Consider the following 55,941-nt stretch of genomic DNA (forward strand, 5'->3'; position numbering starts at 1 on the left):
GTCGAGCCCCTTGTCGGTGTCGATGTAGAGTTCGCGGATGCCGAGGCTGCGCACCTGCGCCAGGGACTGTTCGTCCTCGATCAGGAAGTCGTTGGGCACATAGGGGTGATCGGTCCAGCCGAAGTTGAGATCATGGATGTGCATCCCCGGGCGAAGCTGATCGATACGGATCTTTTTAATCATGCCGTCTTGCTGATTGTCCGTCGTGCCGGTACGAGCGCGTCGAGATCTTGCTGCTCGCTGGTTCGACGGACATCATACGATCAAACGCGCGCCCCGGGCAGTCCCGCCCCGGGCGCGCGGCGCGGTCAGTCGGCGCGCTCCGTCTGGCGTGTTGCGCCGGCTGCGGGGATGAGCTGCTCGGTGCGCAGGATCGTCTCCTTGGCCTCGCCGTTGATCCAGCGCTTCTCGCGTGGGTCGCGCACGGCATAGCGCCCGGTGCGCTTCTGGTAGATCACATAGTCCTCGGTCTGCTTGATCTGCTTCATCGTGAACCTCCGGTTTCTCGTTGATACAGATGGTCGGTCGCGGCCGCGGCCGGTGCCGCCGCGGCGGGGTGACTAGCGAGGGTCGTCGGGGTAGGGGCCGCGCGGCTGGCCCGGGTCGCGCTCGATCTCGATGCGGAACTGTGCGAGCAGCGCGGCGATGGCACCGAGCGCGGTGAGCACCGGGGCGATCAGGGTGAGCGCCGCGGCGACGCCGAGTCCGGCATTGAGCGGGACGTCGGTGAGGATCTGGCCGCTGGGGCGGCGCACGATCAGCCGTCTGACGTTGCCCTGGCGCACCAGTTCCTTGATCTTGTCGACCAGCGCGCCGCCGGCGACCGTGAATTCTTCGCGGGTCGGTCGTCGGTGATCGTCTCTCATGTCTGATTCCTCGGTGTTTCTGGCTTGGATGATCGGGGCCGGGCGATGCCCGGCGGTGTTTCAGTTCGTCGTGCGTGTCGCGGGAAAGGTTCCGTCGACATAGACCCAGTGTCCCTCGAGCCGGATGAAGCGGCTGCGCTCGTGCAGCCGATGTGCGCGACCGCCGATCTTGTAGCGGGCGACGAACTCGACCGTGCCCTGGTCGTCGTCGGGGCCGCCGGCGCTGCTGGCGAGGATGCGCAGTCCGAGCCAACGCGGTGGCGGATCGTCGGGGCCGAGATCGGTCGGGCAGTGTTCGGGGTGCCAGGTGGCGCGCAGATAATCGTACGCCTCCAGGGTGAAGGCGGTGTAGCGCGAGCGCATCAGCCGCTCGGCGCTCTCGGCGTGCGCCTCCCCGGCCAGATAAGGCCCGCAGCACTCCGCGAGCGCCTTGCCGCTGCCGCAGGGGCAGGCGCTCGTCTTCACCACGGGGCTTGGCGTGTTCAGGCGGGCCATAGTGGTCCGGCCTCCATGGCGAGGAGCTGCTCGCGCAGCTGGGCGATGTGCTGTTCCCAGTAGTGCGTGGTGGCGAACCAGGGGAAGGCGGCGGGAAAGGCCGGGTCCTGCCAGCGCCGCGCCAGCCAGGCGGCGTGGTGGATCAGGCGCAGGGTGCGCAGCGCCTCGACCAGGTGCAGCTCGCGCACGTCGAAATCGCAGAAGTCCTCGTAGCCGGCGAGCACGTCGGCGAGCTGTCGGCTCTGCTCGGCACGGCTGCCCGAGAGCAGCATCCACAGATCCTGCACCGCCGGGCCGCTGCGCGCGTCGTCGAAGTCGACGAAGTGCGGTCCGGCGTCGGTCCACAGCAGGTTGCCGCGATGGCAGTCGCCGTGCAGCCGGATCTCGCGTACCCGTCCGGCGCGCGCGTAGCACTCGGCGACCGCCGCGAGCGCGCTGGCGCTCACCTCGGTGTAGGTCTCGCGCAGCTCGGCGGGGATCCACTCTTGATCGAGCAGCAACGCGCGCGGGCCGGTGCCGAAGGCGTCGATGTCGAGTCGCGGGCGGTGCGCGAAGGGGCGGGTGGCGCCGACGGCGTGGATGCGGCCGATGAAGCGCCCGACCCACTCCAGCACCTCGGGGTCGTCGAGCTCGGGGTCGCGCCCGCCGCGTCTCGGGCTGACCGAGAAGCGGTGTCCGGCGAAGTGGTGCAGCGTCTCCCCCTTGATACGCAGCGGCGCGATCGCCGGGATCTCGCGCTCTGCCAGCTCGGTGGCGAAGTCGTGTTCCTCGGCGATCGCCGCATCGCTCCAGCGACCGGGGCGATAGAACTTGACCACCACCGGCGTGGTCTCGTCGAGACCGATCTGGTAGACGCGGTTCTCGTAGCTGTTGAGCGCGAGCATGCGCCCGTCGGGGACCAGGTCGACCGACTCGATGGCATCGAGGATGCGGTCGGGGCCGAGGTCGGCATAGGGTGTGGGATCGGTTGTATCCATGGCACGATTCTACGCGGATCGCCGCCCGCCCGGGGAGCACGATCGGAGATCCAGCCGCTGCTGCGCCGTTCCATGCCCGAGGAGTCCTGATGAAGATGCGTACGACACTGCTCTGTACCCTGCTGGCGCTGTGGCTGCCGCTCGCCGCGGGTGCCGCGCCCTGGCGGGTGTTCGCCGTCGGTGATCTCCCCTACGGTGGGTCCGAGCTGGCCGGGTTGCGGGCGCTGTTCACGCATGCCGCTGCCGAGGGCAGCCCCTTTCTGATCCATGTCGGTGACATCAAGAGCGGCTCGCAGCCGTGCACCGACGCCCAGCTGGCGGGGATCGCCGGGTTGTTCGCGGCACAGCCGGTGCCGGTGGTCTACACCCCGGGCGACAACGAATGGACCGATTGCCATCGTCTGCTGGCCGGCGGCCACGATCCGTTGCAGCGGCTCGCGCGGGTGCGCGCGCTCTTCTTTGAAGACCCCGCCGTGCTGCGGCTCGGGCAGCTCGGCGCCCGGGCCGCAACGCCCGACTATCCCGAACTCTACCGCTTCGTTCATCGTCGGGTGATGTTCGTCGTGTTGCACGTGGTCGGCAGTCACGATGGCGCGCGCCGGGCCGAGCCGCGTGCACAGGCCGAGTCGGCGGCGCGGCGTGCGGCCAATCGCGCGTTGCTGCGCGAGGCGGCCGACGCGGCCCGGGTGGCGGGACTCGATGCGCTGGTGGTGGTCTTCCATGTCGATCCGCTGTTCGAGCGCCGCCGCGCCCCGCGCGCGCTGGGCTGGGTGCGCGAGGCCCTCGCCGAGACCCTGGCGCGCTTTCCCGGGCCGGTGCTGGCGCTGCACGGCGACACCCACCGGCTGCGTCACGATCGACCGCTGCAGGGTGGGGCGGGTGACCGGCTGGTACGTGTCGAGGTGCCGGGGTCGCCCTCGATCGGTGGGGTCTGGATCACCATCGATCCGATCGCCGACGAACCCTTCCAGATCGAGCCGGTGTGGGCGCAAGGGCGTGATCTCGATGGTGAGAATTGAGTTTTACCCCTCAGCGGACTACTCTAGGGGATTCCCTTTTTCGCACCGTTCGCACCGAGGACAGAGTCTATGGGCGCCAGGACCCTCTACGACAAACTCTGGGATGAGCACGTCGTGCGCGTCGACGAGACCGGCACGGCACTGCTCTATATCGATCGTCAGCTGATCCACGAGGTCACTTCGCCCCAGGCCTTCGAGGGGCTGCGTCTGGCCGGGCGCCAGCCGTGGCGTACCACCGCGAACCTCGCGGTGCCGGATCACAACGTGCCCACCAGTGGCCGTGCCCAGGGCATCGCCGACCCGGTCTCGCGACTGCAGGTCGAGACCCTCGACGCCAACTGCGCCGAGTTCGGCATCCGCGAGTTCCCGATGTCCGACCAGCGCCAGGGCGTGGTGCACGTGATCGGTCCCGAGCAGGGCTTCACCCTGCCGGGTTCGACCGTGGTCTGCGGTGACTCCCACACCGCCACCCACGGCGCCTTCGGCGCCCTGGCCTTCGGCATCGGCACCTCCGAGGTCGAGCACGTGATGGCCACCCAGTGTCTGATCCAGCGCAAGTCGAAGTCGATGCTGATCCGCGTCGACGGCCAGCTCGGCGAGGGCGTCACCGCCAAGGACATCGTGCTTGCAGTGATCGGCAAGATCGGCACCGCCGGTGGCACCGGCTATGTCATCGAGTTCGCCGGCGAGGCGATCGAGGCGCTGACCATGGAAGGGCGCATGACGGTCTGCAACATGGCCATCGAGGCCGGGGCGCGCGCCGGGCTGATCGGCGTCGACGAGAAGACCGTGGAGTTCATGCGCGGGCGTCCGCTGGCCCCCGAGGGTGAGCTGTTCGAGCGTGCCGCCGCGCACTGGCGCACCCTGGTCACCGATCCGGGCGCCGCGTTCGACGAGGTCGTGGAGATCGACGCCGCCAGCATCGCGCCGCAGGTCACCTGGGGCACCTCGCCCGAGATGGTGCTCGACATCAACGGCCGGGTGCCGGATCCGGCCGCCGAGGCCGACGCGGTCAAGGCCGCCAGCATCCGTCGCGCGCTCGAGTACATGGGGCTCGAGGCGGGGATGGCGATTACCGACATCCGTCCCGACAAGGTCTTCATCGGCTCCTGCACCAACTCGCGCATCGAGGATCTGCGCGCCGCCGCCGAGATCGCCAAGGGCCGCAAGGTCGCCCCCGGCATCAAGCTGGCGATGGTGGTGCCGGGCTCGGGTCTGGTGAAAGAGCAGGCCGAGGCCGAGGGGCTCGACAAGGTCTTCGCCGAGGCCGGGTTCGAGTGGCGCGAGCCGGGCTGCTCGATGTGTCTGGCGATGAACGCCGACCGTCTGGAGCCGGGCGAGCGTTGCGCCTCGACCTCCAACCGTAACTTCGAGGGCCGTCAGGGGCAGGGTGGTCGCACCCACCTGGTGAGTCCCGCCATGGCCGCCGCCGCCGCGGTGACCGGGCACTTTGTCGACGTGAGGGAGCTGTGATGGAAGCGTTCAAGAACTTCACCGGCGTGGTGGCGCCGCTCGATCGGGCCAACATCGACACCGACGCGATCATCCCCAAGCAGTTCCTCAAGAGCATCCAGCGCACCGGCTTCGGTCCCTATCTGTTCGACGAGCTGCGCTATCTCGACCACGGCGAGCCGGGGATGGACTGCAGCAACCGTCCGCTCAACCCCGAGTTCGTGCTCAACGACGATCGTTACGCCAGCGCCGAGATCCTGCTCGCGCGCGAGAACTTCGGTTGCGGCTCCTCGCGCGAGCACGCCCCCTGGGCACTGGCCGACTTCGGCTTGCGGGTGATCCTGGCACCGAGCTTCGCCGACATCTTCTTCAACAACTGTTTCAAGAACGGCATCCTGCCGATCGTGCTGCCGGCCCCGGTGATCGACGCCCTGTTCGGCAAGGCGACCGGTCCCGAGGCGCTGCGCATCACCGTCGACCTGCCCGGTCAGACGCTGATCCTCGATGACGCCACCCGCATCGCCTTCGACATCGACGCCGGCAACAAGCACCGGCTGATCGAGGGGCTCGACGACATCGGCCTCACCCTGCAGGAGGTCGACACCATCCGCGCCTACGAGGAGCGCCGTCGCGCCGAGGCGCCCTGGCTGTTCATCTGACCCGGTCGCCCGCGCCGTCGCGGCGCGGGCGGGTCCTGACGGCCGCCGTTCGGGCGGCCATCGTCCAAGTATTCGGAGAAATCCCTTGAGCAAGAAGATTCTGGTTCTCGCCGGTGACGGTATCGGTCCCGAGATCGTCGCCGAGGCGATCAAGGTGCTCGACGCGCTGCAGGCCGAGGGCGCGATCGACGTGACCATGGAAGAGGCCCTGGTCGGCGGTGCGGCCTATGACGACTGCGGCGATCCGCTGCCGGCGGCCACCCTGGAGGCGGCCAAGGCCTCCGATGCGGTGCTGCTCGGCGCCGTGGGTGGGCCGAAGTGGGAGCCGCTGCATTTCTCCAAGCGTCCCGAGCGCGGTCTGCTCGGGCTGCGCGCCGGCCTGGGGCTGTTTGCCAACCTGCGCCCGGCCTTCCTCTACCCGCAGCTGGCCGACGCCTCCACCCTCAAGTCCGAGGTGGTCTCCGGGCTCGACATCATGATCGTGCGCGAGCTGACCGGCGGCATCTACTTCGGTGAGCCGCGCGGCGTCGAGACCCTGGAGTCGGGCGAGCGCTACGGCTACAACACCCTCTGCTACAAGGAGTCGGAGGTCGAGCGCATCTGCCGCGTCGCCTACGACATCGCCATGAAGCGCGGCAAGCGGGTGTGCTCGGTCGACAAGGCCAACGTGCTCGAGGTCACCGAGATGTGGCGCGAGGTGGCGATCGAGACCGCCGCCGACTACCCCGAGATCGAACTCTCGCACATGTATGTCGACAACGCCTCGATGCAGCTGGTGCGCGCGCCCAAGCAGTTCGACGTGATGGTCACCACCAACATGTTCGGCGACATCCTCTCCGACTGCGCGGCCATGCTCACCGGCTCGATCGGCATGCTGCCCTCGGCCTCGCTCAACGCCGAGGGCCAGGGCATGTACGAGCCGATCCACGGCTCGGCCCCCGATATCGCCGGTCGCGGCATCGCCAACCCGCTGGCCACCATCCTCTCGGTGGCGATGATGCTGCGCTACTCGCTCGACGCGGGCGAGGCGGCCGATCGCATCGAGGCGGCGGTCTCCAAGGTGCTCGATCAGGGCCTGCGCACCGGCGACATCATGTCCGAGGGCATGCGCCAGGTCGGCACCGCCGAGATGGGCGATGCGGTGGTCGCGGCGCTGCGCGCCTGAGCCGATCGCGCCGAACGCCGGTCGGGACGGAACGCGTCGGTATGCCGACGCGCCGCCCCGGCGGGCGAATCCAGATCAGATGACTGTGGGGTGAGAACAATGCAACGGGTTGGTTTCGTCGGCTGGCGAGGCATGGTGGGCTCCGTGTTGATGGAGCGGATGCGTGCCGAGGGGGACTTCGCGCACATCACCGAGCCGGTGTTCTTCTCCACCTCGCAGGCCGGGCAGCCCGGTCCCGATGTGGGGCGGGGCGCCCAACCGCTGCGCGACGCCGATTCGCTCGACGCGCTGGCGGAGATGGACGTCATCCTCAGCTGTCAGGGCGGCGACTACACCAAGCGCGTCCACCCGCAGCTGCGTGCGCGCGGCTGGGACGGCTACTGGATCGACGCCGCCTCGGCGCTGCGCATGGCGCCGGAGTCGACCATCGTCCTCGACCCGGTCAATCGCGAGGTCATCGACGCGGCGCTCGCCGCCGGTCGGCGTGACTTCGTCGGCGGCAACTGCACCGTCAGTCTGATGCTGATGGCCATCGGCGGGCTGTTCCGCGCCGGCGCGGTGGAGTGGGTCAGCGCCATGACCTATCAGGCCGCCTCGGGCGCCGGTGCACGCAACATGCGCGAGCTGCTGGCGCAGATGGACGCGCTGCACGAGTCAGTCGCGCCGCAGCTGGCCGATCCCGGCTCGGCGATCCTCGAGATCGACCGCGGCGTGACCGCGGCGATGCGGGACTCGGCCTTCCCGACCGAGAGTTTCGGGGTACCGCTCGCCGGCAGCCTGATCCCCTGGATCGACACCCAGCTCGACAACGGTCAGAGCCGCGAGGAGTGGAAGGGCCAGGCCGAGACCAACAAGATCCTCGGCATCGACCCCGCCGCGCCGCTGCCGATCGACGGGATCTGCGTGCGTATCGGCGCGATGCGCTGTCACAGTCAGGCGCTGACCATCAAGCTCTCGCGTGATCTCGAACTCGACGAGATCGAGCGCCTGATCGCCGCGGCCAATCCCTGGGCGCGGGTGATCCCCAACGAGCGCGAGCGCACCATGCGCGAACTCTCGCCGGCGGCGGTCACCGGGACGCTCGAGGTGCCGGTGGGGCGGCTGCGCAAGATGAACCTCGGTCCACGCTATCTCTCGGCCTTCACCGTCGGCGATCAGCTGCTGTGGGGCGCGGCCGAGCCGCTGCGGCGGATGCTCACGATCCTGCTCGCGCAGGGTGCCTGAAATCAAGGATGTTTGCTTGGTGCGCGTCGACCGATCGGATATAGTCGGGAGTCATTTCGTTCGGCCCGTCGGGAGTCGCTCGGGATCCGGCCGACGGATCGTCGCTGCACAAGGTGCATGAGGGAGGACGATGTCTCGCAATCTCACTCTGGCGTCGGTCCTGGCGCTGACCCTGGTCGTGACCGACGCGGGTGCGCTCGGGCTGGGAGGCCTGCAGACGTACTCGGCGTTGAACCAGCCCTTCCGGGGCGACATCGCGCTCATCGACGTCGACCCGGATACCCTGGATACGGTACGCATCGAGCTGGCGCCCGCCGAGGCGTTCAATCGGGCCGGGCTCGAGCGCTATCACTATCTCACCCAGCTCGAGTTCGAACCCGCGGTCAGCGAGGGCGGACTGCCGATCGTCCGGATCACCAGTCGGGAGCCGATCCGCGAGCCCTATCTCGACTTCCTGGTCGCGGCCACCTGGCCCGAGGGTCAGCTGGTGCGCGGCTATACCGTGCTCCTCGACCCGCCGGTGAGCACCCCGTCGCGTGCCCCGGCAGTCACCGCGCCGCGGGTCTCCGAGCGGCCCGCACGCACGCCGACGCCGTCGCGCGCGCCCCTCGAACAGACCGCGCCGAGTCCGCAGTCAGCGCCTGCCGCCATCGAGCTGCCCGAGGGCGTCGATCCCTCGGTCTTCCCCGTCCAGGTCGGCCCGGTCCCCGAGGGGATGGGGCTGTGGCAGTTCGCGCTCGAGTCCAAGTCCCAGGGGGCGAGCCTGGCGCAGACCGCGATGGCGCTCTATCGCGCCAACCAGGACGCCTTCATCCGCGGTGACATCAACCGTCTGGTCGCCGGCGAGACCCTGACCATCCCCTCCGCCGAGGAGCTGTTCGCACTCGATCCGGCGGCCGCGCAGACCGAGTTCCAGGCGGCGATGCGGGGCGAGTCGGTCAACCGCGCGCCCCTGGCGCCGCCACCGCCCGAGCCAGCGCGGCTGAGGATCGCCGGCGAGGTCGGCGAGATGCCCGGTGGTGACGACGAGGCGCAACCCGGCGGCACCTCATCGCCGGCGCGCTCGGCCGAGGTGGTGGCGCTCGAGCAAGAGCTGATGACGGTGATGCAGGCGCACGAGAGCGCCCGTCAGGAGACGCTGGAGCTGCGCGCGCACATCCGCGAGCTCGAATCCCAGCTCGTCGAGATCAAGGAACTGCTGCGCGCCCGCAATGCCGAGGTGGTGCGGCTGCAGACGGCGGCCACGACGGCGGTGGACGATGGCGACTCGACGGCCGCCGCCGAGCCGATGGCCCCTTCGGTCGTTGCCGCGCCCGAATCCGTGACCGAGCCCGCAGCGAGCGAGACGCCCGCGCCCGTGGTGAGCGAGCGGGAGGCGTCCACCGTCAGCGAGCCGGCGCCGAGCAAGTCGCCGCGCCAGTCGCCACCGCCAGTCGTCGAGCCGACGCCCGAGGCGTCCGACTCGCTCTGGCACGCGCTGCTGTTGCCGCTGGCCGGATTCGCCGCGATCGCCGCGCTCGGGCTGATCGGCTTTTCCTGGTGGTCCTCACGCCGGCGCCAGCGTGAGGACACCGAGCTGGTCTCGACCCTGGATATCGAGTCCGAGTTCGAGCCGCTCGACGTGCCGGCGCGTCGCACCGCCGAGCAGGACACCCGGATCAGCGAGGCGGCGGAGCTGTCGGCCCTGGCCGACGAGGATGCCTCGGGCTCGCCCTTCTCCTCGCTCACCCAGTTCGACTCGACCCTCGACGAGGCCGATCCGCTCTCCGAGGCCGATATCTATATCGCCTATGGTCGCTATGACGAGGCGGTGCGGCTGTTGCGCGGCGAACTCGATGCCGCGCCGGAGCGGATGGATCTGCGGCTCAAGCTCGCCGAGGCGTACTTCGCCACGCGCGATGTCGCGGCCCTGGAGGCGTTGCTCGAGGACGGTCGCGCCGCCGATGGCGAGCGCATCGATCCGACGGGGTGGCAGCGCCTGCTCGAGATGCACTCGGCCCTTGCCGCCGGCAGCGGTGCAGAGGCCGCGCCACCGTCGGCTGGCGATGTCGAAGCGGCGGGGCTCGACCTGCCATCGGCCTCGCAGGAGTCGATCTCCCTGCATCTCGAGGATGTCGCCGATCCGGCGCCCGCACCCTCCGAGGACAAGCCCCGGCCCGAGCCCGAGGCCAGGGACGATGACTTCGATCTGCCGCTGCTGTTCGACGACACCGATCTCGAGGAGCCTGCGGCGGCCAAGACACCGCCCCCCGCCCGTGGCGATGGCGCCGGTGGCGAGCGGATTGCGGCCTCGCGTCCATCCGCCCCCGAGGCGTCGCTCGATCCCGGCGCGGCCTCGAAGTCCGCCGCCGACGACTCCGAGCTGATGCTGACCCTGGAGGATCTCGACGGCTTCTCCGATACCGACCTGGCGCCGCAGAGCACGCCCCAGCCGCTCGCGCCCGAGTCCTCTGCCCGTCCCGCGGGCGGGGGCGAGGTCAAGCCGGTGGCCGATACCGACCCCAGCGAGTTCCTGCTCTCGCAGTGGGAGATGGACTCCGGGCTGTGGGACGAGAACGCCACCAAGCTCGATCTCGCCCGTGCCTATCTCGACATGGACGACAAGGAGGCCGCGCGCGGGATCCTCGAAGAGGTGATCGCCGACGGCCGCGAGGACCAGCGCCAGGAGGCTCGTCAACTCCTCGACAAGCTGGGGTGACGGGGCGCGCATGAAACGATCGATCGCCCCCGCGCGGCGGGGGTGGGACACGTCCGTGTCCCTGCAGCCATTCACAGGAGAGAGACCGGCGTGACGCCTGGACGAATCGTGATGGGCGTCGAGTACGACGGCTCTGACTTCCACGGCTGGCAGACCCAGGTCGGGGTGCGCACCGTGCAACAATGCCTCGAGGCGGCGATCTCGCGGGTCGCCGATCATCCGCTCGGCGTACAGTGCGCCGGGCGCACCGACACCGGCGTCCATGCCTTCGAGCAGGTGGTGCACTTCGACACCACCGCCTCGCGCAGCGAGCGCTCCTGGGTGCTCGGCACCAACGTCAACCTGCCGCCCGACGTGGCGGTGCGTTGGGCGCACCGGGTCGAGGGCGATTTCCATGCGCGTTTCAGCGCGGTGGCGCGCCACTATCGCTATCAGCTGCAGGTGCGTCGCACCCGCTCGCCGCTCGCGCGCAACCGTGCCGTCTGGGTCCACGACGCCCTCGACCTGGCGCGGATGCGCGAGGCCGCGCGCGCGCTGGTCGGCGAGCACGACTTCTCGAGCTTCCGCGCCGTGGCCTGCCAGGCCAAGAGCCCGGTGCGCCGGGTGCACTATCTCGAGGTCGACGCCGAGGACGATCTGGTGGTCCTGCGTATCGGTGCCAACGGCTTCCTCCATCACATGGTGCGCAACATCGCCGGGGTGCTGGTGGCGATCGGTCGCGGCGAGGCCGAGGTCGGTTGGACCCGCGAACTGCTGGAGGTCTGCGATCGTACCCGCGGTGGCGTCACCGCACCGCCCCAGGGGCTGTTTTTCGTGCGCGCCGACTATCCCGAACACTTCGCCCTGCCGCAGGCGGTGTATCGCACGCCGTTGCAGCGGCTGGCGGCGGACTGAGGCCCCGGGAGGTTTACGCCATGATCAGGACCCGGGTTAAGATCTGTGGGCTGACCCGCGCGGCGGACATCGACGCGGCGGCCGCCGCCGGCGCCGACGCCGTCGGGCTGGTGTTCCATCCCGACAGCCCGCGCGCCGTCTCCATCGCGCAGGCGCGCTCACTGTGCGAGCGGTTGCCGCCCTTCGTCACCGCCGTGGGCTTGTTCGTCGACGCCGACCCCGAGCGGGTGCGCGAGACCCTGCGCCAGGTGCCGCTGGAGCTGCTGCAGTTCCACGGCGAGGAGTCGCCCGAGTATTGCGCGGCCTTCGGGCGGCGCTGGATCAAGGCGGTGCGGATGCGCCCGGGTATCGTGCTCGAGGCGGCGCGCGCGCGCTATGCCGGCGGCGCCGGGCTGTTGCTCGATACCTATCGCGCCGGGGTCGCCGGGGGCACCGGGGAGCGTTTCGACTGGGCGCGGATCCCGCAGGCGCTGCGCGGCGAGATCGTGCTCGCCGGTGGTCTCGCACCGGACAACGTCGCCGCGGCGATCGCCGCAGTGCGGCCCTTCGGCGTCGACGTCAGTGGTGGCGTCGAGGCGTCGAAAGGGGTCAAGGATCACGCAAAGATTTCCGCCTTCATGACAGGGGTAAGAGATGGCGACAGATGCCGATAGCACGCGTCCGCTGAGCCAGCGGGCCGCCAGCCAGGGGCACTACGACCTGCCCGACGCCGATGGTCACTTCGGGCCCTATGGCGGTACCTTCGTGCCCGAGACGCTGGTCTATGCGCTCGACGAGTTGCGCGAGGCCTATGAGCGGTTTCGCGAGGATCCCGAGTTCCTCGCCGAACTCGACGCCGATCTGCGCGACTATGTCGGTCGCCCCTCGGCGCTCTATCACGCCAAGCGCTGGAGCCGCGAGCTCGGCGGCGCGCAGATCTATCTCAAGCGCGAGGACCTCAATCACACCGGCGCGCACAAGGTCAACAACACCATCGGCCAGGCGCTGCTGGCGCGGCGCATGGGCAAGACCCGGATCATCGCCGAGACCGGCGCCGGTCAGCACGGCGTGGCCACCGCCACGGTCGCCGCGCGGCTCGGGCTCGAGTGCGTGGTCTACATGGGTGAGGTCGACGTCGCCCGCCAGGAGGCCAACGTCTATCGCATGCGTCTGCTCGGCGCCGAGGTGGTGCCGGTCAAGTCCGGCTCGCGCACCCTCAAGGACGCGATGAACGAGGCGATGCGCGACTGGGTCACCAACATCGACAACACCTTCTACATCATCGGCACGGTCGCCGGGCCACACCCCTATCCGGCGATGGTGCGCGATTTCCAGACGGTGATCGGTCGCGAGGCGCGGGCGCAGATGCTCGAGCGTACCGGGCGCCTGCCCGATGCCCTGGTCGCCTGTGTCGGCGGCGGCTCCAACGCCATCGGGCTGTTCCACCCCTTCCTCGGCGACACCTCGGTGGCGATCTATGGGGTTGAGGCCGGCGGCGAGGGTATCGCCACCGGCCGTCACGCCGCGCCGCTGTGCGCCGGCACCCCCGGGGTGCTGCACGGCAACCGCACCTATCTGATGGAGGACGCCGACGGCCAGATCATCGAGACCCACTCGATCTCGGCCGGGCTCGACTATCCCGGTGTCGGCCCCGAGCACGCCTGGCTCAAGGACTGCGGCCGTGTCAGCTATGACGCGGTCACCGATGCCGAGGTGATCGACGCCTTCCACCACCTCACCCGCACCGAGGGCATCATCCCCGCGCTCGAGTCCAGCCATGCGCTGGCCTATGTGCAGAAGATCGCTCCCGGGATGCGCGCCGATCAGAGCATCCTGGTGAACCTCTCCGGGCGCGGGGACAAGGACATGCACACGGTCGCCAAACTCGATGGGTTGACGCTATGAGCCGGATCTCGACACGTTTCGAACAGCTGCGCGCGGCGCATCGTACCGCGCTGATCCCCTTCATCACCGCCGGCGACCCGCGTCCCGAGACCACCGTCGAGCTGATGCACGCGATGGTCGCAGCCGGCGCCGACCTGATCGAACTGGGGGTGCCGTTCTCCGACCCCATCGCCGACGGCCCGGTGATCCAACGTGCCACTGAGCGCGCCCTCGCGCGCGGTGTCTCGCTCAGCGACGTGCTGGAGATGGTGCGCCAGTTCCGCGAGCGTGATGCCGATACCCCGGTGGTGGCCATGGGCTATCTCAACCCGATCGAGGTGATGGGCTACGGGCGCTTCGCCCGCGCCGCCGCCGCGGCCGGGCTCGACGGCGCGCTGATCGTCGACGTGCCCCCGGAGGAGGGGCATGAGCTGGTCCAGGCGCTGCGGACCGAATCGGTCGATCTGGTGTATCTGCTGGCGCCGACCTCGACCGAGCGGCGGATCTCGCGCATCGGCGAGGTCGCCTCGGGCTTTGTCTACTACGTCTCGGTCAAGGGTGTGACCGGGGCGGCCAACCTCGATGTCGACGAGGTGGCCGCCAAGGTCGAGACCATCCGCGCGCGCATCCCGCTGCCGGTTGGTGTCGGCTTCGGCATCAAGGACGGCGAGACCGCCGCGCGGGTGGCCGCCGTTGCCGACGCGGTGATCGTCGGCAGCGCCATCGTCAAGCAGATCGAGGCGCTGGCCGAGACGCCCGAGGCGATTGCGCCGACCATTGGGGACTTCATCGCCGAGCTGCGTGGCGCCATCGACGCTGCCGACGCGGCCGCCAACCGACCCGAGCAGGTAACATCGTGAAGCAGGCAGTCGACAAGAGCAAAAGCTGGTTCGAGAAACTGGTCACCAGCCGCATCCGCACCGAGGCGAGCAACAAGCGCGCCGTGCCCGAAGGCGTCTGGGCCAAGTGTCCGGGCTGTCAGGCGATCCTCTATCGTGCCGAGCTCGAGCGCAATCTCGAGGTCTGTCCCAAGTGCAACCATCACAACCGTCTCACCGCGCGCAAGCGTCTCGAGGCCTTTCTCGACCCCGACTCGCGTGAGGAGATCGGCGCCGAGCTCGAGTCGCTCGATCCGCTCAAGTTCAAGGACCTGAAGAAGTACAAGGATCGCGTCGCCCAGGCGCAGAAGCAGAGCAGCGAGAAAGAGGCGCTGATCACCATGCGCGGCGAGCTCAAGGGCGAGCCGATCGTGGCCAGCGCCTTCGAGTTCAAGTTCATGGGCGGTTCCATGGGCTCGGTGGTCGGCGAGCGCTTTGTGCGCGGCGTGGAGGCGGCGATCGAGCAGTCCTCGCCCTATGTCTGCTTCTCCGCCAGTGGCGGCGCGCGGATGCAGGAGAGCCTGTTCTCGTTGATGCAGATGGCCAAGACCAGCGCGGCGCTCGGGCGCATGCGCGAGCGTGGACTGCCCTTCGTCTCGGTGCTCACCGACCCGACCATGGGCGGCGTCTCGGCCAGTCTGGCGATGCTCGGCGACATCAACATCGCCGAGCCCGGCGCGCTGATCGGCTTTGCCGGACCGCGGGTGATCGAACAGACCGTGCACGAGAAGCTCCCCGAGGGCTTCCAGCGCAGCGAGTTCCTGCTCGAGAAGGGGGCGATCGACATGATCCTCGATCGTCGCGATCTGCGCGAGCGGCTCGCCGACCTGCTGGCGATCCTCGGCCACCGGCCGCGCTACTGCCGTACCGTGGTGCCGGTCTGACGATGCGCTTCGACACCCTTGAGGCCTGGCTCGACTGGCAGGCCGCGCTGCACCCGCGGACGATGGAGCTTGGGCTCGATCGGGTCCGCGCGGTGTGGCGGCGTCTCGAGCACGGTCCCTTCGCCTGCCCGGTGATCTCCGTCGCCGGCACCAACGGCAAGGGCTCCTGCGTGGCCATGCTCGAGGCCACCGCGCTGGCTGCCGGTTATCGCTGCGGCACCTACGGCTCGCCGCATCTGGTGCACTACAACGAGCGTATCCGCATCGACGGCGAACCGGTCGACGACGCCGCGCTGATCGGCGCCTTCGACCGTATCGACCAGGCCCGGGGCGAGATCTCGCTGACCTATTTCGAGTTCGCCACCCTGGCCGCGCTCGATCTCTTCGCGCGCGCCGGGCTCGATCTGGTGGTGCTCGAGGTCGGGCTCGGCGGACGGCTCGATGCGGTCAACCTGATCGATGCCGATGTCGCCGTGGTGACCTCGATCGGGCTCGACCATACCGATTGGCTGGGCGAGAGTGTCGATGACATCGCCCGCGAGAAGGCGGGGATCTTCCGTCCCGCTCGCGCCGCGGTGATCGGTCAGCGCGACGCGCCGGCGGCCCTGCGCGAGGCCGCGCTCGGCTGCGGCGCGCGTCCGCTGCAGCTGGGTGTGGAGTTCGACCGTCACGGCGCCGAGGCCGGCTGGGAGTGGCAGGGCCCCGATGGTCGCCGTCACGCGCTGCCGTTGCCGGCGATGCGCGGCGAGTTCCAGCGCGACAACGCCGCCGCGGCGATCACCGCGCTCGATGCCCTGCGCGAGCGCCTGCCGATCCCGCGCAACGCCTTGCGTCAGGGGCTCGGGCGCGCCCGCCTGCCGGGGCGCTTCCAGGTGTTGCCGGGGACGCCGAGCCATATCCTCGATGTCGCCCACAACGCCCAGGCCGCCGCCGCGTTGGCCACCAATCTGCGCGCTTTCGCCAGTCGTGGTCTGGCGGTGCGGGTGGTGTTGGCGATGCTCGCCGACAAGGAGCCGGAGGCGCTGTTTGCGGCGCTCGCCGATCAGGTCACGCACTGGTACCTGACCGAGACCGACGATGCCCGCGCCATGGCGCGCGAGACGCTGCGCGCGCGTCTGGGTGCGGCCGGACTCGCCGCCGAGGACTGTAGCCTCTGCGCCGATCCGGCGGAGGCGCTGGCGCGCGCCGATGCCGCCAGCGAGGGCGAGGACTGCGTGCTGGTGTGTGGATCCTTCACCACCGTCGGGGCGGCGCTGCGGGTGCTCGGGCACGGCTGATATACTCTCGCCAGGGCGGGCGTCCCGGCCCGCTCCTCGGCCGGGAGTGCCATTCGAGTCATCACGCAGCCGGACGGCTGCGTTCGCTATCGTGGGTGAAGTGTCATGCGTGAAGGTGCCAAGAGACGATTGACAGGGGCGGTGGTAATCGTCGCGCTGGTGGTGATCTTCGTGCCCATGCTCTTCGAGCAACCACCGCTGACCCCGCCCGAGCCGATCCCCGCCGCGATCCCCGAGCAGCCGCCCTTTGCCGATCGCTTCCGCTCCGAGTCCTATCTGGCACCCGACGAGGACGTCGACGAGGTCATCGCGCCGAGGCCGCTGCCCCAGGTCCAACCTCAGGCTGCCTTCCAGACGCCGCGGGAGTCTGTGCCGGAGCCGGAGCCGATGCGCCAGTCCCTCCCGCAGCCCGAGCCTGCGCCGAGCGTCCAGCCCCGTCCAGAGCTGCGTCAGCAGCAGGCGCCGGCCACGCAGTTGCCCTCCTGGGTGGTGCAGGTCGCCAGCCTCGGGACCGCCGCCGGCGCCGCCGAGCTCGAGGCGCGGTTGCGCGCCGCCGGCTACTCGGCCTTCGTCGAACAGGCCGAGGTCAACGGCAAGCGCTACTACCGCGTCCGCGTCGGTCCCGAGATCGATCGTGTCGATGCCGAGCGCGCCGCGACCATGCTGCGCGATCGCCAGGGGCTCGAGACCCTGATTCAGCGCTACCCCTGAGGCCGCATCGGCGATGACCGGGGTCGACCTGGCGTTGCTCGGCCTGGTGCTGTTCTCGGCCTTGATCGGCCTCGCCCGGGGCCTGATCCGCGAGTCGTTCTCGCTCGGCGCCTGGGTCATCGCCCTGCTGTTCGCCTGGACCCAGCACCGCGCATTCGCCGCGGTACTCGCCGACTGGGTCGCACAGCCGGCCCTCGCCCTGGCGCTGGCCTTCGCGCTCTTGCTGGTCGTGGTGCTGCTGCCCGGCGCGGTGCTCGGCGCCATCCTCGGGCGCCTCACCGAGAGGGTCGGCCTGGCGCTGCCGGATCGTCTGCTGGGGCTGGTGTTCGGCACGCTGCGCGGGGTGCTGATCGTGGCGTTCGCGGTATTCCTCGCCGCTCTGACCCCATTGCCAGAATCTGCCTGGTGGCAGGATTCGAGCCTGATCGGCGGCCTCGAGGGCATCGCCCAGCGTATCCTCGAGCGCCTGCCGGCCTCGCTCGGCGCCCGCTTCGGGTGAGGGCGGGACCAGCTACCAGCCGCCAGTCGCCAGTCGCCAGCCGCCAGTGGGGATGGGTGGCGCCCATATGGCGGCAGTGGCTGATGTCTTGCGGCGACGACGGGAGGAACAACGCCTACTGGAAGCTGGTGGCTGACGGCTGGTAGCTAATAGCGTTTCCCTTCGCGTTCTTCGCGGCTTTGCGGTTCAATCCGCTGGCCGCTGGCGGGCTTGGAATGCGCCCTCCGGCCCCGATCTTGGGCGTTGTGGGTTGCGGGGGCAGGGCGTATCGGGTAATTTCGATCGTTTCCATTCCACCCAATTTCGGTTGTCGTCATCCTCCGTGGCGGCAGACGCGCGAGGACCTCATGTGCGGGATCGTCGGCATCGTCGGTAAGGGCCCTGTTAATCAGTCGCTTTACGACGCGCTCCTAGTTTTGCAGCACCGCGGCCAGGACGCCGCCGGTATCGTCACCTGCGAGGGTGGGCGCTTGCACCTGCGCAAGGACAACGGACTGGCTCGTGACGTGTTCCGTACCTCGCACATGATCCAGCTGCGTGGCGACATGGGCGTGGGGCACGTGCGCTATCCCACCGCCGGCGCCTCCAGTTCGGCCGAGGCCCAGCCCTTCTACGTCAACTCGCCCTACGGCATCGTGCTCGCGCACAACGGCAATCTGACCAACGCCGATGCGCTCAAGCGCGACCTGTTCGTCGACGATCTGCGCCACCTCAACACCGACTCCGACTCCGAGGTGTTGCTCAACATCTTCGCCCATGAGCTGCAAAGCCAGGGCAAGCTGAACATCGAGGAAGAGGACGTCTTCCAGGCCGTGGCCGGGGTGCACCGGCGCTGTCGCGGCGGCTATGCGGCGGTGGCGATGATCCCGGGCTTCGGCGTGCTCGGCTTCCGCGATCCGCACGGCATCCGTCCGCTGGTCTACGGCTATCGCGAGACCGCCGATGGTCACGAGTACATGATCGCCTCGGAGAGCGTCGCGCTCGATACCAGCGGCTTCAAGCTGATCGGTGATGTCGCCCCCGGAGAGGCGGTGCTGATCACCCTCGACGGCAAGCTCCACACCCATCAGTGCGCCGCCGAGCCGGTGCTCTCGCCCTGTCTGTTCGAGTTCGTCTATTTCGCCCGCCCCGACTCGATCATCGACAACATCTCGGTGCACAAGGCGCGTTCGCGGATGGGCAAGAAGCTCGCGACCAAGATCAAGCGCGAGTGGGGCGATCATGACATTGATGTCGTGATCCCGGTGCCCGACACCAGTCGCACTGCCGCGCTGCAGCTGGCCAACCATCTCGGCGTGCCCTATGCCGAGGGCTTCATCAAGAACCGCTATATCGCCCGGACCTTCATCATGCCGGGGCAGAAGGTGCGCAAGAAGTCGGTGCGCCAGAAGCTCAACGCCATCGATCTGGAGTTCCGCCGCAAGAACGTGCTGCTGGTCGACGACTCGATCGTGCGCGGCACCACCTCGCAGCAGATCATCCAGATGGCGCGCGATGCCGGTGCCAACCGGGTCTATCTCGCCTCGGCCGCGCCGCCGGTGCGCTACCCCAACGTCTACGGCATCGATATGCCGGCGGCCAGCGAGCTGATCGCTTCGGGTCGCACCGAGGCGGAGATCTGTGCCGAGCTCGGCGCCGACGGCCTGATCTTCCAGGATCTCGAGGACCTGATCGACGCGGTGCAGAAGAAGGGCAAGAGCCATGTCGATCGCTTCGATACCTCGGTCTTCGACGGCAACTATGTGACCGGGGACGTGACCCCGGAATACCTCCGCGCCCTCGAGGCCAATCGCAACGACGGCGCCAAGGAACAGCGTTCAGCGCGCAGCGAGAGTGTCATTGACCTGCACAACTCAGTCTGATCCGGGTCTCCCGGAGGAGTCGGCTGGCGCCACGGCGGCGCCGGGCTTTGCCACGCGTGCGGTACGCGCCGGTCAGCGGCGCACGCCCGAGGGCGAGCACGCCGAGCCCATCTTCACCACCTCGAGCTTCGTCTTCTCGAGCGCGGCCGAGGCCGCCGCGCGCTTCGCCGGTGAGGCCGAGGGCAACATCTATTCGCGCTTCACCAACCCCACGGTGCGGACCTTTGAGGAGCGGCTGGCCGCGCTCGAAGGAGGCGAGTGTTGCGTCGCCGCCGCCTCCGGGATGGCCGCGATCCTCGCGCTCTGTCTCGGGACCCTCGAGGCCGGGGATCACGTGGTGGTTTCGCGCAGCGTGTTCGGCAGTACCAGCTCGCTGTTCAGCAAATATCTCGCCCGCTTCGGGGTGGCGACGACCTTCGTCCCGCTCTCCGATCCCGCCGCCTGGGAGGCGGCGATCGGGACGAAGACGCGGATGCTGTTCTGCGAGACGCCCTCGAACCCGCTCACCGAGATGGCCGATCTGCGCGAGCTGGCCGAGATCGCACATCGAGGCGGCTGCCGGCTGGTGGTCGACAACTGCTTCTGCACCCCGGCACTGCAGCGTCCGCTCGAACTCGGGGCCGATGTGGTGGTGCATTCGGCGACCAAGTATCTCGATGGTCAGGGGCGCTGTGTCGGTGGCGCCGTGGTCGGTGATCGCAAGTTGGTCGGCGAGGCGGTGTTCGGCGTGATGCGGACCGCCGGCCCGACGATGAGTCCGTTCAACGCCTGGGTCTTCCTCAAGGGGCTCGAGACGCTCGAGCTGCGGATGCAGGCGCATACACGCGCCGCCGAGCAGCTCGCCCACTGGCTCGACGACCATCCGGCGGTGGCGCGGGTCCATTACCCGGGGCTGCCCCGGCATCCCCAGCACCATCTGATCGGCACCCAGCAGCGCAGCGGCGGCGGTATCGTCTCCTTCGAGGTGCGCGGTGCGCGCGCCGAGGCCTGGCGGGTGATCGACTCGACGCGGATGATCTCGATCACCGCCAACCTCGGTGATGCCAAGACCACCATCACCCATCCGGCGACCACCACCCACGGTCGACTCAGTGCCGCGGAGCGCGCCGACGCCGGTATCACTGAGTCGCTGCTGCGGGTCGCGGTGGGGCTGGAGTCGGTGGCCGACATCCAGGCCGACCTGGCGCGAGGGCTGGCGGTGTCGTGACGGCCCTGGAACTGATCTGCCCGGGACTGCTCGGCCCCCTGCCGCTACGTCCCGAGCCCTTTCCGATACTGCCCAATCTCGACCGTCTGCTGGCACGTGCGAGTGTCGTCGACGGGGTTGCCAGCGATCCTTTCGCCGCGCTGTTCGCCGCCTTCGGCATCGCCGCCGAGCCAGGCTGTGATCTGCCCAGTGCGCCCTTGTGTCTGCTCGGCGACGCCCCCGAACTGCTCGCCGGAGAGGGCGCTGCCGCTTACTGGCTGCATGCCGATCCGGTCTACCTGCGCCCGGACATGGAGCGGTTGCGGCTCTTCGAACTCGAGCGCTTCGCACTCGACGCCGAGGAGGCCGCGGCGCTGGTGGCGAGCTTCAACGATCACTTCGCCGACGACGGACTGGAGTTGGTTGCGCCGACCCCGCAGCGCTGGTATCTACGCCTGGCGCGGCCGCCCGCGCTGCGTACCACGCCGCTCTATCGGGTGATGGGCGAGGCGCTCAGCCCGGATGCGATCAGCGGCGACGATGCGCTGGCCTGGAACCGGCTGCTCAACGAGGTGCAGATGCTGTTCTTCGCCGATCCGGTCAATCGCGCCCGCGAGGCGCGTGGCGAGCCGGTGGTCAACGGACTCTGGCCCTGGGGCGGGGGACGGCTGCCGGCGGCGCCGGGGCGCGGTCCCGGTCTGGTGGTGGGCGAGCATCCGCTCACCCACGGGCTGGCACACTGGGCCGGGGTGGGGCACCGCACCCCGGCCCAGTGGTTGCAAGACCCGGCGCTCGGCGAGCGGGGTGTCCTGATCTATGACGAGAGCCCCTGGCGGGCGCTGCACGGGCGCGATCTTGGCGCCTGGTCCGATGCCCTGGTCGCCTGTGATGCCGCGCTCGCCGCGCCGCTGCGCGCGTTGCGTCGGCAGCGCTGGTCGGAGGTCGTGCTCGATCCCTGTGCCGGGACCCGCTATCGCACCTCGGGCTGGGGGCTGTTGCGCGGGTGGCGTCGGCGCGGGTTGCGCGCGCACTGCCGGCTCGCCCGGCGCTGAGGGCTCAGCCCGCGACCGCGAGGTCGAGCGGCTGGGCCTGGAGCAGCTGGAGCGCGGCCCGGGTCTCGACCTCGAGGATGAAGCCGCGCTTGCCGCCGTTGATATAGATCCGCGGCAGTTCGAGGATGCCGCGCTCGCAATAGACCGGCATCGGGTGACGGGTCCCGAACGGCGAGGTGCCGCCGACCCGGTAGCCGGAGTGCCGATCGGCGACCTCAGGCGCGCAGGGGCGCACCCGCTTGGTGCCGATGGCGCGCGCCAGGTGCTGGGTGGCGACCTGACAGTCGCCGTGCATCAGCACGACCAATGGCCGCGCATCGGCGTCCTCCATGATCAATGTCTTGACCACCAGGTGCTCGTCGACGCCGAGTGTCGCCGCCACCTGCGCCGTACCGCCGCCGCTGACATAGTCGTAGCAGTGCGGGGTGAAGGCGATGCCGGCGGCACGCAGCGCCCTGACCGCCTGGGTGACCGGGTGTTTCTCCTTGGCCATGTTCCTCCCCTCGTTCAGCGTCGCCGCCACACCAGGATGCGGTTGTTCGTCGGCATCGCATGTTCGGCCAGCGCCTCGAAGCCGTTGTCCTCGGCCAGCCCCAGCAGCCAGGTGCGATCGCGCACCCCCATCGCCGGGTCGCGCGCGCGCAGCCAGGCGTCGAAGGCGGCGTTGCTCTCGCTGGTCGGTCGGCCATCCTCGTGGAAGGGGCCGTAGAGGGCGAAGAGCCCACCGGGGGCGAGTACCTCGCCGAGTCCACTGAACATCGCCGCGACCGCCTCGACCGGCATGATGTGCGCGGTGTTGGCGCTGAAAGCGGCGTCGAACCCGGGTGTCGGCCAGGGATCGCGCAGCACGTCGAGCGCGATCGGCTCGGGCAGGTTGGGCAGCGCCGCCTCGCCGATCCACTGACGCATCCCCGGCAACTCGTCGGCGCGGTCGCTGCACTGCCAGCACAGCTCGGGCAGTGCCGCGGCGAAATGGACCCCGTGCTGCCCGGTGCCGCTGCCGATCTCCAGCAACCGGCGCCGTCCGGCATAGAGCGGGGCGATCACCGCGAGGATGGGGGCGCGATTCTGATCGCAGGACTCGGCGTAGGGCTTGGTGGTCGATTGCATCGGTGGACTCGTATGTGGTGGCGACGACAGCGCCTCGATCGGCCACAGGATGCCGCGCGTCGGGAGCGGTCGCAAGTCAGCTGCCAGCTATCAGCTTCCAGCTATCAGCTGCCAGCCGCCAGTGGCCGCCTGCCCCCAAGCGCTGGCACCAAGCGCGTGTGATGGCAGGCAATGCCGTCGTCAGGGGCGCATACTCACTGGCGGCTGGCGGCTGGCGGCTGGCGGCTGGCGGCTGGCGGCTGGCGGCTGGCGGCTGGCGGCTGGCGGCTGGTACTGGAGCCCGTGGCATGATCGGCTATCATGGTGGCTTTGTGCCGCCTGGGCGGGGGTGCCCTCGATGTCGACGCCGAATCCCGATCCGCAGTCAGTTCGCAGACGTGGCGCCGTCGTGGTGTCGCTGCTGGTGCTCGGTGCGCTGTTGCTGGTGCTCGGCGGCTGCGCCGGTTCCGGCGGCACGGTGCAGGGGGCGGCGCCCTGGCGCACCCCGGGTGCCCAGCTCGCCGCCGAGCGTGCCGATGGGCCGCGTCCGTCGATGTCGGCCCATGTGCTCTACAGCACCGACCCGCTCGGTCTGCGCCAGGAGTTGCAGACGCGCTGCGCGGGGATGGATGGGCGTGGCACCGGGGCGGTATTGAGCACCCTGGTCACCGATCTCTATCTCTCCGGGGTGGAGCCCGGGGAAGGTGCCGAGGCGCTGTTGCGCGGCGGCTGTGCGCCGGTCAGCGAGATCGTCACCGAGATGATCGCCCAGGGCGGGGAGTCGGCCTTCGATCCGGTGCTCGAGCGCGCGCTGATGCTCACCGGTTCGGGCGCGCGCGAGACGCTCGAGCTGGCCGCCGCCGAGGGGCTCGAACGTCGCGCCCGGCTGCTCGATGCCAGCGACGGGCCGTTGCGCGAGTCGCTGGTCTATGCCATGCGCTACTATCCCTCGGGCGCGCCGACCAGCGAGACCCAGACGGCGGTGGCGATGAACCTGCTGTTCGAGCGCGCCGAGTCCGGCTACGGCCTCTATACCTTCGTGCTGCTCGGACGCACCAGCGCGCTCGATGCCGCCGACGTGCAGCGCTATCGCGAGCTGTTCCGCATCATCGAGACCTATGTGGCGAGCGCCAGTGGCGTGAGTGAGCCGCGGCGCGAGGCGCATGCCTTCCTGGTGCCGGTCTATGCCGACTCCGGCGACATGGCGCTGGTCGATCAACTCGCCCCCGAACTCTCCGACCTGATGCGTTACCGGCTCGGCCGTGCGTTGCGCCGCCATGGCCGACCGGGCCCGGCGGCCCGGCTCGAGAGCGGCGCCGGCCCCTTCCTGATGACCAGCACCGATCCGCAGCTGTTGCCGCTCGAGGTCGGTGCGCCACGGTTGCTGATCGACCTCTCCGGGGTCGGCGCCGAGTATCTCTACGGCATCATCGATGCCTGCGATCGGCCGGTCGAGGACGCGGCGGCGCTGGAGCGGCTGCGCGAACGGCTGCGCCTGTTGCTCGACGAGGCGCCGGCCGACTGGCTCGAATGGATCGAACCTCGAGCGCCCTCGACACCACGCGCCGCGACCGTCGTGGCGGCGCCGTCGTCGGTGGTGGGGTGAGCGGCCGTCGGGCAGGCACGGATCCTTCGTCGGGCCACGCCCGCGCGTGGCTTCACAACCTGAGCAGATGAGATTGATGAGCATCATTCCACACAGCCTTGGCAGCCTGATCCGATTCCTGATCGGTATCTTCCTGCTGCAGGGAGTCACCGCACTCTTGGTCTACACCGCGCTGAGCACCGACTGGCAGACCACCTGGCCACTGTTCGCGCTGCTCGGTGGCGCCATCGGCATCCTCGTCGCGCTGTGGTTCAACACCATCGCCGATGCCTACCGCCACCGCGCCACCTCGCGGTTGAGCGAGCGCTTCTCCAAGGAGCGCGAGAAGATCCGGGTCAAGGCCGAGCAGCAGCGTGCCAAGGCCGGACGCTCGCAGGAGCGGCTGGCGGCCAAGGCGCGACGTAGCTCCTGGGGGGCGAGCCTCAAGACCGGCGCTGTGGTCGGCGGTACGGTGGGAATCGGGATCACCATGATGCTGACCCAGTTCGTCACCCTCGGGCTGGTGACCCTGAGCGCCGCCGGTGGCGCGGCGCTCGGCTACGGGGTACGGGCGCGCCAGCAGCGGGCGATCGACAACCGCCGTCTGGCCGCCGAGGCACGCGAGCTGAAGACGCTGGAGACGGTGTCCGAGCGGCGGGTGCTGCCGCGCCATCGCGCCGCCGGCGACTAGCCCGACCCTCAGCCTGTCACCAGTGTGCCGGTGGCGCGCATCCCGGCGCCCCTGAGCGCCCAGGCGACGTCGGCGGCCTGACGGTTGCCGGCGACGTCGTGTACGCGGAAGACCTCGATCCCGGCGAGCACGCCCGCGGTGGTGGTGGCGGCGGTCGCCGCATCCAGTGCTGCCGGGTGCGGCTCATCGCAGATCGCGCCGAGGAAGCGCTTGCGGCTGGCGCCGAGCAGCACCGCGAAGCCGTGCGCGCGCAAGCGATCGAGCGCGGCGATCAGCGCAAGGTTGTGCGCGAGGGTCTTGCCGAAGCCGATGCCGGGGTCGAGCAGGATGCGCTCGGCGGCGACGCCGGCGGCGCGCGCGAGGCGCGCACGCTCGAGCAGATAGTCCTCGACCTCGGTGGTCACATCACCATAGCGCGGGTCCTGCTGCATGGTCTCGGGGCGTCCCTGACGATGCATCAGCACCAGGGTGGCGCCGGTCTCGGCGGCCAGTGCGAGCAGTCCGGGATCGTCCTCGCCGGCGGCGGTGTCGTTGATCCAGCTGGCGCCGGCGGCGAGCGCCGCACGCGCGACCTCGGCGCTGGTGGTGTCGATGCTGATCTCCACGCCCGCCGGGAGCCGCTTGCGCAGCGCGCCGATCACCGGCAGCACGCGCTCGCACTGTTCGGCGGCGGGCACCGCGCGTGAGCCGGGGCGGGTCGACTCGCCGCCGACATCGATGATGTCGGCCCCGGCGCGGGCGAGTGCGAGACCGTGGGCGACGGCCGCCTCGGGTGCGAAGTGCTCGCCGCCGTCCGAGAAGCTGTCCGGGGTGACGTTGAGGATGCCCATGATCCGTGGCGGGGCCGTAGGGGCTTGGTTGTGCATGAGGGAGGGACTCCTGGGCGATGGCGCCGGGGCAGGGGCCCGGCGCCGACGATCACTCGGCGGTGAGCGCCGCGAAGCGTGAGGTGGCGCGGTCGCTGTAGCCGTCGCCCTCGCGGACGACGAAGAAGGCGGCGATATCATGCGCCTCGGCCAGCGCGAGGCCGGCCTCGGGGCCGAGCACCAGCAAGGCGGTGGCGAGCGCGTCGGCCTGGGCGCAGTCGGCGGCGATCACGCTCACCGATGCCAGGGTGTGGGTGACCGGGCGCGCGGTGATCGGGTTGATGGTATGGCTGTAGAGCTTGCCGTCGCGCTCGTAGAAGTTGCGATAGTCGCCCGAGGTGGCCATGGCGGCATCGTGCAGGGTGACGATGCGATGGACCTCGCGCACGCCGGGCTCGGGGCGCTCGATGGCGATCCGCCAGGGGGTGCCGTCGGGCTTGGTGCCGCTGGCGCGCAGCTCGCCGCCGACCTCGGCGAGATAGTCGGTGACGCCCGCCGCCTCGAGCACCGCCGCGACCTGATCGACGCCATGGCCCTTGGCGATGCCGGAGAGATCGACATAGACGCCTGGTTTCTCCTTGCGCAGCGCCGGGGGATCGAGTCGGTACTCGAGCCGGGGGAAGCCGATGCGCTCGCGTACCTCGGCGAGCTGCGCATCGCTCGGCAGCTGTTCGGGAGGCTGGCCGGGACCGAAGCCCCAGAGGTTGACCGCCGGGCCGACGGTGACGTCGAAGGCGCCGATGCTGAAGATGCTGATGCGCTCGGCGAGCGCGACCAGCGCGGCCAGCTCCAGGGAGACCGGGAACCAGTCGCCCGAGTCGCTGGCGTTGAAGCGCGACAGCTCCGAGTCGGGACGATAGGTCGACATCAGGTCGTTGACCTGTTCCAGTCGGGCATCGATCCGCGTCTGCAGCTGCTCGGCCGAGAGCGCGTCGGGGAGCCCGTAGAGCTTGACGCTGTAGTGCGTGCCCATGGTGCGCCCCTGGAGTTCCACGGGGGCGTCGTCCTGGGCGCAGCCGGCGAGTGCGAGCAGCGCACCGAGCAACAGGATCGGGAGGAGGCGCCAGCGCGGCGGCGCGAGTACGGCGATGGATGGCATGGGTCCTTCTCGGGCCGTTTGGCCCTGATCGTCTGATGACCGGCACGCGTGTCGGCGGGCCGGGGCTAGGGATGATTGCGGGGCGAGACGCGGCGCGCCATCAGGGGTGCAGCAGCCCGGCGCCGAGCAGGCCGATCAGGATCAGGTAGATCCCCACCACGTAGCTCAGCAGGTTGGGGCGGATCAGGATCAGCACCCCGGCGACCAGGGCGATCACCGCCTGGGGCGCGAACGGCTGGCCGGCGAAGGCCGTCAGCAGACCATGGATGCCGACCAGCAGCAGATAGGCGGCGACGGCATAGTTGAGCACCCGCGGTACGGCGAGGATCAGCACACCGGTGAGCACGGCGGCGATCGCCGGTAGTGGCCAGTGTTGCAGCAGGGCCGGGAACTGGTCCATGGGTCGTCTCTCCTGTGCGTTGATCGTGCCCGATCGCGTCTCGACCGAATGGGTCATTCTAACGGCCGCCAGCCGCCAGCCGCCAGCCGCCAGCTACCAGCTACCAGCTACCAGCTACCAGCTACCAGCTACCAGCTACCAGCTACCAGGGGATTGAACCGCGAAGACACCAAGGACGCAAAGGGGAATAAGCTGCCAGCGATCAGCCACCAGTGGGTGCGGACCCCCGCTGCCTGTGGTCTTGCGCCGACATCACACATCATTCACTTTGCGCGCTTCGCGGCTTTGCGGTTCAAGCCTGGCGGCTGGCGGCGCTATAACCAAGTTTCGAGCTGTGATATTTGTCAATGCGTGTGCGAGGTGCCGGGCTCTACACTGCATGACCTCTCGATCCTTCCCTCGATAGCCGTCGCCGGGCCGATGTCCGGCGACCCGGTGTGGAATCCATAGGAGTACCGCGATGACCACCAGCCCACTGCCGGCGTGGCCGGCCCAGCTCTGGCCCTTCGTCCCGGCGACCGCGACCGCGTTGGCGCTTGCCCTGTTGCTGTTCGGGTCGGCGCTGTGAGCGGCGCGCAGATGGATGTCCAGACCAGCGGCGGCGTGCCGCAGGGGCGTCTCGCCTTCTTCCCGATCCCGTTCTTCGCCATGGTGATGGGGATGAGTGGGCTGACCATCGGCTGGGAGAAGGCGCAGCACCTGCTCGGCCTGGATCTCGGGATCACCCCCTGGCTGGTTGGTTTCAGCAGCCTGCTGTTTCTCACCCTGGCAGTGCTCTATGTCGCCAAGCTGCTGCGTTATCCGCAGGCGGTACTCGCCGAGTTGCGCCACCCGGTCAAGCTCAACTTCTTTCCCACCATCTCGATCAGTCTGCTGTTGCTGGCCATCGCCTATCTGCCGTTGCAACCGTCGGTGAGCCGGATGCTGTGGTTCGCGGGGGCAGGGCTGCACCTGGTCTTCACCCTCTATATCGTCAGCGCCTGGATGCATCAGGAGCACTTCAAGGTGCAGCATATGAACCCGGCCTGGTTCATCCCGGCAGTGGGTAATGTGCTGGTGCCGATCGCCGGGGTGCCGCTGGGGTTCGAGTCGGTCTCCTGGTTCTTCTTCAGCGTCGGTGTGCTGTTCTGGCTGGTGCTGCTGACCATCATCTTCAACCGCGTGCTGTTCCACAACCCGATCGAGGACCGGCTGACCCCGACCCTCTTCATCCTGATCGCGCCTCCGGCGGTCGGTTTCATCGCCTACACGCGACTGGTCGACAGCCTCGATACCTTCGCCCTGGTGCTCTATTTCGCCGCGATGTTCCTGACCCTGTTGCTGTTCAGTCAGGCCGGGCGTTTCCTGCGGCTGCGCTTCTTCCTCTCCTGGTGGGCCTATTCCTTCCCGCTGGCCGCCTTCAGCATCGCCTCGATGGTGATGGCCGAGCAGACCGAGGCGTTGTTCTATCGCTATTTCGGCGTGGCGATGCTCACCATGCTCACCGGCATCATCGCGATCCTTCTGTGGTCGACCCTGCGGGCGGTGCTGCGGCGCGGGATCTGCGTGCCCGGGCATTGAGCGTGTTGCGTCATCGGTTGTCGTCTTCAGGAGTCATCTGCCATGTCTGAACAGACCCCGGCGAGCGCCACCAAGGCCTGGCTCGTCATTCCCTTTCTGTCGCTGATGTTCGTCGCCGGGCTGGCCCTGGTCTATGTCGTCGACGGCGGCCTGACGGTGTCGACTGGCACCGCGGTCGCGGACGAGACGACGTCGCCCGATCCGCTGGCGTCGCTGCACGCCGCGCTGGCCGAGCAGGAGACGCGCTGGCAGGCGCAGCAGCAGCGCATCGAGCGTTTGGAGCAGGCGCTGCGTGAGCGCGCGCAGCGTGAGGCCGTCGAGACGGAGGCGCTGGAGCGCCGGATCGAGGGGCTGCGTGCGGCACTCGGTCAACGCGTCGAGACCGTCGAGAGCGCTGATGAAGAGGTGGCGCATGCCGGGTTGCTGCGCGACTACGCCGCACTCGGTGCGCGTTTCACCCCGCGTGGCGCCCTGGTGAGTCTGGGGGAGGAGAGGTTGCGTTTCGCCCCCGGTGCCGCCGAGCTGCCCGAGGGGCCGATCGCGCCGCTGACGGCGATCGCCGAGCATCTGCAGGCGCACCCTGAGTTGCAGCTGCTGCTGAGTGGGCACACCGATGCCAGCGGCGATGCGGCGGGCAACCTGGTGTTGTCGCAAGCGCGCGCCGCGGCGGTCGCCGCGGCGCTGGTCGCGCTCGGGGTCGAGTCGGCGCGGATCACGGTCGAGGGTGTCGGCTCGAGCGAGCCGCTGGTCGAGGAGATCGATGCCGCGTCGCGCGCGCGCAATCGCCGGGTCGAGTTCTATTTCACCCTGCCCGGCGTCGGCGAGGACCGCGACCCGGCGTAAGGACTCAGCCGGTCGCCGCCAGTGCGACCGGGGTGTCCTCGTCGAGCGCGGCGATCTCCTCGAGCAGGCGGGTGAAGTCGTGCGAGTCCTGGGCGGCGTAGTTGAGGTTCTTCAGTAGCGCGGTGAGCCGGGTGAAGAAGGCGCGCGCGGCGTCCTTGTCGGCAAAGGCGCGCTCACGCCCGATCAGGCTGTCGATCAGCTCGAAGATCTGGCGCTGTCGCGCCAGTGGTACCGCCGCGTCGACCGCGTCGAAGGCGTCCTGCTGGAGGAAGGTCATGTCGAGCAGCAGCGCCTGCTGGTAGGTGACGTAGTCCTCGGTGGTCACGCCCTCCTCGCCGGTGACCTGCATCATCTGCTGCACCGCCTCGCCACGGACCAGGAGCTGCTGCATCGCCTCGACCCGACGGTTCCAGTCGGCACCGAGATGTTGTTCGTACCAGGGGGCGAGCTGGCCGAGATAGCGTGACCAGGAGATCAACGGGTCGATCGCCGGATAGAAGCGCTTGTAGGCGCGATCGTAGGACAGTCCGAGGAAGCACTTGACGGTGCTCAGGGTCGACTGGGTGACCGGTTCCTCGAAGTTGCCCCCGGCCGGCGAGACGGTGCCGATCATGGTCAGGCTGCCGACGCTGGCGTCGGCGGTGCGCACCACCCCGGCGCGCTCGTAGACGCTGCGGATCGCCGAGTCGAGATAGGCGGGGAAGGCCTCCTCGCCGGGGATCTCCTCGAGCCGCCCGGAGGTCTCGCGCATCGCCTGCGCCCAGCGCGAGGTGGAGTCGGCCAGCAGCAGCACCTGATAGCCCATCTGGCGGTAGTACTCGCCGAGGGTGATGCCGGTGTAGATCGAGGCCTCGCGCGAGGCCACCGGCATCGACGAGGTGTTGCAGATGATGATGGTGCGATCCATCAGCGAGCCGCCGGTCTTGGGGTCGGAGAGCTGGGGGAACTCGCTGATGGTCTCGACCACCTCGCCGGCGCGCTCGCCGCAGGCGACCACGATCACGATGTCGACGGCGGCGTGCTTGGCCAGCAGGTGTTGGAGCACCGTCTTGCCGGCGCCGAAGGGGCCGGGGATGCAGCCGGTGCCGCCGCGGGCGATGGGAAAGAAGGTGTCGATCAGACGGATGCTGGTGGTCATCGGCTCGTCCGGATAGAGCCGCTCGGTGGTGCGCGTGCGCAGCATGTGCTCGGTGAGCGCGCGGCGTACCGGCCAGCGCTGGATGAGATCGAGCGAGCGCTCGTGGCCGCGCCGGTCGCGGATGCGCGCCACCGGGGTGTCGACGGTGATACTGCCCTCCTGGATCCAGGTCACCTCGACCTCGCCCTCCTGATCGAAGGGCACCATGATCTTGTGGGTGTAGCGTCCCTCCTGGACGGTGCCGAGCACCCCGCCGGCGCGCAGCCGCGCGCCGTGCTGGACCAGCGGCACGAAGGACCACTTGCGGTTGCGATCGAGGGCGTCGAGATCGACCCCGCGCGGCAGGAACACGCCATGGGTGATGGCGATCTTCTCCAGCGGGTTCTGCAGGCCGTCGTAGACCTCGCCGAGCAGTCCCGGGCCGAGCTCGACCGAGAGCAGCTCATCGGACTGCTCCACCGGATCGCCGATGCTCACCCCGCGGGTGTCCTCGAACACCTGCACGTCGGCAAACTCGCCGCGCACCCGCAGCACCTCGGACTTGAGTCGCTCCCCGTCGCTACGCTCGGGGCGGATGAACACCACCTCGTTCTTCTTCAGCGGCAGGCGCGTACCGTTGCGCCAGCCGGCCTCGATGGTGGCCAGGCTCTCCTGGACCGAGACCACCCGGGCGGGCGAGTCGGCCTGGACCTGGGGTGTCAGCGCGTCATCCATTGCGGGTTCCTCTTCGGCAAGGTCGGGCGATCGGCGCGGCGCGCTCAGGCCGCCGCCTCGGGGGTGAGTTCGACCCCGTCGAGCGCGGTCTCGATCAGGTCATCGAAGCGCGCCAGTGCGCGCTCGTGGTGATAGCTGGTCCAGCGGGCCACCAGATCCCAGCGCAGCGCGTAGATGATCACCGCGGCGAAGTCGAAGTGGTGGCCGTCGTGGAGTCGTTCGAGATGCTCCCAGACCGTCCTCAGCAGCAGTCGCTCGACGCCGATGGCATCGCCCTGGTCGAGACGGCGCGCGGCCTCCGGCAGCCAGGGGCAGGCGCGTTCGAGCCGGAACGCCGGTTCGTTCCAGTGGCGGCGCACCTGTTCGGTCCAGCGCCCGTACCCCCAGCGCCGCTCGCTCGGCGGCGGCTCGCCACGATGGCGACGGCGCAGCGCGCAGATCAGCGTGCGCATCTCCAGTCGCCAGTCGGCGAGGTCGCGGGCGAAGGGGTCGGGCAGGGTGGGGATCTGCCGCCGGGCGCGCTCGAGGACGGCCTGGTCGCTGCTGTGCGGGTCCTGCTCGGCCCATTCGATCAGGGTTCTCAGGGTGCGCAGGGTGCGCGCGTCCTCGGCGTCGAGCTGGGTCAGGCGCTGTTCGAGACGGATGCGCGAGAGCGGCGTCTGGCGCGCGGTGAACAGCGCCCCGTGCGCCGGCAGTGCGCTCAGCAGCATGGCGTAACGGTGTGAGTCGGTCATGGCGCCACCCCGCTACTTCACCATCCCCTCGAGGATGGCGCGGAAGCGAGGCTGGAGGTGGGCGAGCAGCAGCGCCGCGACCTTGTCGTCGGTGAGGTCGATCTGCACGTCCTGGTCGCGCAGCGAGAGACGGATGCCCTGGCTGTCGTCGTCGCCGACGCTGAAGGTCACGCCCTCGGCGAGCACGTTGCCGGCGATCGAGAGCACGAAGTGCGACAGCGAGCCCTCGCGCAGTTCCAGCGGGTTGCGCCGCAACTCCTCGGGGCCGACCAGCGCCTTGGGCAGCTGGATGTCGACCGCCTGGCCGGCATCGATGCCGGCCTCCTCGCGTGCGGCGCGACCGACCTCGAGGATCAACTGTTGGAGGAAGCTCTGCTGTTCGAGCTCGGCGGCGATCAGCCGCTTGACCTCGTCGCTGAAGCGGTCGGAGAGCTCGGACTTGAGCCGCAGCACGGTGTCGCGCATGGCGATGCGCAACGCCTCCTCGCCGCCCTTGCGCAGGGCCTCGGCCTCGCGCCGTGCCTCCTCGACGATGGCCGCGGCGCGCTCATTGGCGGCGCGCTCGATCTCGCTGGCCTGACGGCGCGCGGCGCGCTCGATCTCGCCGGCCTGGTCGCGCCCGGCGCTCACCCCTTCCTCGCGCAGCCGCGCGATCAGGGTCTCGATACCGGAGGAGGCGAGCCCCTCGGGGATGCCGCTGTCTGTGGTGGTCATCTGTTCAGCTCCCCCCGGTTCAGGCCGGGATGCCGCCGGCGAGCACCAGCGCGAAGACGAAGGCGAACACCGCGAAGCCCTCGACGATCGCCGCCGGGGCCAGCGACAGACCGAAGATCTCGGGCTTGGTCTTGCTCGCGTGGATCGCCGAGGCACAGGCCTGGCCCTGGCGTACCGCCGAGAACAGCAGCGCCAGGCCGGCGAGGATGCCGATGCCGAACAGCGCCGGGGCGGTGTCGACGGTGACCTCGCGCTGCAGGGTGAACATGATCACGATGCCGTAGATGACCTGGGAGGAGGGCATCACCGAGATGCCGATATAGCGGCCGTAGCCGGAATCGGTGTCGACCATGGCGCCGATCGCCGCCTGACCGGCGATCGCGCAGCCGATGATGCTGCCGATGGCGCCGAGCGCCATGGCACCGCACAGCCCCGCCCAACCCAGTGCAATCACCAGTTCGTTCATTCGCTCAGCTCCGTCTTCTTGAAGGGCTTGAAGGGATAGCCCTCGCCGGCCAGCGCCCAGTTGTAGAACTCGATGAAGTTCAGACGCAGTCCGTGCACCACGCCGCTCATCAGACAGAGCGCGAGGTTGAGGACGTGACCGACGAGGAGGATGAGGATCGAGAGCAGCAGTCCGAGTCCGGGCTGGCCCTGCTGGACGTCGCGCGCCAGCTCGTTGAAGGTCAGCGCGAGCGAGGCCGAGGCCAACCCCAGCGCGAACAGGCGCAGATAGGAGAGCACGTCGCCGAAGGCCTGGGTGACGCGCACCAGTTGGCGCAGACCGTCGAGCACACGTAGCAACGCCGAGGTCGGGCTGCGTATCGGACGGTCGCTGCCGAGCGTGAAGAGCGCGATCAGGCCGCCGCCGAGCAGCCACTGGCCGAGGGTGGCGAGCCAGAGCGGTCCGCTCGGGCCGGTGCCGCTCCACAGCGCGAAGCCGCCGAGCAGGGCGGCGATCCAGGCGAGCGCGATACGGCGCTCGGCCCCGGGAGCGCTGCTCAGCGCGCGTTCGACATTGGCCAGCACCAGGTGGAGCACGCCGATCGCCACCGACAGCCACATCATGGTGGCGAAGTCGTCGAGATCGAAGACCCTGAGCTGGCCGAGCAGGCCGTCGGGCGCTGGCGTGACGCCGAAGTAGCTCCCCACCAGGATCCCCCAGAGCAGCGCCCCGCCGCACAACGCGAGCGCGAGCAGGCGCAGCCGCCCCCCGGTCTCGCTGCGCCCGAGGCGGCGCCAGCCGAGTGCCAGCGCGGCGCCGAGCACCAGCGCGTAGCCGGCGTCGGAGAGGATCATCGCGAAGAACAGGGTGAAGGAGAAGAACAGCACCCGCGACGGGTCCCAGCTGCGATAGGCCGGCATCTGGTAGAAACCGACCAGGTCCTGACCGGCGGCCACCGGGGCCGGATTGTCGAGCCGGGTCGGTGGTTGATCATCCGCGCCCGGGGCCTCGAGCAGCAACGCGAGGCCGAGCTGGTCGGCCAGCGCCTGCACGCCGGGGCAGTCCTCGAGCGCGACCCAGCCCTGGACCAGGAACAGCGCCTCGTCGTCATAGGTCTGGGCGCGGGCGTAGTTGAGCCCGGCCTGGTCCTCGGCCTCGGCGAGATGCGAGGAGAGCAGATAGATCCAGCGGGTGAGCGCGTGACGCTCGGCGATCACCGCCTCGAGTTCGATCTCGGCGCGTTCGAGCCGGCGCGCGACCTCGGAGCGACTGAACGCGCCGGTGTGGGTACGCGCCACCGGCAGGGCGTCGGCCGGCGGTTCGCGCTCGGCGATCACCACCACCCAGGCCTGACGATGGTCGCGATGGACGATCTGCCAGGGCAGTTCGAGTCGGGCGAGGGCGTCGAGCTGACGCAGCGGCAGGATGTAGAACCACAGCTTGCGTCCGGCGAGCGCCGCCGGCTCGGGGAGGCTGAACTCGCCCCAGGGCTCGAGTTCGGCGAGGCGCTGGCGCAGGGCGTCGCGGCGATCGCTGATGTCGCGCAGCCGCTGCTGGTTGTCGAGCACCTGGGTGATGGTCGCGGCGAGGTCGAAGTCGGTCGGCTCGCGGACCTGGCGGCGTTTGTCCGGCACCTCGCGCAGATGGCGCAGCGCCTTGCGCGCCTCCAGGGCATGGGGCGAGGGGGTGCGCTCGGGCTCTCTGGGGTGAGCGCCGAGTTCGACCAGGTGCATGCAACCGAGCTGCTGGAGCTGCTCGAGCACCGCGTCCTTGTCGGCCGCGAGTCCGGCCAGGGTGACGCGGCGCATCGTCATGATGCTCATGCCAGACCTCCCCGTTGACGCTTGGCCTTGGCGATCTTGGAACGCACCACGGCGGCGCGCTCGGCGTCGGAGAGGGCGACGCGGATGCGCTTGATATGGGCGCGGGTGCGTGGGATCAGCACCTTCTCGAACAGGTTGACGCGCTGGGTGACCTTGCGCACTGCGGTCTCGAGCAGGGTCACGCGCTGTTGCTGCAGACGCAGTCGGATGCGCAGTTCGAGCATCTGTTCGAGCCGCTCGACCAGTGGATCGACCCAGTGCGGGCGGCTCAGACAGCCGTAGTCGACACGGTCGAAGTCGACTCCGACGAGCCGCGGCAGCCGGGTGCCCATGCGATTCTCCTCGTCGATGCGGATCTGGGTGACGCGGGTCAGTCCGGCCAGCGGGATCTCGGTGTTGGCGAGCATCGGCAGCTGTTCGCGCACCTGTTCGCGCAGGGTGGCGATGGCTTGCTCGAGCGCGGTGCGCTCGTCCTGGGCGCGGGCGCGCTCGGCGAGTAGCTGGCGGCGCTTGAGATCGAGCGAGGGCAGATAGCGCTCGAAGGTCTGCAGCTGGCGCTGTTGCTTGGCCAGCGATGACTTGCTCAGGCTCAGTCGTGCCATGGCCGCGCTCCCGGGGTCAGGCGACCGCGTCGTGCGGGTCGTCGAGGCGGGGGAAGTACTTGTCGATGAGCTGTTGCTTCATCAACAGGTCCGCGGGCTCGAAGCACTCGGCCAGGGTCTGCCAGCAGAGATCGAGCGCGGCCTCGAGCGGCAGGCTGACCTCGATGTCCATGAAGCGCTCGCGAAACAGCCGACCGAACCTGAGCAGGCGGTGGTCGAACTCGGAGAGTTCGAAGGCCATCGCCTGTTTCTGCTCGGCGTCGCGGGCGCCGGAGTAGAAGCGGATCATGGTGTTCATGATCTGGCCGTGGTCCTCGCGGGTGACCTTGCCGATGACATGCTGCTTGAGTCGCGAGAGTGAACCGAAGGGGTCGATGGCGCCGTCGTGCAGATAGAACTGCCCCTCGGTGATGTAGCCGGTATTGTCCGGGACCGGATGGGTGACGTCGTCGCCGGGCATGGTGGTGACCGAGAGGATGGTCAGTGAGCCGCCGTCCTTGTAGTCGGCGGCCTTCTCGTAGCGGCGCGCGAGCTGGGAGTAGAGGTCGCCCATGTAGCCTCGGTTCGAGGGGACAGACTCCATCGCGATACCGACCTCCTTCATGGCGTCGGCATAGGCGGTCATGTCGGTCAGGAGCACCAGCACCCGCTTGCCCTCCTCGACGGCGAAGCGCTCGGCCACCGCCAGCGCCATGTCCGGCACCAGCAGCCGCTCGACCACCGGGTCGGAGGCGAGGTTGACGAACATCACCGTGCGGGCGAACACCCCGGCATCCTCGAAGCGACGCAGGAAGTAGTGATAGTCGTCGAAGATCAGCCCGAGGCCACCGAACACCACGATGTCGGCGTCGGCCTGGATGCCGATGCGCGCGAGCAGCTGGTTGTAAGGCTCACCGGCGACCGAGAAGATGGGGATCTTCTGGCTCTCGACCAACGAGTTGAAGACGTCGATCATCGGCACGTCGGTGCGGATCATCTTCGAGGCGAGCAGTCGGCGCGCGGGGTTGGCCGGCGGACCACCGATGTCGAGCTTGGGGTCCTGGGAGAGGTCGGGGGCGGTGTCGAGGGGCTCGCCGTCGCCACGGAATACCCGCCCGAGGATGTTGGCCGAGTAGGTGACCTGCATCGGGTGCCCGAGGAAGCGTACCGAGGCCTCGGTGGAGAGCCCCTTGGTGCCGGCGAAGACCTGCAGCGAGACCAGGTCGCGGTCGATGCGGATGGCGCGCGCCAGCGAGCTGAAGCCACCGGGGTCCTCGACCAGCGCCAGATCGTCGAAGGCGACACGGGTCTGAGTGTTGCCGCCGCGGCTCGGGACCCTCACCTTGAGGATGTCTCCGACGATCTCGACGACCTTGGAGTAGCGAACCAGGGTTTGGGTCACCTTGAGGGTCTCCGTGCTGGTCTGGCGCGGGGCGGATGCCTCGGGCCTGCTCTCAGTCGATGGTATCAGCTGCGTCTCGATGGCTCCAGTTGACAATGGTCTGGTCGGTGCTCGAACGGTGGCCCTGTGGGGCGTTGCCGACGGTCATCCGGCGGTCGTGTTTTCCTCGTCGAAACATGCGATTGTAGACCTCCGGGCCGATTCCCCAGACCTGCTGTCGGGGATGTTCGGGCAGACGAATGGCGCCTCCCCAGGCTTGACAAGCACGGCGCTGGCCGCCAGAAACAGGTGAGCGACCCCGGCCCCTCGGGCCGGATGTAACGAAGGGGTCTGACTTTAAGGATGGCCAAGGCGCATGCTGCCGAGAGACCACGGCGGGTGCGCTGTCACGGAGGGCGCGTCACGCGTTGATCGGGGTGGGCGAGATCGCCAGCGTGTGACGTGGGGCAAGTCGTCGGAGACGAACATCACGTTGACGACCCGGGCGTGCGCGACACCTCCTGCCCGTCGTGACTGGCGGCAGGCGCGCGAGTCTTGCAACAACGGATCGAGCGATTTCCGACAAGTCCATGGCATGGCTTTTCCGACTTGGCGAGCGTGGGGCCGGTAAGGCCGCGAACGCCGAGGCCTTTTTCGAGAACCTGGTGCGCCAGCTCCCCGATCCCACCTGGGTCAAGGATCTGGATGGCCGCTATCTGTATTGCAATCCCGCCTTCGAGCAGCATTTCGGCATCGCCGCCGAGCAGGTGATCGGGTGCACCGAGGCCGACCTGTTTCCGCCGTCCTTTGCCGCCGCGCTCGGCGAGCAGGCCGCGGCGGTGCTCGGTGACGGGGGCGAGTCGCGCCGCGACCAGCGTCTCGAGCGTCCCGGTGGCGGTGAGTCGCGCTGGTTCGAGATCAGCTGTGCGCCGCTGTGCGATGAGCAGGGGCGGCGGTTCGCGCTGCTCGGCAGTGCGCGCGATGTCACCGAGCGTCGCCGCGCCGCCGAGGCGGCCTGGGATACCGAAACCCGGTTCCACGCCTTGTTCGAGCAGGTCGAGGCGATCTCGGTGCAGGGCTATGATCGCAACCGTCGGGTGATCTACTGGAACCCGGCAAGCGAGGTGCTCTACGGCTACCGCCCGGCCGAGGCGCTCGGCGTCAAGCTCGAGGACCTGATCATTCCCGACGCGCTGCGTCACTATGTGATCAGCGCGGTCGACTCCTGGGTCCACGGTGCCCCGGTCCCGCCGGCCGGGGAGATGACCCTGCGTCGCGCCGATGGCTCGCCGGCGCACGTCTTCTCCAGTCACGTGATGTTGCGCGGCCCGGACGGCGAGCCGCAGATGTATTGCGTCGACATCGACCTGAGCGAGCGCAAGGCCGCCGAGGAACATATCCGCAAGCTCTCCCTGGCGATCGAGCAGAGCCCGGAGAGCATCGCCATCACCGACCCCGATGGCACCATCGAGTATGTCAACGAGGCCTTCGTGCACAACAGCGGCTATGCCCGCGAGGCGCTGATCGGCGCCAACCCGCGCATCCTGCAGTCGGGGCGCACGCCGCGCTCGACCTATCGCGACCTCTGGGCGACGCTGGCCCGTGGCGAGGTGTGGCGCGGCGAGTTCGTCAACCGTCGTCAGGATGGCAGCGAATACATCGAGATGGCGGTGATCGCGCCGATCCGTCAACCCGACGGGCGCATCACCCACTATGTCGCGGTCAAGGAGGACGTCACCGAGAAGAAGCGCATCGCCGAGGAGCTCGAGCGCTATCGCGATCATCTCGAGGAGCTGGTCGCCGCGCGCACCCGTCAGCTCTCCGAGGCGCGTGAGCGCGCCGAGGAGGCCAGCCGGGCCAAGAGCGCCTTCCTCGCCAACATGAGCCACGAGATCCGCTCGCCGATGAACGCCATCCTCGGGCTGACCTATCTGCTCGGGCGCGAGATGGCAACGCCGCAGCAACGTGCCACCCTGGCCAAGATCAAGGGGGCGGCCAATCACCTGCTGTCGATCATCAACGACATCCTCGACGTCTCCAAGATCGAGGCGGGCAAGCTCACGCTGGAGACCCATGACTTCGCCATCGCCGAGCTGTTCAACCAGGTCGAGGCGTTGGTCCAGGCGCAGGCCGCGGCCAAGGGGCTGGCACTCGACTGCGAGGCCGAAGGGCTGCCGGCGGTGCTCCATGGCGACAGTACGCGACTGCGCCAGGCGTTGCTCAACTATCTGGGCAATGCGATCAAGTTCACCCACGAGGGCCGCATCCTGCTGCGTGCCGAGGTCCTCGAGACCCGTGGCAGACGCCTGTTGATCCGTTTTGCCGTCACCGATACCGGGATCGGCATCAAGCCCGCCGATCTCAAGCAGCTGTTCCAGCCCTTCACCCAGGTCGACAATTCCGCCACCCGTCGCTATTCGGGCAGTGGGCTGGGGTTGGCGATCACTCGCCGGCTGGCCTTGATGATGGGAGGCCAGACCGGGGTCGAGAGCGTTTCCGGCAAGGGCAGCACCTTCTGGTTCACCGCCTGGCTCGGTCAGGCCGAGAACCAGGATCCGATCGAACTCGGTGTGCCACGCGAGGAAGGGGATGCTGCGGCGCATCTGAGCGAACGCCATCGTGGTGCCCGGGTGCTGCTGGTGGAAGACAACCAGGTCAACCAGGAGGTCGCCGCCGAGATCCTCAAGGATGTCGGGCTGGAGGTCGACGTCGCCGACAATGGCCGCGAGGCGGTGACCATGGCGCGGCGGGTTCACTATGATTTGGTCCTGATGGATCTGCAGATGCCCGAGATGGACGGACTCGAGGCCACCCGGCGGTTGCGCCGGTTGCCCGGCTGGGAGGAGCGACCGATCATCGCGATGACCGCCAATGCCTATGATGACGACCGGCGCCGTTGCGAGGCGGCGGGGATGAACGGTCATGTCTCCAAGCCGGTCGACCCCCAGACCCTCTATGCCACCCTGCTCGACTGGCTCTCGCGCACCATGACCGAGACACCGAGCGCGCCCCCATCGGGCGCCGTCGCTGCGGGCGCTGTGGTGCTGGAGCAGGGGGACGAACAGGTCGCCACCGGCGACGTCCTGGAGCGGCTCGCCCAGCTCGGTCATGTCGATCTGAGCTTCGCCCTCAGGAGCCTGCATGGCAAGCGCGAGGTCTATACGCGACTGGTCGGCATGTACGCGGAGCATCATCGCGAGGATCTCGCCAAGCTACGCCGGGCGTTGCAGTCGGGCGATCGCGATCAGGCGCGGCGGCTCGCACATGCATTGAGCGGTGTCGCCGGGACCCTGGGGTTCGTCGAGCTACAGCGGTTGTGCCGCACCCTCGATGTCGCGCTGCGCGATGAGACCGAGATCGAGATACTCGAGGTGTCGCTGGCGCGCGCCGAGGTCCTCCAGGGACAGCTGCTGGCGGCAATCGCCACCGACCCCGGGCGCGGCTGAGCTCGGTCGGAACACTGTCGCGGCGAGCGCTCAGCGTTGCTCGACGAACACCGTCAGCAGGCGTCGGGCGAGCAGGGTCAGCCCGACGATCAGCGCCAGTGCCAGGGTGAGCAGCAGGAACTGCTCGGGACCGGCGCGGCGCAGCAACGCCATCAACCCCTCGGCGAACACCGCCATCGTCGCCACCCCGGGCAGCATCCCGATCAGGGTGCCGATGGCGTAGTCACGCAGGCGGATGTGCGAGGCCCCGGCGAGCAGGTTGAGCAGGGTGAAGGGGGCGACCGGGACGATGCGCACGGCGATGATGGTGAGGATGCCGCGCCGTGCCAGGCGCTCGCTGAGGCGGTGGATGCGCCCGCCGGCGAGCCGGTTGACGGCGGGTCGACCGAGATAGGCACCGAGCCCGTAGGCCGCCAGCGCCGCGAGCAGCGAGCCGAGCAGGGCATAGCTGGCCCCGGCCAGGGGGCCGTAGACCAGCGCGGTGACCAGGATCAGCAGGGTCACCGGGATCGCCAGCAGACTGCCGACGACGAAACCCGCGAGCAACAGCGCCGGCCCCCAGGGGGCGTGGAGCTGATCGGTCAGTTGCTCGGCGAGCTGCTGCGGATCGAGTGATTCGCCCAGGCCGCTCCAGCGCCAGAGGATCGCCAGCGCGGCGAGCAGCACGACCAGCGCGATCCCGAATCTGAGTCGGCGCCGCGCGTGCGGCAGATGACGACGCCCGACCACGGCGTCGCCGACATCGAGGACGTTGAGCGGGCGCTTGGGGTCGATCAGCCGCTCGTCGGGGAGCTGGCGTTCCCACTCCGGGTCGACGGTGCCCTCCAGCGGGGTCAGGGTCTTGCGCCCCGGAGGGGCGTCGGCGCGGATCGCTTCGATTGCCCCGATCAGTCCGCCGGCCTCCCGTTCGGTGCTTGCCAGGTGTTGCGGCTCGCAGTCGAGCAGGTTGCCGATGAGTTCGCGGCGCAGCGCGGCGATGCGTGCCCGTCCCTCCTCGTCGGTGACCTCGAGACAGAGGTCGCATTCAGTATCCAACCCCATCGATCGATTGCTGAGATTGGCCGATCCGACCCGCAACCAGCGGTCGTCGACGATCGCCAGCTTGGCGTGGACCATCAGGCAGCCGCTCTCGAGGCCGGGGACCTCGGGGTGGTAGACGCGCAGTCGAGCGTGCCGATCGGCCTCGCGCAGGCGCTCGAGCTGGCGGGCGCGAAGTATGTCCATGGTGTGCTGTTCGAGCCAGGCGCCGGTCTCGCGCGGCAGCACGATCACCACCTCCGGGCCGTGCGTCTCGCCGAGGCGTTCGCACAGCGCGCTGCACAGGGTGGTCGAGGTCAGGTACTGGTTCTCGAGATAGATCAGCCGCTCGGCGCGTGCGAACAACGCCAGATAGAGCTGCTCGACCTCGCGCACCTCCCGCTCCGGTGCCTGGTCGTCGCGCGCCGGTTGCTGCGGCTGGGTGCGGGCGATGGCGCAGGGTTGGTCGCGCAGCAGCGCAGCGACCCCTTCGGGCCAGGGATCGTGTACCGGTGGTGGGCTCGGCGCGGGCGTCTCCTCGCCGCAGCGCGCCCAGCGCGCGCGCGCCAGCTCGGCGAGTGCGCCGGCGCTCTCGCCGTCGACCATCAATTGCAGGTCGTGGAAGGGCGGGTAGGGCTTGCCGTCGGGATCGCGTCGGCGGGCATCCTCGGCCTGGTGCGCGCTGCTGTCCCAGCGCCACTTGCCGAGGTCGAAGCCGCCGCAGAAGGCCAGTGCGTCGTCGATGACCACCAGCTTCTGGTGGTGACTGGCCGCCAGCGGATGATTGTCATCGAGGGCGAAGTGCAGGCGAGGGTGCTGGCGCCAGGGGTGGATGCCGAAGAGCAGCGGTTCACGCTCGAGCGCGTAGATCGGCGCATAGTCCCAAAGCAGGATCCAGGCCTCGAGCCCGGGGGTGCGTTCGAGCAGGGCATGGAGCAGCTCGCCGAGTCGGGTCGGCAGCCCGTCGCCGGGGTCCTCGCGCACCAGCTCGAGCTGACTGTGCAGGTCCCAGCCGAGGATCAGGATGCGATGCCGGGCATTGATCAGTGCCCGACGCAGGGTGGCGAAGTAGCGTTCGCCATCGATCAGTGGAGCCAGACGGCGGGTGCCGGTGATCTGCCAGCAGGTCTCGCCGGGTACCAGCAATGGGTTGGGCGTGTGACGTTCCATCGGGGGGTCATCCTGTTCGGGTGGCGCGCGGCAGCGCCAGTTCTGCGTAGAGCGGCAGGTGGTCGGAGGCGATGCGGGCCCGTGGGTCGCGGCTGCGTTCGAGTCGCTGCAACAGTCCCGCCGGTCGGGTCCAGACGCGATCGAGCGCGAGCAGTGGCCAGGCGGCGGGGAAGCTGGCGAGCCTCGGGGTGGGCCCGAGCAGCCGGGAGAGCTGGCGTTCGGTGCGCGCCAGCGGCCACCAGGTGTTGAAGTCGCCCAGTACCACCAGGGGGGCGGGTGAGTCGCTGATCCAGGGGCGCAGGCGTTCGACCTGGCGGCGTCGCTCCCGGGTCTTCAGCCCGAGATGGGTGGCGAGACAGCGCAGCGGGGTGCCGTGCGCGGTGCGCAGGTCGGCGACGATGGCTCCGCGCGGCTCGCGCCGGCGTTCGCTGAGGTCAAGACGGGTGAGTGCGATGACCGGCAGCCGGGTGAGCAGGGCGTTGCCGTAGTGGCGATCGTGGGTGAGGATGGTCGGACCGGGAATGGCGTGATAGTCGCCGAGTTGCGCCAGCTCGTGCATCTGTGCCGAGGGCGCGTGTGCTGTCGGGGTCGAGTCGACCTCCTGGAGTGCGATCAGGTCGGCATCGAGCGCGCGCAGCACCGTGGCAATGCGTCCGAGGTCGCGGCGACCGTCGCGGCCGATCCCGCCGTGGATATTGTAGGTGACCACGCGCAGCTGCTGGCGCGGGTCCTGGTCGGCCATCATGTTCCATGACATGGCTGCCGCGTGGCGTGATTCAACCGCGGCCACGTCGTCCCCGGGCCGGTTCCCCTATACTGTGGGCAGACGAAAAGGATGTCGCAAGGCGTGTTGGTTCAGCGTCAGCGCAGGAGTGAGCACCATGATCGATGTCCCGGTTTCGGTTCCCTTCGTCCCCACCGGTGCGCGTCCGAGCATGTCGGAGCGGCTTGGGCTCGGGCGGGTGGCCACGCGCCCCGAGTCGACACGTCCGGTCAACGATCCCGAGGCGGTCGGCCCGCGCCGCCCGAGCGACGAACAGGCGCGCGACGGCGCAGTGCTGGGTGGCGAGATCGGCGCCCGCGTCCGTCTCGCACTCGAGGCCGGCGAGCACACCGCCGAACCCGCCTCCATGACCTCGCAGACGAGCGGGGAGGCGCGCTTGAGCGCGGCGCTGGATCCCGGGCCGGCGGCGCCGACGCGCGGGTCGTTCGACGCCGAGGCCTGAGCCTCGCTGTCGGGGTCAGTCTTCCTCGTGGGGCCGCGGTGTGCGGCGGCGGCGGGTGGTCTCGAAGGCGAAGGCCACGGCGTCGGCGACCTCCTCGGCCATGCGCGAGCGTTCCTCGTCGCTCTGGTGCGAGGCGAAGTCGATGCTGTGGCGTACGTAGCGCGGCGGCAGATAATTGAGCGCGACACAGGCGAGATCGTCAAAGTAGTCTGCGTCGAAGGCTTCGCCGCGCTCGGCGAGCAGCTCGCTGATACGCGCGGCGACCAGGCGTTCATAGTGATTCTCGATGCTGGAGAGCATGACGGTCGACTCCGGTTCTGCCTATCGGGATGGCGCCGGCCCCGGGGGGGGCACGATGCGCCATGGGTCGGCGCTATCTTAGCCGAAGCCTCGCGATCTCGACCATGACGCAGGGCGTGTCGTCCAGCAAGTCCCGAGTTCGATCCCAAAGGAGCGAAGATGCACGATCGACACGGCTCGACCGATGCCGCCATTCCCGCCGCATGGCGGGGCGTGCTGGGCGATGGCCTGGCCATCACCTTGGTGCTGGCGCTGGCGCCGAGCCGTCGCCCCCCGACCCCGGCGGAGTCGGGGGTTCGGCTGCTCGATGCCATCGCGATGCTCGAAGACGGTGGCCGTGGCGGGCGCGACGAGACGCCCTCGCTGGAGCTGCAGCGACTCGAGGCGAAGGTCGACCTGCTGATGCAGCTGCTCTCGACCTGGATGCAGGCGCAACTCCCGGCGCCGGTGAGTGCGACCCTGAGCGCCGAGGGGGTGGTGCTGCCCGCCGCGCTGCTCGATACTGCCGATGATCGGCTCGAACTCTACCCCTCGACAGCCTTCGCCCAGCCGCTGGTGCTCGGGCTCGAGACGGTCTGCGAACTCGATGGTGCGATGGGCGCGCGCTGGCGGTTCAGTGATGACGGGCTGCGCGAGGCGCTGGGGCGTTGGGTGTTTCGGATGCACCGGCGCGCAGTGGCGCGGGCGCGGCGATAGCGCGCCTTCGGTCGCACCATGGGGTCTGCGTGCTTGACAGTGGCCGACGCGGACGTTAGAAACTCGTCGCTCCATCAAGAATCGCGATGCGCCCTCTCCGGAGCAAACAGCAAGCCGGTTCGGCGGCCGTCTGCTCGCCTTCCGCGTGTCGCGGGCGCGAGTGTCACGAGCGCGGGGCTGCGTTCACCGCGGAAGGATTGCGTTTACGATGCCGAGCGAGGGCAACCCATTTGAGCAACGCGTGCGGATCGGTGTGTTCGGTGATCAGCCGGCGCGCGACAGGACCGGACACATCCTGGAGTTCCTCGGCTGCGAGGTGCAGCCACTCGAGGCCCTCGACGAACTCGACACGATGTCACTCGCAGCACTCTGGCTGTGCGCGCCGGGGGCGCGTCTGGCCGAGCAGCTCGAGCGTGTCCGTCCACCCTCCCTGCCACTGATCTGTCAGCCGCTCGACGGTGCCCGCGAGGCGCTGCCCGGGCATGTCTGTGTGGTCGACGAGCCGCCTGTTGTCGGGCGGGTGCTGGCGGTGTTGCAGTGGTTACGGGCGGACGCGACCGATGCCGTCGAGACGTCCGGGATCGAGGGCCTGGTCGGCGCCCATCCGATCATGCGTGGGGTCAAGCGCGCCATCACCCAGGTCGCCAACAGCGATGCCACGGTGCTCATCCTCGGCGAGACCGGCTCCGGCAAGGAGGTGGTGGCGCGCGCGATCCATGCCGCCTCGTCGCGGTGCGACAAGCCCTTCGTCGCCGTCAACTGTGGCGCCATCCCGCCCGACCTGCTCGAGAGCGAGCTGTTCGGTCACGAGAAGGGGGCCTTCACCGGGGCCTTCACCGCTCGCACCGGGCGCTTCGAGCTCGCCGCCGATGGCGTGCTGTTTCTCGACGAGATCGGCGACATGCCGCTGCCGATGCAGGTCAAGTTGTTGCGCGTGCTCGAGGAGCGAACCTTCGAGCGGGTCGGCTCCAACAAGCCGATCCAGGCCCAGGCGCGGATCATCTCGGCCACCCATCGAGACCTCCAGGAGGCGGTTGATGCCGGCGCCTTTCGCCAGGATCTGTTCTTTCGTCTCAACGTCTTTCCCATCGAGTTGCCGGCGCTGCGCGAACGGCGCAGCGACATCCCGCTGCTGATCGGCGCGCTCGAGGAGCGCTTGCGCGCGCAGTCGGTGGAGACCGCGCGGCTGACCCCGGCGGTCATCGCCTATCTCGCGCAGCTGCCCTGGCCGGGCAATGTGCGCGAACTCTCCAATCTGCTCGAACAGTTGGCGATCCTCTATCCGGGGGAGCCGGTGGACCTGGCGCAGCTGCCGCCGCGCTTTCGCCCCGAGGCGGCCGCCGAGGTGCTTGAGGGGTTGCCCCCGGCCCCGGTCGCCGCCCCGGCGCTCCCGGGAGGGTGCGAGGAAGGCGCCCTGCCGCCTGAGGGGGTGGAGTTGCGCGGCTATCTCAACGAGCTCGAGCGCCGCATGATCGTCACCGCCCTGGAACAGAACGATCAGGTGGTGGCGCGTGCCGCGCGACGTCTGGGCATGCGTCGCACCACCCTGGTCGAGCGCATGCGCAAGTTCGGCCTGGGGCGCGGCGGCGACTAGCAAAGCCCCCCCCGGCCGAGCGGGAGACCGAGATTGGCCGTCAAGAATTCGACGTCCTGTCGGTGATGATGCTGCTCGTCATCTGCGCCCGGGGTTGCGCAATCCTGCCGCAGCCCTTGTCCGTCAGGCCCTGCCGCCATGCCTGAGGTTTTTGGCACTTAATTTGCAATATCCCAATCGTGTCCAAGGGTCGGGTACGCCGCTGCACCTGCGTATCCAACCGGATTACGTGGATTGAAGAGATGGGAGATTGTGAACGTGAGTGACATGCAGATCCAGAACGTCTTGCAGCAGATGCGCGCGCTCTCGCAGTCGGGACGGGTCGAGGGGAGCATGCCTGCGACGCAGCAGCCGACGGCGCCGAGCGAGGGCGGTGAATTCGCCACCGCGCTGCGCGATTCGTTGCGCTCGGTCAATGCGTTGCAGCAGGAGGCCAAGCAGGTGCAGACCAGTTTCGAGCTCGGTGAGGCCAATACCAGTCTGCCGCAGGTGATGGTGGCGATGAACAAGTCGAGTCTCGCCTTCGAGGCGACCAATCAGGTGCGCAACCGGCTGTTGTCGGCGTACCAGGAAGTCATGAGCATGCAGGTCTGAGCGCTGACGGCGCGCAGATCCACGGAGAGATTCATCCATGGCGTCTTCGCTGACAGCCGCCTTTTCTACTGGAATCAAGACCTTCAACGAACTGCCGGTGGGTCGGCAGATCGCGTTGCTGGGGATGATCGCCGGTGGTCTGGTGGTGGCTGGCGCCATCCTCTACTGGGCGATGCGCCCGACCTATGCGCCGCTGTTCTCGCGGATGGAGAATGCCGAGGCGGCCGAGGTGGTTCAGGCGCTCGATCAGCTCGGCGTGGCCTACCGCATCGATGAACTCTCCGGACGGATCGAGATCCCCCAGGCCCAGATCGCCCAGACCCGATTATTGCTCGCCGGTCAGGGGCTGCCACGCGCCTCGGACTTCGGCTTCGAGCTGCTGCAGGAGGACATGGGATTCGGCGCCAGTCGCTTGATGGAAGGAGCGCGCCATCAGCGTGCGCTCGAAGGCGAGCTGGCGCGCTCGATCGCGGCGCTCGATCCGGTGGAGAGTGCGCGGGTTCATCTCGCGCTGCCCGAGCGCTCGGTGTTCGTGCGCGAGCGCAAGCCGGCGAGCGCTTCGGTGGTGGTCCATCTGCGCGGCACCCGGGCCTTGAACGACACCCAGGTCGCAGCCATCGTTCATCTGGTGTCCTCGAGCATCCCGGCGCTCGATCCCGAGCAGGTCACCGTGGTTGACCAGCACGGTCGGCTGCTCACCAGCAACGACGACGAGATGGGGTTGTCGACCTCGGCCGACCAGCTCGACTACATCCGCCGTCTCGAGAGCAGCTATGTCGATCGGGTGATGACCCTGCTGGTGCCGATCATCGGGCGCGACGGGGTGCGGGTGCAGGTGGCCGCGGACATCGATTTCTCCCGTGTCGAGCGCACCCAGGAGTCGTTCGATCCCGAGCGCACCGCGGTGCGCTCCGAGCAGCTCAGCGAGCAGGAGCGCGTCGGCAGCGACCCGGCGATCGGCGGCATCCCCGGCGCCTTGACCAACCAGCCGCCGGCCGGTGGCGCCGTCGGCGAGGCGCCGGTGGCCGACCCGATGATGCCGAGCAGTCGCAGCATGCAGAAGACGCGCAACTACGAGATCGATCGTGCGATCTCGCACGTGCGCGAGATGCCGGGCAATATCCGCCGGCTGTCGACGGCGGTGGTGGTCGACTATCGCGAGGAGTTCAACGAGGAAGGCGAGGTGGTGCGGGTGCCGCGCACGGAGGAGGAGCTGGCGAGCATTCGCGCGCTGGTGCGTGAGGCGGTGGGGTTCGACGATGCGCGCAATGATTCGCTCAACGTGATTACCGCCTCGTTCACGCCCGCCGACACCACCGACGCCGAGCCGGTCTGGACCCAGCCGTGGTTCCTCGAGCTGGCCAAGATCGGCGCCGGGCTAATCCTCGCGCTGATGGTACTCTTGACCATCGTGCGTCCGGCGGTACGTCAGCTCGCGCCGCCGTCCGCCGACGAGGCTGCCGCCGCGCTTGAGGACCAGTCGGGCGAGGGCGGTGGGGCCGGCGGCGAGGGCGAGCTCGGCGAGGATACCGTGGCGATCACCCAGCAGAGCGCGGCGATCGCCGCGCTCACCGGGCCGAAGGACGGGGATCAGCAGCAGGTCGATCTCGAGGCGGTGCGCGAGCTGGTCAAAGAGGATCCGAAACGCGTGGCACAGGTGATGAAGAGCTGGCTGAACGAAGATGGCAACTGATCCGTCCAAGCGCCCCGGCCCCGAGCAGGTGGCAATCTTCCTGATGAGCATCGGTGAGGGGCCAGCCGCCGAGGTGCTCAAGCACATGGGACCGAAGGAGGTGCAGAAGATCGGCACCGCCATGGCCTCGCTCGAGCGGGTCTCGCGCACCGATATCGACTATGTGCTGAAACGTTTCTCGGAGACGGCCATGGAGCACACCTCGCTCGGGATCGGCGCCGAGGACTATGTGCGCTCGGTGCTCAACTCCGCGCTCGGCGAGGACAAGGCCTCGGGGCTGATCGACCGCATCCTGCTCGGTCGCAACTCCAAGGGGCTCGAGGCGCTCAAGTGGCTCGATCCGCGCGCCATCGCCGAGATGATCCGTCACGAACACCCGCAGATCGTCGCCATCGTGCTCTCGCACCTCGACGCCGACCAGGCCGCCGAGACCCTCTCCTATCTCCCCGACCGGATGCAGTCGGATATCGTGCTGCGCATCGCCACCCTCGACGGCGTCCAGCCCGCAGCGCTCCACGAGCTCGACGAGATCCTCGAGCGCCAGCTCTCGGGCAAGAACACCGCCAAGTCCTCGATGGTCGGCGGGGTCAAGACCGCCGCCGACATCCTCAACTTCATGGACGCCTCGCAGAGCACCAACGTGATGTCCGGGGTCACCCAGGTCGACGAGGATCTCGGCGAACGCATCCAGGAGCTGATGTTCGTCTTCGAGAGCCTGGTCGACGTCGACGATCGCGGTATCCAGACCCTGCTGCGCGAGATCTCCACCGACTCGCTGGTGCTTGCGCTCAAGGGCGCCGATGACGCGCTCAAGGACAAGATCTTCAAGAACATGTCCAAGCGCGCCGCCGAGATGCTGCGCGAGGACCTCGAGGCCAAGGGGCCGGTGCGGTTGAGCGACGTCGAGGGGGCGCAGAAGGAGATCCTTGCCGTGGCGCGTCGACTCTCCGAGAGCGGTGACATCGTTCTCGGCGGGGCCGGCGGGGAGCAGATGGTGTGAGCGGCTCCGGATCTTCGGTGCTCTATGCCGACCTGCTCGACGGGCCGGTGCAACGCTGGCAGCCGCCGGATGTCGGCGCGCCGCCGCCCGCGCCCGAACCCGAGCCCGAACCCGAGGTCGAGCCCGAACCCGAGCGTTATCTGCCGACCGCCGCCGAGATCGAGGCGATCGAGCAGGCCGCGCGTGATGCCGGTTACGAGGCCGGTTTCGAATCCGGCTACAAGGAGGGGCGCGAACTCGGCCAGGGTGAGGCGGAGAAGGAGGGCCGGGCGCGCTACGACAAGAAGGTACGCGAGACGGTCGAAGCCCTCGAGGGCGTGGCCCGCGATCTCGCCGATCCCCTGGCCGCCGCCGCCGATGCGCTCGAGCCCGAGCTGCTGGCACTGGTGGTGGCGATGGCGCGACGGGTGGTGATGGCCGAGCTCGAGCAGCACCCGGAACACGTCGCCCGGGTGCTCGGCAGTGCGCTCGGGCAGCTGCCCTCGCGCAATCGCGAGATCCGCGTGCGCATCAACCCCGAGGACGCGGAGATCCTCGAGGCCTATGCCCGTGACCGTGACGAGCGCATCAGCTGGCGCCCGGACCCGGGTGTCGCCCGTGGCGGGTGCACCATCGAGAGTGGCCCGAGTCGGATCGACGCCACCCTCGAGGAGCGGTTGCGTCAGAGTGTCGAGGCGCTCTGGGGAGAGGTCGAACCGACGCCTGACGAGCCAGTGGTCGACGGCGCCGAGTCCTTGTCGCCGGCGGCTTCGGTGGATGCTGCCGTTACCGACGTTGACGCTGCGCCGGAGACGGGAGACGTCGCACTGGCCGATGAAGAGGTCGAGCAGCGATGAGCGAGCTGATCGATGGACTGCGCGAGCAGGGCACCCGCGATCTGGTCAGCGGGTTGCGCGAACGCCTGGCACAATCGGGGCGGCGCATCGACAAGGTGGCGCCGCCCCAGCCCGAGGGGCAGCTCTCGCGGATGGTCGGGCTGACCCTTGAGGCCGAGGGGATCCGGCTACCGGTCGGCGGGCGCGCGGCCATCCATACCGCCAGCGGTGGTCGGGTCTCGGCCGAGGTGGTCGGCTTCCAGGGCGAGCGCACCTTCCTGATGCCCGAGGGGCGGATCGAGGGACTGGTGCCGGGGGCGCGGATCGAGCCGCTCGACCAGCAGCGGCGCATCGCCGTCGGGCCGCAGTTGTTGGGGCGGGTGATCGACGCCAACGGCGAGCCACTCGACGGCGCCGGGCCGCTGCGCGCGCAGCAAGAGATGCCGATCGACGGGCGCCCGATCAATCCGCTCACCCGCGACCCGATCCGCACCCAGCTCGATGTCGGCGTGCGCACCCTCAATGGACTGCTCACCGTCGGTCGCGGTCAGCGCCTCGGGCTGTTCGCCGGCAGTGGCGTGGGCAAGAGCGTGCTCTTGGGGATGATGACCCGGTTCACCGCTGCCGACGTCATCGTCGTCGGGCTGATCGGCGAGCGCGGTCGCGAGGTCAACGAGTTCATCCACGACATCCTCGACGACGAGTCGCGCCGGCGCACCGTGGTGGTGGCGGTGCCGGCCGACCAGTCGCCGCTGCTGCGTCAGCACGGCGCGCTGGTGGCGACCACGGTGGCCGAGTACTTCCGCGACCAGGGGCTCGACGTGCTGTTGCTGATGGACTCGCTGACGCGTTTTGCCCAGGGCGCGCGCGAGATCTCCATGGCCATCGGCGAGCCGCCGGCGACCAAGGGCTACTCGGCCTCGGTGTTCGCGCGCCTGCCCGCGCTGGTCGAGCGCGCCGGCAACGGTGACAAGGGCGGCGGCTCGATCACCGCCTTCTACACCGTGCTCGCCGAGGGCGACGACCAGAACGACCCGATCGTCGACGCCGCGCGCGGCATCCTCGACGGGCACGTGGTGCTCTCGCGCGAGATCGCCCAGAGCGGGCGCTATCCGGCGATCGACGTCGGCGCCTCGGTCTCGCGGGTGATGAGCGCGCTGATCAGCCCCGAACACGAACAGGCGGCGCGGCGCTTTCGCGGCATGATGGCCACCTATGCCGCCAACCGCGACCTGATCGCCGTCGGCGCCTATCGCAAGGGCACCGATCCCCAGCTCGACGAGGCGGTGGCGATGTACCCGCGTCTCGAGGCCTATCTCGCCCAGCAGCGCAGCGAGTGCGTGACCTTCGAGGAGGCCCGCGACAGCCTGATCGCGCTGATGCGGGGTGGGCCGTGAGCGCCGGCATCCGTCGTTTCAAGCGCCTGCTGCGCATCCGCGAGGCGCAGGAGAACGAGGCCGCGGTGGGGCTCGCCGCGCGGCTCGACACCCTCAACCAGGTCGAGGCCCAGCGCGAGCAGCTCGAGCGCTATCTCAACGACTATCTGAACGCCCTGGTGCCGGAGGATGTCAACATGCTCAAGCAGTTGGCGCGGATGCGCGATCAGCTGCGCGAGGCCCTCGATCAGCAGGAGCTGCGTGTCGATGCCGCTCAGGCACAGGTCGATCAGGCTCGTGCGTTCTGGCTCGAGCGCCATCAGGCGAGCCTGTCGCTGGACAAGCTGATCGAGCGACGTCGTGAACAGGAGGCGCTCCAGGAAGGGCGTCGCCAGCAGCGCGAACAGGACATGTGGGCGACCCGGCGCGCCTTCGATCAGCGTCACCAGGAATGAGGCCCGCTGATGCGACAGGCGCCTAACCGGGGCGGTGCAAGCCCCCTTCATCAATAGCGAGGATCGCGGTCATGCAAGCGCAAACAGCTCAGTTACAGCCATATGGCCTGTTGCAGCTGCTCTCCGGCGCCACGACCGGGGCGGCGGCGGTTGATCCCGCGGGGGAGGGCGGCGCCTTCACCGAGGCGCTCGAGGGCCAGCTGCGCGAGCTGCTCTCGGGCTGGGGCGTCGACCTCGAAGAACTCGACTCCGAGTTGCAGGGGGCCGAGACCCCGGATGAGGCCTTGGCCTCGCTGGTCGCCTTGCTCCAGCAACTCCCCGCCGAGCTGCCGAGCGCTGTCGTCCCGAGCGGGGGCGTGGTCGCGCCCGCACTCCCGGGCAGCGGGCCGAGCACGGGGGAGGCCGTGGTGCTCGCCGCGTTGCAGCAACTTCCGCTCGGACAGGGCCGGGCGCTCGGCGCGCGGCTGCCCGGTGAGGAGATGGCGGGGCGCGGCGAGGCCCTGCTCAACGCATTGCAGACCCAGCTCGATGCCGCGACCACCGGCACCGAGAGTGCCGATGGTGCCGACGATCTGGTGGCGCGGCTGCGGGGGTTGCTGCGAGGCGAGACGAGCAGCGTCGAGCTCTCGGCGGCGGAGCGTGCAAGCCTGACGGCGCTGCTCCAGCAACAGGGGGGTGGGGCGTCGACCGAGGACGGGCTCGAGACGCTGGCGCCGGTCCTGCGGTCGTTGTTGCAGTCGGTGACGACGGACGGCAGCGATGCCGATCCCGAGGCCTTGCTCAGGGGGGCGGTGAGGTCGGGCGAGGGTGCTGATCTTGCGGCCCTGTCGTTGTCGCCGGGGCTGACGCGTGCGCTCCAGCCGGAGATCGACGGCAGTCGTGAATTCTCGCGCGAGGCGTTGTTCGAGCTGTTGCAGCGCTGGGGCGGTCATGATGGCGCCTCGGTTGTCGAGCAGGAGCGAGACCAGGACTCGCGGCTTGCGGTGTCGGCGCCGACCGGCACCGGCGCGACGACTCAGCCGGCGGGCGCCGAGACCAGTCGCCCCTTGGTGCTCGATTTCCAGCAGCTACTGCGCCCGGGGGGCGAGCGTGCGCTGGTCGAGCGCATGCAGTGGCTGGCTCGCGCCGGAGAGGATGCGGCCGAGATCAAGCTGCACCCGCCGAGCCTGGGGGCGCTCGAGGTACGGGTGGCGATGGAGGGCGACAAGGCCAATGTGCAGTTCTTCGCCGCCAACCCAGTCGCCCGCGAGGTGCTCGAGGCGGCATTGCCGCGGCTGCGCGACTCGCTGGCCCAGGAGGGGATGTCGCTCGGCGAGGTGACCATTGCCGACCAGCCGCCGCAGCAACAGGATCGCGGTTCCCAGGCCGATCGTGACGGTGGCGCCGGTCGTGGCGAGGGTGGTGGCGATCCGGGAGAGACCGGCGAGCCCTTGACCCACAGCACCCTCGGCGCCCTGTCGCAACGGCTCGATCTGTTCGTCTGATCGCGGCGTTACCGTCCTCCCGGCCGAGCGCCGTTCCCGCCTCCCTACGTCCAGTCATCGGGCTTTGATAGACTGCTCCGATGTGCGGGCGCGCGGCCTGGTCTGGTGCCGCGTCGTGCGTCCGGCGCGTGCCCGAGGCTCGACGCTCCAGTGGTGTCAATATCCTGACGCGCCTGGTCGTCTCCGCTATCGCGGCATGATCCGCTCCACGGATGGAGTCAATCCGCATCCCGCGCGGATGCCAGTCAATTCGGGTGAACCATGGCGAAGAACAAGAAGGCCGAGACCGACGAGGCCGCGAAACCGTCGGGTAAGTGGAAGCTGATCATCCTGATCCTGCTGGTGGTGCTGGTCCTCGCCGGCGGTGGGGGAGCGGCCTATTTCTTCCTGATGGGCGGCGATGATCCCGAGGCCGAGGGTGAGGAGGCGGCCGAGCAGGGCACCGAGATGGTCGCGCCCGGCGCCGCAGCGCCGGCGGCTCCGCTGGGACCGATGATCTACCGTCCGCTCGACTCGATGACGGTCAATCTGTCGGCCGAGGGGCCGGTACGCTTCCTCCGTGTCGGGGTAACGGTGATGACCCGTGACGAGGCGGTGGCGGCCGCCATCGAGAAGCACATGCCGATGATCCGCAACGACTTCCTGGCTCATCTGGCCGCGCAGGACTATGCCCAGCTCAACACCCCTGAGGGCAAGGACGCGTTGCGTGCGGCGCTCACCGAGATGCTCAGCGCGGCGCTGATCAAGGTCGGCGAGCCGGCACGGATCGAGGGCGTCCTGTTCACCGATCTGGTGATGCAGTAACAGAGGACAGGCGGCGATGGCCCAGCAGACCGACATCCTCAGTCAGGACGAGATCGATGCGCTGTTGCATGGTGTCGACAGCGGGGATATCGATACCGAGGACAACCCCTATCCGGCCGATGGCCAGATCCGGCCCTTCAATCTCGCCAGCGAGGAGCGCATCGTGCGTGGGCGAATGCCCACGCTCGACATGATCAACGAGCGCTTCGCCCGCTATCTGCGCGTGCACCTGTTCAACCTGTTGCGTCGCTCCTCGGAGATCTCGGTGGTCGGCACCAAGGTCACCAAGTTCTCCGAGTACATCCACTCGCTCTACGTCCCCACCAGCCTCAACCTGGTGCGGGTGACGCCGCTGCACGGCACCGCGTTGTTCGTCTTCGACCCGCGACTGGTGTTCACCCTGGTCGACAACTTCTTCGGCGGCGACGGGCGCTATTACTCGCGCATCGAGGGCCGTGACTTCACCCCGATGGAGCTGCGCGTCATCCAGAACCTGCTCCATGCCGCCTTCGACGACATGAAGAAGGCCTGGGAGCCGGTGATGGACCTGACCTTCGAGTACGTCAACTCGGAGGTCAATCCGCAGTTCGCCAACATCGTCAGCCCCACCGAGATCGTGGTGATCAACGATTTCCACATCGAACTCGAGGGCGGCGGCGGCAACCTCCACGTGACCCTGCCCTACTCGATGATCGAGCCGATCCGCGAGCTGCTCGACACCGGTCTGCAGTCCGACCGCTCCGGGGTCGACGAGCGTTGGTTGCACGCGCTCCAGGAGGAGGTGCAGATCGCCGAGGTGGAGATCTTCTCGATGCTCACCGAGGCGACCTTGACGGTGCGCGAACTGCTCGATGTCCGCCCCGGCGACATCATCCCGGTCGAGCTGCCGGAGACCGTGGTGCTCAACGTCGAGGATATCCCGACATTTCGGGGCAAGTTCGGCACCT

54 protein-coding genes and 1 pseudogene (1 of these 55 only partly in view) are annotated in these 55,941 nt (G+C 69.0%); 34 read left to right on the forward strand and 21 right to left on the reverse strand.

Annotated features, from left to right (window positions below):
• The 5 genes from ACAM26_RS09130 to ACAM26_RS09150 all read right to left on the reverse strand — a co-directional run.
• Nucleotides 1–183 (reverse strand): DUF3391 domain-containing protein (locus tag ACAM26_RS09130; RefSeq protein ID WP_369613489.1); only part of this gene is annotated, 183 nt, incomplete at its 3' end.
• Nucleotides 184–308: 125 nt separating this feature from the next.
• Complete coding sequence (locus tag ACAM26_RS09135) at nt 309–488, reverse strand: hypothetical protein (RefSeq protein ID WP_123141915.1); 180 nt, start codon at nt 486–488, stop codon at nt 309–311.
• A gap of 72 nt (nt 489–560) precedes the next feature.
• A complete protein-coding gene (locus tag ACAM26_RS09140; protein WP_123141913.1) occupies nt 561–866 on the reverse strand; it encodes a DUF4342 domain-containing protein in 306 nt (101 codons plus the stop codon).
• Nucleotides 867–926: 60 nt separating this feature from the next.
• Nucleotides 927–1,361, reverse strand: a complete 435-nt coding sequence (locus tag ACAM26_RS09145) for a YchJ family protein (RefSeq protein WP_369613490.1) — start codon at nt 1,359–1,361, stop codon at nt 927–929.
• On the reverse strand, nt 1,349–2,338 hold the full coding sequence (locus ACAM26_RS09150) for a serine/threonine protein kinase (RefSeq protein ID WP_369613491.1): 990 nt from the start codon (nt 2,336–2,338) through the stop codon (nt 1,349–1,351). Before ACAM26_RS09150 ends, ACAM26_RS09145 begins: the two co-directional genes overlap by 13 nt.
• A gap of 89 nt (nt 2,339–2,427) precedes the next feature.
• Here ACAM26_RS09150 and ACAM26_RS09155 point away from each other — a divergent pair, with 89 nt between their 5' ends.
• The 17 genes from ACAM26_RS09155 (at nt 2,428) to ACAM26_RS09235 (ending at nt 21,661) form a co-directional block, all read left to right on the forward strand.
• Entirely contained in the window at nt 2,428–3,357 is a 930-nt protein-coding gene (locus tag ACAM26_RS09155) for a metallophosphoesterase (protein ID WP_123141547.1), read from the forward strand.
• A 69-nt stretch (nt 3,358–3,426) separates the two neighbouring features.
• Complete coding sequence (leuC, locus tag ACAM26_RS09160) at nt 3,427–4,830, forward strand: 3-isopropylmalate dehydratase large subunit (protein ID WP_123141546.1); 1,404 nt, start codon at nt 3,427–3,429, stop codon at nt 4,828–4,830.
• Complete coding sequence (gene leuD, locus ACAM26_RS09165) at nt 4,830–5,468, forward strand: 3-isopropylmalate dehydratase small subunit (protein WP_005224567.1); 639 nt, start codon at nt 4,830–4,832, stop codon at nt 5,466–5,468. The genes leuC and leuD overlap by 1 nt, the downstream gene beginning before the upstream one ends.
• Nucleotides 5,469–5,553: 85 nt before the next feature.
• Nucleotides 5,554–6,633, forward strand: a complete 1,080-nt coding sequence (gene leuB, locus ACAM26_RS09170) for a 3-isopropylmalate dehydrogenase (protein ID WP_123141908.1) — start codon at nt 5,554–5,556, stop codon at nt 6,631–6,633.
• Nucleotides 6,634–6,732: 99 nt separating this feature from the next.
• Nucleotides 6,733–7,857 (forward strand): aspartate-semialdehyde dehydrogenase, encoded by a 1,125-nt coding sequence (asd, locus tag ACAM26_RS09175; protein WP_123141906.1) that lies wholly within the window; start codon nt 6,733–6,735, stop codon nt 7,855–7,857.
• A gap of 130 nt (nt 7,858–7,987) precedes the next feature.
• Nucleotides 7,988–10,555 (forward strand): FimV/HubP family polar landmark protein, encoded by a 2,568-nt coding sequence (locus ACAM26_RS09180; protein WP_369613492.1) that lies wholly within the window; start codon nt 7,988–7,990, stop codon nt 10,553–10,555.
• A 111-nt stretch (nt 10,556–10,666) separates the two neighbouring features.
• Nucleotides 10,667–11,449, forward strand: a complete 783-nt coding sequence (gene truA / locus ACAM26_RS09185) for a tRNA pseudouridine(38-40) synthase TruA (protein ID WP_123141542.1) — start codon at nt 10,667–10,669, stop codon at nt 11,447–11,449.
• Between the two features lie 23 nt (nt 11,450–11,472).
• Nucleotides 11,473–12,102 (forward strand): phosphoribosylanthranilate isomerase, encoded by a 630-nt coding sequence (locus ACAM26_RS09190; RefSeq protein ID WP_369613786.1) that lies wholly within the window; start codon nt 11,473–11,475, stop codon nt 12,100–12,102.
• A complete protein-coding gene (gene trpB / locus ACAM26_RS09195) occupies nt 12,083–13,333 on the forward strand; it encodes a tryptophan synthase subunit beta (protein WP_123141903.1) in 1,251 nt (416 codons plus the stop codon). The genes ACAM26_RS09190 and trpB overlap by 20 nt, the downstream gene beginning before the upstream one ends.
• The gene (gene trpA, locus ACAM26_RS09200; RefSeq protein WP_123141901.1) at nt 13,330–14,172 is read left to right on the forward strand and encodes a tryptophan synthase subunit alpha; all 843 of its coding nucleotides are present in this window, start codon (nt 13,330–13,332) and stop codon (nt 14,170–14,172) included. The genes trpB and trpA overlap by 4 nt, the downstream gene beginning before the upstream one ends.
• Nucleotides 14,169–15,074, forward strand: coding sequence for an acetyl-CoA carboxylase, carboxyltransferase subunit beta (gene accD / locus ACAM26_RS09205; RefSeq protein WP_123141539.1), 906 nt, complete (start codon nt 14,169–14,171; stop codon nt 15,072–15,074). Before trpA ends, accD begins: the two co-directional genes overlap by 4 nt.
• 2 nt (nt 15,075–15,076) lie before the next feature.
• The gene (folC, locus tag ACAM26_RS09210) at nt 15,077–16,351 is read left to right on the forward strand and encodes a bifunctional tetrahydrofolate synthase/dihydrofolate synthase (RefSeq protein ID WP_369613493.1); all 1,275 of its coding nucleotides are present in this window, start codon (nt 15,077–15,079) and stop codon (nt 16,349–16,351) included.
• Nucleotides 16,352–16,456: 105 nt separating this feature from the next.
• Entirely contained in the window at nt 16,457–17,062 is a 606-nt protein-coding gene (locus ACAM26_RS09215) for an SPOR domain-containing protein (protein ID WP_369613494.1), read from the forward strand.
• Between the two features lie 13 nt (nt 17,063–17,075).
• On the forward strand, nt 17,076–17,561 hold the full coding sequence (locus ACAM26_RS09220) for a CvpA family protein (protein WP_123141536.1): 486 nt from the start codon (nt 17,076–17,078) through the stop codon (nt 17,559–17,561).
• A 347-nt stretch (nt 17,562–17,908) separates the two neighbouring features.
• Nucleotides 17,909–19,423, forward strand: coding sequence for an amidophosphoribosyltransferase (gene purF / locus ACAM26_RS09225; RefSeq protein ID WP_123141535.1), 1,515 nt, complete (start codon nt 17,909–17,911; stop codon nt 19,421–19,423).
• Nucleotides 19,401–20,630 (forward strand): O-succinylhomoserine sulfhydrylase, encoded by a 1,230-nt coding sequence (locus ACAM26_RS09230; RefSeq protein WP_369613495.1) that lies wholly within the window; start codon nt 19,401–19,403, stop codon nt 20,628–20,630. Before purF ends, ACAM26_RS09230 begins: the two co-directional genes overlap by 23 nt.
• Nucleotides 20,627–21,661 (forward strand): phosphoglycerate mutase, encoded by a 1,035-nt coding sequence (locus ACAM26_RS09235; protein WP_369613496.1) that lies wholly within the window; start codon nt 20,627–20,629, stop codon nt 21,659–21,661. The genes ACAM26_RS09230 and ACAM26_RS09235 overlap by 4 nt, the downstream gene beginning before the upstream one ends.
• Before the next feature lie 4 nt (nt 21,662–21,665).
• Here the strand turns inward: ACAM26_RS09235 and ACAM26_RS09240 are convergent, their stop codons facing one another.
• Nucleotides 21,666–22,154: an aminoacyl-tRNA deacylase gene (locus ACAM26_RS09240; protein WP_123141532.1), complete on the reverse strand. Its 489-nt coding sequence runs from the start codon at nt 22,152–22,154 to the stop codon at nt 21,666–21,668.
• Nucleotides 22,155–22,168: 14 nt separating this feature from the next.
• The gene (locus tag ACAM26_RS09245; RefSeq protein ID WP_369613497.1) at nt 22,169–22,771 is read right to left on the reverse strand and encodes a DUF938 domain-containing protein; all 603 of its coding nucleotides are present in this window, start codon (nt 22,769–22,771) and stop codon (nt 22,169–22,171) included.
• Between the two features lie 337 nt (nt 22,772–23,108).
• Here ACAM26_RS09245 and ACAM26_RS09250 point away from each other — a divergent pair, with 337 nt between their 5' ends.
• Together ACAM26_RS09250 and ACAM26_RS09255 are read left to right on the forward strand one after the other, a co-directional pair.
• Nucleotides 23,109–24,356 carry a hypothetical protein gene (locus ACAM26_RS09250; RefSeq protein WP_132230557.1) on the forward strand — a complete coding sequence of 416 codons (1,248 nt, stop codon included), beginning with the start codon at nt 23,109–23,111 and terminating at the stop codon, nt 24,354–24,356.
• 76 nt (nt 24,357–24,432) lie between these two features.
• A complete protein-coding gene (locus ACAM26_RS09255) occupies nt 24,433–25,026 on the forward strand; it encodes a hypothetical protein (protein WP_123141895.1) in 594 nt (197 codons plus the stop codon).
• An 8-nt stretch (nt 25,027–25,034) separates the two neighbouring features.
• Here ACAM26_RS09255 and folP read toward each other — a convergent pair whose 3' ends face one another.
• From folP to ACAM26_RS09275, 4 genes and pseudogenes are all read right to left on the reverse strand, one after another.
• Entirely contained in the window at nt 25,035–25,892 is an 858-nt protein-coding gene (folP, locus tag ACAM26_RS09260; protein ID WP_123141528.1) for a dihydropteroate synthase, read from the reverse strand.
• Nucleotides 25,893–25,944: 52 nt separating this feature from the next.
• The gene (locus tag ACAM26_RS09265) at nt 25,945–26,991 is read right to left on the reverse strand and encodes an FAD:protein FMN transferase (RefSeq protein ID WP_123141894.1); all 1,047 of its coding nucleotides are present in this window, start codon (nt 26,989–26,991) and stop codon (nt 25,945–25,947) included.
• Nucleotides 26,992–27,091: 100 nt separating this feature from the next.
• Nucleotides 27,092–27,247, reverse strand: coding sequence for a DUF3096 domain-containing protein (locus ACAM26_RS09270; RefSeq protein ID WP_338086180.1), 156 nt, complete (start codon nt 27,245–27,247; stop codon nt 27,092–27,094).
• 6 nt (nt 27,248–27,253) lie between these two features.
• A pseudogene (locus ACAM26_RS09275) lies at nt 27,254–27,448 on the reverse strand (DUF3096 domain-containing protein); the annotation flags it as partial.
• Between the two features lie 522 nt (nt 27,449–27,970).
• Between ACAM26_RS09275 and ACAM26_RS09280 the strand changes: the two are divergent.
• Together ACAM26_RS09280 and ACAM26_RS09285 are read left to right on the forward strand one after the other, a co-directional pair.
• Nucleotides 27,971–28,951, forward strand: a complete 981-nt coding sequence (locus tag ACAM26_RS09280) for an SLAC1 anion channel family protein (RefSeq protein ID WP_369613498.1) — start codon at nt 27,971–27,973, stop codon at nt 28,949–28,951.
• A 42-nt stretch (nt 28,952–28,993) separates the two neighbouring features.
• A complete protein-coding gene (locus ACAM26_RS09285; protein ID WP_369613499.1) occupies nt 28,994–29,794 on the forward strand; it encodes an OmpA family protein in 801 nt (266 codons plus the stop codon).
• Nucleotides 29,795–29,798: 4 nt separating this feature from the next.
• Here ACAM26_RS09285 and ACAM26_RS09290 read toward each other — a convergent pair whose 3' ends face one another.
• Genes ACAM26_RS09290 through ACAM26_RS09320 form a run of 7 tightly spaced genes read right to left on the reverse strand, consistent with a single transcriptional unit; the run spans nt 29,799 to nt 37,345 of the window.
• A complete protein-coding gene (locus ACAM26_RS09290; RefSeq protein WP_123141890.1) occupies nt 29,799–31,646 on the reverse strand; it encodes a V-type ATP synthase subunit A in 1,848 nt (615 codons plus the stop codon).
• A gap of 44 nt (nt 31,647–31,690) precedes the next feature.
• A complete protein-coding gene (locus ACAM26_RS09295; RefSeq protein WP_123140827.1) occupies nt 31,691–32,380 on the reverse strand; it encodes a hypothetical protein in 690 nt (229 codons plus the stop codon).
• A 12-nt stretch (nt 32,381–32,392) separates the two neighbouring features.
• Nucleotides 32,393–33,094: a hypothetical protein gene (locus ACAM26_RS09300; RefSeq protein WP_369613500.1), complete on the reverse strand. Its 702-nt coding sequence runs from the start codon at nt 33,092–33,094 to the stop codon at nt 32,393–32,395.
• A gap of 19 nt (nt 33,095–33,113) precedes the next feature.
• Complete coding sequence (locus ACAM26_RS09305) at nt 33,114–33,560, reverse strand: ATP synthase subunit C (RefSeq protein WP_005224595.1); 447 nt, start codon at nt 33,558–33,560, stop codon at nt 33,114–33,116.
• Nucleotides 33,557–35,362, reverse strand: coding sequence for a V-type ATP synthase subunit I (locus ACAM26_RS09310; protein ID WP_123141889.1), 1,806 nt, complete (start codon nt 35,360–35,362; stop codon nt 33,557–33,559). The genes ACAM26_RS09305 and ACAM26_RS09310 overlap by 4 nt, the downstream gene beginning before the upstream one ends.
• Entirely contained in the window at nt 35,359–35,964 is a 606-nt protein-coding gene (locus ACAM26_RS09315; RefSeq protein ID WP_123140824.1) for a V-type ATP synthase subunit D, read from the reverse strand. The genes ACAM26_RS09310 and ACAM26_RS09315 overlap by 4 nt, the downstream gene beginning before the upstream one ends.
• 16 nt (nt 35,965–35,980) lie before the next feature.
• Nucleotides 35,981–37,345: a V-type ATP synthase subunit B gene (locus tag ACAM26_RS09320; protein ID WP_123141888.1), complete on the reverse strand. Its 1,365-nt coding sequence runs from the start codon at nt 37,343–37,345 to the stop codon at nt 35,981–35,983.
• Nucleotides 37,346–37,914: 569 nt separating this feature from the next.
• Here ACAM26_RS09320 and ACAM26_RS09325 point away from each other — a divergent pair.
• Nucleotides 37,915–40,770, forward strand: a complete 2,856-nt coding sequence (locus ACAM26_RS09325) for a PAS domain S-box protein (RefSeq protein WP_369613501.1) — start codon at nt 37,915–37,917, stop codon at nt 40,768–40,770.
• Nucleotides 40,771–40,800: 30 nt separating this feature from the next.
• Here the strand turns inward: ACAM26_RS09325 and ACAM26_RS09330 are convergent, their stop codons facing one another.
• Together ACAM26_RS09330 and ACAM26_RS09335 are read right to left on the reverse strand one after the other, a co-directional pair.
• Nucleotides 40,801–42,957 carry a VTT domain-containing protein gene (locus ACAM26_RS09330; protein ID WP_369613502.1) on the reverse strand — a complete coding sequence of 719 codons (2,157 nt, stop codon included), beginning with the start codon at nt 42,955–42,957 and terminating at the stop codon, nt 40,801–40,803.
• A gap of 7 nt (nt 42,958–42,964) precedes the next feature.
• Nucleotides 42,965–43,714, reverse strand: coding sequence for an endonuclease/exonuclease/phosphatase family protein (locus ACAM26_RS09335; protein WP_369613503.1), 750 nt, complete (start codon nt 43,712–43,714; stop codon nt 42,965–42,967).
• A gap of 124 nt (nt 43,715–43,838) precedes the next feature.
• On the opposite strand from ACAM26_RS09335, the gene ACAM26_RS09340 reads away from it, so the two are divergent.
• Complete coding sequence (locus ACAM26_RS09340; protein WP_369613504.1) at nt 43,839–44,183, forward strand: hypothetical protein; 345 nt, start codon at nt 43,839–43,841, stop codon at nt 44,181–44,183.
• A gap of 15 nt (nt 44,184–44,198) precedes the next feature.
• Here the strand turns inward: ACAM26_RS09340 and ACAM26_RS09345 are convergent, their stop codons facing one another.
• Nucleotides 44,199–44,483, reverse strand: a complete 285-nt coding sequence (locus ACAM26_RS09345; protein WP_123140818.1) for a late competence development ComFB family protein — start codon at nt 44,481–44,483, stop codon at nt 44,199–44,201.
• Nucleotides 44,484–44,642: 159 nt separating this feature from the next.
• Here ACAM26_RS09345 and ACAM26_RS09350 point away from each other — a divergent pair, with 159 nt between their 5' ends.
• From ACAM26_RS09350 to fliM, 11 genes are all read left to right on the forward strand, one after another.
• Entirely contained in the window at nt 44,643–45,179 is a 537-nt protein-coding gene (locus ACAM26_RS09350; RefSeq protein WP_123140817.1) for a PilZ domain-containing protein, read from the forward strand.
• A gap of 208 nt (nt 45,180–45,387) precedes the next feature.
• Nucleotides 45,388–46,773, forward strand: coding sequence for a sigma-54-dependent Fis family transcriptional regulator (locus tag ACAM26_RS09355; protein ID WP_123140816.1), 1,386 nt, complete (start codon nt 45,388–45,390; stop codon nt 46,771–46,773).
• Between the two features lie 258 nt (nt 46,774–47,031).
• Complete coding sequence (gene fliE, locus ACAM26_RS09360; protein ID WP_025275171.1) at nt 47,032–47,367, forward strand: flagellar hook-basal body complex protein FliE; 336 nt, start codon at nt 47,032–47,034, stop codon at nt 47,365–47,367.
• A gap of 37 nt (nt 47,368–47,404) precedes the next feature.
• Complete coding sequence (gene fliF / locus ACAM26_RS09365) at nt 47,405–49,060, forward strand: flagellar basal-body MS-ring/collar protein FliF (protein ID WP_369613505.1); 1,656 nt, start codon at nt 47,405–47,407, stop codon at nt 49,058–49,060.
• A complete protein-coding gene (gene fliG, locus ACAM26_RS09370; protein WP_123141885.1) occupies nt 49,050–50,060 on the forward strand; it encodes a flagellar motor switch protein FliG in 1,011 nt (336 codons plus the stop codon). Before fliF ends, fliG begins: the two co-directional genes overlap by 11 nt.
• Nucleotides 50,057–50,896 carry a FliH/SctL family protein gene (locus tag ACAM26_RS09375; protein WP_132230563.1) on the forward strand — a complete coding sequence of 280 codons (840 nt, stop codon included), beginning with the start codon at nt 50,057–50,059 and terminating at the stop codon, nt 50,894–50,896. Before fliG ends, ACAM26_RS09375 begins: the two co-directional genes overlap by 4 nt.
• Nucleotides 50,893–52,272 carry a flagellar protein export ATPase FliI gene (gene fliI, locus ACAM26_RS09380; protein ID WP_123140812.1) on the forward strand — a complete coding sequence of 460 codons (1,380 nt, stop codon included), beginning with the start codon at nt 50,893–50,895 and terminating at the stop codon, nt 52,270–52,272. The genes ACAM26_RS09375 and fliI overlap by 4 nt, the downstream gene beginning before the upstream one ends.
• Complete coding sequence (gene fliJ / locus ACAM26_RS09385) at nt 52,269–52,706, forward strand: flagellar export protein FliJ (protein ID WP_123140811.1); 438 nt, start codon at nt 52,269–52,271, stop codon at nt 52,704–52,706. The genes fliI and fliJ overlap by 4 nt, the downstream gene beginning before the upstream one ends.
• A 71-nt stretch (nt 52,707–52,777) precedes the next feature.
• Entirely contained in the window at nt 52,778–54,190 is a 1,413-nt protein-coding gene (locus ACAM26_RS09390; protein WP_369613506.1) for a flagellar hook-length control protein FliK, read from the forward strand.
• Nucleotides 54,191–54,451: 261 nt separating this feature from the next.
• Nucleotides 54,452–54,994 (forward strand): flagellar basal body-associated protein FliL, encoded by a 543-nt coding sequence (gene fliL, locus ACAM26_RS09395; RefSeq protein ID WP_123140809.1) that lies wholly within the window; start codon nt 54,452–54,454, stop codon nt 54,992–54,994.
• A gap of 16 nt (nt 54,995–55,010) precedes the next feature.
• Nucleotides 55,011–55,941, forward strand: partial view of a flagellar motor switch protein FliM gene (gene fliM / locus ACAM26_RS09400; RefSeq protein ID WP_123140808.1) — the 5' portion only. 68 nt of this gene lie beyond the right edge of the window; 931 of the gene's 999 nt are visible here — the first part of the coding sequence; its start codon is at nt 55,011–55,013; its stop codon lies off the right edge, out of view.

Origin of the sequence: Marichromatium sp. PS1, from assembly GCF_041155115.1 — a bacterium.
GTDB classification, from domain to species: Bacteria; Pseudomonadota; Gammaproteobacteria; order Chromatiales; family Chromatiaceae; genus Marichromatium; species Marichromatium gracile.

Bases quoted from the DNA above. Each gene is read 5' to 3' on its own strand.
- ACAM26_RS09150 (WP_369613491.1), bottom strand. From the start codon at position 2,338: ATGGATACAACCGATCCCACACCCTATGCCGACCTCGGCCCCGACCGC.
- ACAM26_RS09330 (WP_369613502.1), bottom strand. From the start codon at position 42,957: ATGGAACGTCACACGCCCAACCCATTGCTGGTACCCGGCGAGACCTGC.
- ACAM26_RS09220 (WP_123141536.1), top strand. From the start codon at position 17,076: ATGACCGGGGTCGACCTGGCGTTGCTCGGCCTGGTGCTGTTCTCGGCC.
- ACAM26_RS09280 (WP_369613498.1), top strand. From the start codon at position 27,971: ATGGATGTCCAGACCAGCGGCGGCGTGCCGCAGGGGCGTCTCGCCTTC.
- purF (WP_123141535.1), top strand. From the start codon at position 17,909: ATGTGCGGGATCGTCGGCATCGTCGGTAAGGGCCCTGTTAATCAGTCG.
- ACAM26_RS09215 (WP_369613494.1), top strand. From the start codon at position 16,457: ATGCGTGAAGGTGCCAAGAGACGATTGACAGGGGCGGTGGTAATCGTC.
- truA (WP_123141542.1), top strand. From the start codon at position 10,667: ATGGGCGTCGAGTACGACGGCTCTGACTTCCACGGCTGGCAGACCCAG.
- ACAM26_RS09305 (WP_005224595.1), bottom strand. From the start codon at position 33,560: ATGAACGAACTGGTGATTGCACTGGGTTGGGCGGGGCTGTGCGGTGCC.
- ACAM26_RS09145 (WP_369613490.1), bottom strand. From the start codon at position 1,361: ATGGCCCGCCTGAACACGCCAAGCCCCGTGGTGAAGACGAGCGCCTGC.
- ACAM26_RS09290 (WP_123141890.1), bottom strand. From the start codon at position 31,646: ATGGATGACGCGCTGACACCCCAGGTCCAGGCCGACTCGCCCGCCCGG.
- ACAM26_RS09310 (WP_123141889.1), bottom strand. From the start codon at position 35,362: ATGAGCATCATGACGATGCGCCGCGTCACCCTGGCCGGACTCGCGGCC.
- ACAM26_RS09240 (WP_123141532.1), bottom strand. From the start codon at position 22,154: ATGGCCAAGGAGAAACACCCGGTCACCCAGGCGGTCAGGGCGCTGCGT.
- ACAM26_RS09180 (WP_369613492.1), top strand. From the start codon at position 7,988: ATGTCTCGCAATCTCACTCTGGCGTCGGTCCTGGCGCTGACCCTGGTC.
- ACAM26_RS09135 (WP_123141915.1), bottom strand. From the start codon at position 488: ATGAAGCAGATCAAGCAGACCGAGGACTATGTGATCTACCAGAAGCGC.
- fliF (WP_369613505.1), top strand. From the start codon at position 47,405: ATGGCGTCTTCGCTGACAGCCGCCTTTTCTACTGGAATCAAGACCTTC.
- ACAM26_RS09355 (WP_123140816.1), top strand. From the start codon at position 45,388: ATGCCGAGCGAGGGCAACCCATTTGAGCAACGCGTGCGGATCGGTGTG.
- ACAM26_RS09285 (WP_369613499.1), top strand. From the start codon at position 28,994: ATGTCTGAACAGACCCCGGCGAGCGCCACCAAGGCCTGGCTCGTCATT.
- trpA (WP_123141901.1), top strand. From the start codon at position 13,330: ATGAGCCGGATCTCGACACGTTTCGAACAGCTGCGCGCGGCGCATCGT.
- ACAM26_RS09140 (WP_123141913.1), bottom strand. From the start codon at position 866: ATGAGAGACGATCACCGACGACCGACCCGCGAAGAATTCACGGTCGCC.
- folC (WP_369613493.1), top strand. From the start codon at position 15,077: ATGCGCTTCGACACCCTTGAGGCCTGGCTCGACTGGCAGGCCGCGCTG.
- ACAM26_RS09325 (WP_369613501.1), top strand. From the start codon at position 37,915: ATGGCATGGCTTTTCCGACTTGGCGAGCGTGGGGCCGGTAAGGCCGCG.
- ACAM26_RS09245 (WP_369613497.1), bottom strand. From the start codon at position 22,771: ATGCAATCGACCACCAAGCCCTACGCCGAGTCCTGCGATCAGAATCGC.
- ACAM26_RS09345 (WP_123140818.1), bottom strand. From the start codon at position 44,483: ATGCTCTCCAGCATCGAGAATCACTATGAACGCCTGGTCGCCGCGCGT.
- ACAM26_RS09390 (WP_369613506.1), top strand. From the start codon at position 52,778: ATGCAAGCGCAAACAGCTCAGTTACAGCCATATGGCCTGTTGCAGCTG.
- ACAM26_RS09315 (WP_123140824.1), bottom strand. From the start codon at position 35,964: ATGGCACGACTGAGCCTGAGCAAGTCATCGCTGGCCAAGCAACAGCGC.
- ACAM26_RS09265 (WP_123141894.1), bottom strand. From the start codon at position 26,991: ATGCCATCCATCGCCGTACTCGCGCCGCCGCGCTGGCGCCTCCTCCCG.
- ACAM26_RS09295 (WP_123140827.1), bottom strand. From the start codon at position 32,380: ATGACCGACTCACACCGTTACGCCATGCTGCTGAGCGCACTGCCGGCG.
- leuC (WP_123141546.1), top strand. From the start codon at position 3,427: ATGGGCGCCAGGACCCTCTACGACAAACTCTGGGATGAGCACGTCGTG.
- ACAM26_RS09300 (WP_369613500.1), bottom strand. From the start codon at position 33,094: ATGACCACCACAGACAGCGGCATCCCCGAGGGGCTCGCCTCCTCCGGT.
- leuD (WP_005224567.1), top strand. From the start codon at position 4,830: ATGGAAGCGTTCAAGAACTTCACCGGCGTGGTGGCGCCGCTCGATCGG.
- ACAM26_RS09335 (WP_369613503.1), bottom strand. From the start codon at position 43,714: ATGTCATGGAACATGATGGCCGACCAGGACCCGCGCCAGCAGCTGCGC.
- fliI (WP_123140812.1), top strand. From the start codon at position 50,893: ATGAGCGAGCTGATCGATGGACTGCGCGAGCAGGGCACCCGCGATCTG.
- fliG (WP_123141885.1), top strand. From the start codon at position 49,050: ATGGCAACTGATCCGTCCAAGCGCCCCGGCCCCGAGCAGGTGGCAATC.
- ACAM26_RS09350 (WP_123140817.1), top strand. From the start codon at position 44,643: ATGCACGATCGACACGGCTCGACCGATGCCGCCATTCCCGCCGCATGG.
- folP (WP_123141528.1), bottom strand. From the start codon at position 25,892: ATGCACAACCAAGCCCCTACGGCCCCGCCACGGATCATGGGCATCCTC.
- asd (WP_123141906.1), top strand. From the start codon at position 6,733: ATGCAACGGGTTGGTTTCGTCGGCTGGCGAGGCATGGTGGGCTCCGTG.
- ACAM26_RS09340 (WP_369613504.1), top strand. From the start codon at position 43,839: ATGATCGATGTCCCGGTTTCGGTTCCCTTCGTCCCCACCGGTGCGCGT.
- ACAM26_RS09250 (WP_132230557.1), top strand. From the start codon at position 23,109: ATGTCGACGCCGAATCCCGATCCGCAGTCAGTTCGCAGACGTGGCGCC.
- trpB (WP_123141903.1), top strand. From the start codon at position 12,083: ATGGCGACAGATGCCGATAGCACGCGTCCGCTGAGCCAGCGGGCCGCC.
- fliL (WP_123140809.1), top strand. From the start codon at position 54,452: ATGGCGAAGAACAAGAAGGCCGAGACCGACGAGGCCGCGAAACCGTCG.
- ACAM26_RS09155 (WP_123141547.1), top strand. From the start codon at position 2,428: ATGAAGATGCGTACGACACTGCTCTGTACCCTGCTGGCGCTGTGGCTG.
- ACAM26_RS09255 (WP_123141895.1), top strand. From the start codon at position 24,433: ATGAGCATCATTCCACACAGCCTTGGCAGCCTGATCCGATTCCTGATC.